Annotated in this window: 53 protein-coding genes and 1 tRNA gene (1 of these 54 cut by a window edge); 23 read left to right on the top strand and 31 right to left on the bottom strand. The window is 71.6% G+C overall.

The features are described from left to right. Positions 1-90: 90 nt before the first annotated feature. A complete protein-coding gene (locus ACIRVH_RS29455; RefSeq protein WP_403959189.1) occupies positions 91-639 on the bottom strand; it encodes an acyl-CoA thioesterase in 549 nt (182 codons plus the stop codon). A 118-nt stretch (positions 640-757) separates the two neighbouring features. Here ACIRVH_RS29455 and ACIRVH_RS29460 point away from each other — a divergent pair, with 118 nt between their 5' ends. After that, a complete protein-coding gene (locus tag ACIRVH_RS29460; RefSeq protein WP_403959192.1) occupies positions 758-2059 on the top strand; it encodes an LCP family protein in 1302 nt (433 codons plus the stop codon). On the opposite strand, the gene ACIRVH_RS29465 is transcribed toward ACIRVH_RS29460, so the two are convergent. The 4 genes from ACIRVH_RS29465 to ACIRVH_RS29480 all read right to left on the bottom strand — a co-directional run bounded on the left by ACIRVH_RS29465 (position 2056) and on the right by ACIRVH_RS29480 (position 5506). Then, positions 2056-2874, bottom strand: coding sequence for a class I SAM-dependent methyltransferase (locus tag ACIRVH_RS29465; protein WP_403959195.1), 819 nt, complete (start codon positions 2872-2874; stop codon positions 2056-2058). The two genes, ACIRVH_RS29460 and ACIRVH_RS29465, sit on opposite strands and share 4 nt — an antisense overlap. A 78-nt stretch (positions 2875-2952) precedes the next feature. After that, entirely contained in the window at positions 2953-3318 is a 366-nt protein-coding gene (locus ACIRVH_RS29470) for a four-helix bundle copper-binding protein (RefSeq protein ID WP_403959197.1), read from the bottom strand. 125 nt (positions 3319-3443) lie between these two features. Continuing rightward, complete coding sequence (locus tag ACIRVH_RS29475) at positions 3444-4223, bottom strand: SDR family oxidoreductase (RefSeq protein WP_403959199.1); 780 nt, start codon at positions 4221-4223, stop codon at positions 3444-3446. 125 nt (positions 4224-4348) lie between these two features. Continuing rightward, positions 4349-5506, bottom strand: coding sequence for an acyl-CoA dehydrogenase (locus tag ACIRVH_RS29480; protein WP_403959201.1), 1158 nt, complete (start codon positions 5504-5506; stop codon positions 4349-4351). Between the two features lie 180 nt (positions 5507-5686). On the opposite strand from ACIRVH_RS29480, the gene ACIRVH_RS29485 reads away from it, so the two are divergent. Then, positions 5687-7030 (top strand): UDP-glucose dehydrogenase family protein, encoded by a 1344-nt coding sequence (locus tag ACIRVH_RS29485; protein WP_403959204.1) that lies wholly within the window; start codon positions 5687-5689, stop codon positions 7028-7030. A gap of 135 nt (positions 7031-7165) precedes the next feature. On the opposite strand, the gene ACIRVH_RS29490 is transcribed toward ACIRVH_RS29485, so the two are convergent. Next, complete coding sequence (locus tag ACIRVH_RS29490) at positions 7166-7672, bottom strand: CGNR zinc finger domain-containing protein (protein WP_403959206.1); 507 nt, start codon at positions 7670-7672, stop codon at positions 7166-7168. A gap of 115 nt (positions 7673-7787) precedes the next feature. Between ACIRVH_RS29490 and ACIRVH_RS29495 the strand changes: the two genes are divergently transcribed. Continuing rightward, positions 7788-8144 carry a VOC family protein gene (locus ACIRVH_RS29495; RefSeq protein ID WP_403959209.1) on the top strand — a complete coding sequence of 119 codons (357 nt, stop codon included), beginning with the start codon at positions 7788-7790 and terminating at the stop codon, positions 8142-8144. A gap of 5 nt (positions 8145-8149) precedes the next feature. On the opposite strand, the gene ACIRVH_RS29500 is transcribed toward ACIRVH_RS29495, so the two are convergent. The 4 genes from ACIRVH_RS29500 to ACIRVH_RS29515 all read right to left on the bottom strand — a co-directional run bounded on the left by ACIRVH_RS29500 (position 8150) and on the right by ACIRVH_RS29515 (position 12396). Further along, positions 8150-9262: a dipeptidase gene (locus ACIRVH_RS29500; protein ID WP_403959212.1), complete on the bottom strand. Its 1113-nt coding sequence runs from the start codon at positions 9260-9262 to the stop codon at positions 8150-8152. A gap of 289 nt (positions 9263-9551) precedes the next feature. Next, the gene (locus ACIRVH_RS29505) at positions 9552-10730 is read right to left on the bottom strand and encodes a dipeptidase (protein WP_403959214.1); all 1179 of its coding nucleotides are present in this window, start codon (positions 10728-10730) and stop codon (positions 9552-9554) included. Positions 10731-10735: 5 nt separating this feature from the next. Beyond that, the gene (purE, locus tag ACIRVH_RS29510) at positions 10736-11260 is read right to left on the bottom strand and encodes a 5-(carboxyamino)imidazole ribonucleotide mutase (protein WP_403959216.1); all 525 of its coding nucleotides are present in this window, start codon (positions 11258-11260) and stop codon (positions 10736-10738) included. Continuing rightward, positions 11257-12396, bottom strand: coding sequence for a 5-(carboxyamino)imidazole ribonucleotide synthase (locus tag ACIRVH_RS29515; protein WP_403959219.1), 1140 nt, complete (start codon positions 12394-12396; stop codon positions 11257-11259). The genes purE and ACIRVH_RS29515 overlap by 4 nt, the downstream gene beginning before the upstream one ends. Positions 12397-12578: 182 nt before the next feature. Between ACIRVH_RS29515 and ACIRVH_RS29520 the strand changes: the two genes are divergently transcribed. Further along, entirely contained in the window at positions 12579-13082 is a 504-nt protein-coding gene (locus ACIRVH_RS29520; RefSeq protein WP_403959222.1) for a GtrA family protein, read from the top strand. Between the two features lie 7 nt (positions 13083-13089). On the opposite strand, the gene ACIRVH_RS29525 is transcribed toward ACIRVH_RS29520, so the two are convergent. Next, positions 13090-14364, bottom strand: coding sequence for an ATP-binding protein (locus ACIRVH_RS29525; protein WP_403959225.1), 1275 nt, complete (start codon positions 14362-14364; stop codon positions 13090-13092). A gap of 153 nt (positions 14365-14517) precedes the next feature. After that, on the bottom strand, positions 14518-15195 hold the full coding sequence (locus ACIRVH_RS29530; protein ID WP_020940464.1) for a response regulator transcription factor: 678 nt from the start codon (positions 15193-15195) through the stop codon (positions 14518-14520). A 491-nt stretch (positions 15196-15686) separates the two neighbouring features. Between ACIRVH_RS29530 and ACIRVH_RS29535 the strand changes: the two genes are divergently transcribed. Continuing rightward, positions 15687-17192 carry an oligopeptide:H+ symporter gene (locus ACIRVH_RS29535; RefSeq protein WP_403959227.1) on the top strand — a complete coding sequence of 502 codons (1506 nt, stop codon included), beginning with the start codon at positions 15687-15689 and terminating at the stop codon, positions 17190-17192. Between the two features lie 71 nt (positions 17193-17263). Here the strand turns inward: ACIRVH_RS29535 and ACIRVH_RS29540 are convergent, their stop codons facing one another. The 6 genes from ACIRVH_RS29540 to ACIRVH_RS29565 all read right to left on the bottom strand — a co-directional run bounded on the left by ACIRVH_RS29540 (position 17264) and on the right by ACIRVH_RS29565 (position 22671). Next, positions 17264-18526 (bottom strand): hypothetical protein, encoded by a 1263-nt coding sequence (locus tag ACIRVH_RS29540; protein WP_403959230.1) that lies wholly within the window; start codon positions 18524-18526, stop codon positions 17264-17266. Between the two features lie 2 nt (positions 18527-18528). Continuing rightward, a complete protein-coding gene (locus ACIRVH_RS29545; RefSeq protein WP_403959233.1) occupies positions 18529-19581 on the bottom strand; it encodes a hypothetical protein in 1053 nt (350 codons plus the stop codon). A 131-nt stretch (positions 19582-19712) separates the two neighbouring features. Continuing rightward, the gene (locus ACIRVH_RS29550) at positions 19713-20558 is read right to left on the bottom strand and encodes a hypothetical protein (protein ID WP_403959235.1); all 846 of its coding nucleotides are present in this window, start codon (positions 20556-20558) and stop codon (positions 19713-19715) included. Between the two features lie 48 nt (positions 20559-20606). Continuing rightward, the gene (locus ACIRVH_RS29555; protein WP_403959238.1) at positions 20607-21290 is read right to left on the bottom strand and encodes an LPXTG cell wall anchor domain-containing protein; all 684 of its coding nucleotides are present in this window, start codon (positions 21288-21290) and stop codon (positions 20607-20609) included. A 205-nt stretch (positions 21291-21495) separates the two neighbouring features. Further along, complete coding sequence (locus ACIRVH_RS29560; RefSeq protein ID WP_403959241.1) at positions 21496-22062, bottom strand: ATP-binding protein; 567 nt, start codon at positions 22060-22062, stop codon at positions 21496-21498. Between the two features lie 231 nt (positions 22063-22293). Beyond that, positions 22294-22671 (bottom strand): STAS domain-containing protein, encoded by a 378-nt coding sequence (locus ACIRVH_RS29565; protein WP_403959243.1) that lies wholly within the window; start codon positions 22669-22671, stop codon positions 22294-22296. 249 nt (positions 22672-22920) lie between these two features. On the opposite strand from ACIRVH_RS29565, the gene ACIRVH_RS29570 reads away from it, so the two are divergent. Beyond that, positions 22921-23826 (top strand): RNA polymerase sigma factor SigF, encoded by a 906-nt coding sequence (locus ACIRVH_RS29570; RefSeq protein ID WP_403959245.1) that lies wholly within the window; start codon positions 22921-22923, stop codon positions 23824-23826. A gap of 182 nt (positions 23827-24008) precedes the next feature. Continuing rightward, positions 24009-25550 carry a ricin-type beta-trefoil lectin domain protein gene (locus tag ACIRVH_RS29575; protein WP_403959248.1) on the top strand — a complete coding sequence of 514 codons (1542 nt, stop codon included), beginning with the start codon at positions 24009-24011 and terminating at the stop codon, positions 25548-25550. 21 nt (positions 25551-25571) lie between these two features. On the opposite strand, the gene hutI is transcribed toward ACIRVH_RS29575, so the two are convergent. From hutI to hutU, 4 genes are all read right to left on the bottom strand, one after another. Continuing rightward, the gene (hutI, locus tag ACIRVH_RS29580; RefSeq protein WP_403959250.1) at positions 25572-26747 is read right to left on the bottom strand and encodes an imidazolonepropionase; all 1176 of its coding nucleotides are present in this window, start codon (positions 26745-26747) and stop codon (positions 25572-25574) included. Between the two features lie 65 nt (positions 26748-26812). After that, on the bottom strand, positions 26813-28174 hold the full coding sequence (locus tag ACIRVH_RS29585) for a formimidoylglutamate deiminase (protein ID WP_403959253.1): 1362 nt from the start codon (positions 28172-28174) through the stop codon (positions 26813-26815). Beyond that, entirely contained in the window at positions 28171-29388 is a 1218-nt protein-coding gene (locus tag ACIRVH_RS29590; protein ID WP_403959256.1) for an allantoate amidohydrolase, read from the bottom strand. The genes ACIRVH_RS29585 and ACIRVH_RS29590 overlap by 4 nt, the downstream gene beginning before the upstream one ends. Continuing rightward, positions 29385-31049, bottom strand: coding sequence for a urocanate hydratase (gene hutU, locus ACIRVH_RS29595; protein WP_403959258.1), 1665 nt, complete (start codon positions 31047-31049; stop codon positions 29385-29387). The genes ACIRVH_RS29590 and hutU overlap by 4 nt, the downstream gene beginning before the upstream one ends. A 147-nt stretch (positions 31050-31196) precedes the next feature. Between hutU and ACIRVH_RS29600 the strand changes: the two genes are divergently transcribed. The 5 genes from ACIRVH_RS29600 to ACIRVH_RS29620 all read left to right on the top strand — a co-directional run bounded on the left by ACIRVH_RS29600 (position 31197) and on the right by ACIRVH_RS29620 (position 34862). Continuing rightward, positions 31197-32570, top strand: coding sequence for a diaminopimelate decarboxylase (locus ACIRVH_RS29600; RefSeq protein ID WP_403959260.1), 1374 nt, complete (start codon positions 31197-31199; stop codon positions 32568-32570). Between the two features lie 179 nt (positions 32571-32749). Further along, entirely contained in the window at positions 32750-33139 is a 390-nt protein-coding gene (locus tag ACIRVH_RS29605) for a hypothetical protein (protein ID WP_393471491.1), read from the top strand. Further along, positions 33136-33954, top strand: coding sequence for a transcriptional regulator (locus ACIRVH_RS29610; RefSeq protein WP_403959262.1), 819 nt, complete (start codon positions 33136-33138; stop codon positions 33952-33954). Before ACIRVH_RS29605 ends, ACIRVH_RS29610 begins: the two co-directional genes overlap by 4 nt. 31 nt (positions 33955-33985) lie before the next feature. Next, positions 33986-34477, top strand: a complete 492-nt coding sequence (locus ACIRVH_RS29615; RefSeq protein ID WP_403959264.1) for a roadblock/LC7 domain-containing protein — start codon at positions 33986-33988, stop codon at positions 34475-34477. Positions 34478-34487: 10 nt separating this feature from the next. After that, entirely contained in the window at positions 34488-34862 is a 375-nt protein-coding gene (locus tag ACIRVH_RS29620) for a hypothetical protein (protein WP_145876651.1), read from the top strand. A gap of 4 nt (positions 34863-34866) precedes the next feature. Here the strand turns inward: ACIRVH_RS29620 and ACIRVH_RS29625 are convergent, their stop codons facing one another. Continuing rightward, entirely contained in the window at positions 34867-35451 is a 585-nt protein-coding gene (locus ACIRVH_RS29625) for a hypothetical protein (protein ID WP_403959265.1), read from the bottom strand. A 104-nt stretch (positions 35452-35555) separates the two neighbouring features. Next, positions 35556-36401 carry a MurR/RpiR family transcriptional regulator gene (locus tag ACIRVH_RS29630; protein ID WP_403959752.1) on the bottom strand — a complete coding sequence of 282 codons (846 nt, stop codon included), beginning with the start codon at positions 36399-36401 and terminating at the stop codon, positions 35556-35558. Positions 36402-36770: 369 nt separating this feature from the next. On the opposite strand from ACIRVH_RS29630, the gene ACIRVH_RS29635 reads away from it, so the two are divergent. Genes ACIRVH_RS29635 through ACIRVH_RS29645 form a run of 3 tightly spaced genes read left to right on the top strand, consistent with a single transcriptional unit; the run spans position 36771 to position 39502 of the window. Continuing rightward, positions 36771-37445, top strand: a complete 675-nt coding sequence (locus tag ACIRVH_RS29635; RefSeq protein ID WP_403959268.1) for a carbonic anhydrase — start codon at positions 36771-36773, stop codon at positions 37443-37445. A gap of 22 nt (positions 37446-37467) precedes the next feature. Continuing rightward, positions 37468-39072, top strand: coding sequence for a SulP family inorganic anion transporter (locus ACIRVH_RS29640; RefSeq protein WP_403959271.1), 1605 nt, complete (start codon positions 37468-37470; stop codon positions 39070-39072). Positions 39073-39082: 10 nt separating this feature from the next. Next, positions 39083-39502, top strand: coding sequence for a hypothetical protein (locus ACIRVH_RS29645; RefSeq protein ID WP_403959274.1), 420 nt, complete (start codon positions 39083-39085; stop codon positions 39500-39502). Between the two features lie 5 nt (positions 39503-39507). Here ACIRVH_RS29645 and ACIRVH_RS29650 read toward each other — a convergent pair whose 3' ends face one another. Next, positions 39508-40269: an SDR family oxidoreductase gene (locus ACIRVH_RS29650; RefSeq protein WP_403959277.1), complete on the bottom strand. Its 762-nt coding sequence runs from the start codon at positions 40267-40269 to the stop codon at positions 39508-39510. A gap of 146 nt (positions 40270-40415) precedes the next feature. Between ACIRVH_RS29650 and ACIRVH_RS29655 the strand changes: the two genes are divergently transcribed. Next, positions 40416-41282 carry a helix-turn-helix transcriptional regulator gene (locus tag ACIRVH_RS29655; protein ID WP_403959279.1) on the top strand — a complete coding sequence of 289 codons (867 nt, stop codon included), beginning with the start codon at positions 40416-40418 and terminating at the stop codon, positions 41280-41282. 320 nt (positions 41283-41602) lie between these two features. Here ACIRVH_RS29655 and ACIRVH_RS29660 read toward each other — a convergent pair whose 3' ends face one another. Then, on the bottom strand, positions 41603-42994 hold the full coding sequence (locus ACIRVH_RS29660) for a cystathionine beta-synthase (RefSeq protein ID WP_403959282.1): 1392 nt from the start codon (positions 42992-42994) through the stop codon (positions 41603-41605). A 162-nt stretch (positions 42995-43156) separates the two neighbouring features. Here ACIRVH_RS29660 and ACIRVH_RS29665 point away from each other — a divergent pair, with 162 nt between their 5' ends. From ACIRVH_RS29665 to ACIRVH_RS29675, 3 genes are all read left to right on the top strand, one after another. Next, complete coding sequence (locus ACIRVH_RS29665; protein WP_403959285.1) at positions 43157-44176, top strand: SGNH/GDSL hydrolase family protein; 1020 nt, start codon at positions 43157-43159, stop codon at positions 44174-44176. Between the two features lie 140 nt (positions 44177-44316). Then, the gene (locus tag ACIRVH_RS29670) at positions 44317-45537 is read left to right on the top strand and encodes an acetyl-CoA C-acetyltransferase (protein ID WP_403959288.1); all 1221 of its coding nucleotides are present in this window, start codon (positions 44317-44319) and stop codon (positions 45535-45537) included. A gap of 298 nt (positions 45538-45835) precedes the next feature. Next, complete coding sequence (locus tag ACIRVH_RS29675) at positions 45836-46651, top strand: hypothetical protein (RefSeq protein ID WP_403959755.1); 816 nt, start codon at positions 45836-45838, stop codon at positions 46649-46651. Positions 46652-46653: 2 nt separating this feature from the next. On the opposite strand, the gene ACIRVH_RS29680 is transcribed toward ACIRVH_RS29675, so the two are convergent. After that, positions 46654-46965, bottom strand: coding sequence for a hypothetical protein (locus ACIRVH_RS29680; RefSeq protein WP_403959291.1), 312 nt, complete (start codon positions 46963-46965; stop codon positions 46654-46656). Between the two features lie 99 nt (positions 46966-47064). Here ACIRVH_RS29680 and ACIRVH_RS29685 point away from each other — a divergent pair, with 99 nt between their 5' ends. Then, on the top strand, positions 47065-47295 hold the full coding sequence (locus ACIRVH_RS29685) for a DUF4287 domain-containing protein (protein ID WP_061919219.1): 231 nt from the start codon (positions 47065-47067) through the stop codon (positions 47293-47295). Between the two features lie 76 nt (positions 47296-47371). Here the strand turns inward: ACIRVH_RS29685 and ACIRVH_RS29690 are convergent, their stop codons facing one another. The 3 genes from ACIRVH_RS29690 to ACIRVH_RS29700 all read right to left on the bottom strand — a co-directional run bounded on the left by ACIRVH_RS29690 (position 47372) and on the right by ACIRVH_RS29700 (position 49781). Continuing rightward, a complete protein-coding gene (locus ACIRVH_RS29690; RefSeq protein WP_403959296.1) occupies positions 47372-48232 on the bottom strand; it encodes a Bax inhibitor-1/YccA family protein in 861 nt (286 codons plus the stop codon). Between the two features lie 146 nt (positions 48233-48378). After that, a complete protein-coding gene (locus ACIRVH_RS29695) occupies positions 48379-49554 on the bottom strand; it encodes a 4-hydroxybenzoate 3-monooxygenase (protein WP_403959299.1) in 1176 nt (391 codons plus the stop codon). Positions 49555-49697: 143 nt separating this feature from the next. After that, a tRNA-Leu gene (locus ACIRVH_RS29700) sits at positions 49698-49781 on the bottom strand. 393 nt (positions 49782-50174) lie between these two features. Between ACIRVH_RS29700 and ACIRVH_RS29705 the strand changes: the two genes are divergently transcribed. Both ACIRVH_RS29705 and ACIRVH_RS29710 read left to right on the top strand, forming a co-directional pair. Further along, positions 50175-50945 (top strand): ABC transporter ATP-binding protein, encoded by a 771-nt coding sequence (locus tag ACIRVH_RS29705; protein ID WP_403959302.1) that lies wholly within the window; start codon positions 50175-50177, stop codon positions 50943-50945. Beyond that, positions 50945-53473: an ABC transporter permease gene (locus ACIRVH_RS29710; RefSeq protein WP_403959305.1), complete on the top strand. Its 2529-nt coding sequence runs from the start codon at positions 50945-50947 to the stop codon at positions 53471-53473. The genes ACIRVH_RS29705 and ACIRVH_RS29710 overlap by 1 nt, the downstream gene beginning before the upstream one ends. Before the next feature lie 53 nt (positions 53474-53526). Here ACIRVH_RS29710 and ACIRVH_RS29715 read toward each other — a convergent pair whose 3' ends face one another. Then, positions 53527-54816 carry a class I SAM-dependent methyltransferase gene (locus ACIRVH_RS29715; RefSeq protein WP_403959307.1) on the bottom strand — a complete coding sequence of 430 codons (1290 nt, stop codon included), beginning with the start codon at positions 54814-54816 and terminating at the stop codon, positions 53527-53529. 265 nt (positions 54817-55081) lie between these two features. Here ACIRVH_RS29715 and ACIRVH_RS29720 point away from each other — a divergent pair, with 265 nt between their 5' ends. After that, positions 55082-55408: the 5' portion of a hypothetical protein gene (locus tag ACIRVH_RS29720; protein WP_403959310.1), read on the top strand. Its footprint extends 303 nt past the window's final position; the window shows 327 of its 630 coding nt (coding positions 1-327); it begins with the start codon at positions 55082-55084; its stop codon lies off the right edge, out of view.

The raw sequence follows: 55408 nt of genomic DNA on the forward strand, positions 1-55408 counted from the left end.
ACCTCGCCGGCCTCCACCTGCGTGCCTCGATGATCTGGATCAACGACCTCCTCCTGAAGGCAACTGGCTGATCACAACATCACACAGCCCCTAGTCCTCGAAGCCCTGCGCCGCGCGCCTCTCGCGCAGCTCGCGGATCTCGCGTCGGCGGGCCAGGCGGTGGGTGCGGCGGATCTGGGCCTCCTGGTTGCGGCGGCGGTCGCGCTCGGTCTCCGCGATCACCGGCGGCACCCGGCGCGGCTTGCCGTCGGCGTCCACGGCCGCGAAGACCAGATAGGCCGAGCCGACCTGGGTCGGCGGGGTCGACTCGTTCCAGCGCTCGGCCAGGACCCGCACGCCGACCTCCATCGAGGTCCGACCGGTCCAGTTGACCTGGGCCTTCACATGGACCAGGTCGCCCACGCGTACCGGTTCGAGGAAGGCCATCTCGTCCATGGACGCGGTGACGGCGGGACCGCCGGAGTGCCGGCCGGCCACCGCGCCCGCCGCGTCGTCGACCAGTTTCATGATCACCCCACCGTGCACCGTCCCCAGCAGGTTGGTGTCGTTGTGGGTCATGATGTGGCTGAGGGTGGTGCGGGAAGCGGATATCGGCTTGCCCGGGATGTCCGGATCCGCGTCCGGGGCCTGGTCTGTCATGGCCCCCACCCTATGCCGAAGGACATTCGCGGAATTTGTGACGGCTTCGCAACAGCGGCGCTCTGATTTTCCGACACCCCTTGTAAGGCCCACACCTGAGCCCTGCACACTGGGGCGCATGAATGACTGGCCCCAGGGATGGTCCGACGACAATCGCGGCCCGCGCTACGGACGCGGCAGCGGCGGCGCGCAGCCGGAAGGCGCCCGTGTGATGCGCCAGGTGCGGCGCGGCCCGGCGGGACCGCCCGGGCAGCGCGGGTACGGCGGCGGTGTCCCGCAACAGCCGTCGTACGTCGACGGCCAGGGATACGACGACGGCGCCGGCTACGGCGACTACGACAGCGGCTACAACACGGGCCAGGTCTACGGCGGCGGCCACGGCGGCGGCTTCGTGCCCAACGACAACGACGTGGACCCGGACGTCGGGCAGTACCGGCCGCGGCCGAACTGGCGCCGGCGCATCAAGTGGACCGCGATCACGCTCGCGAGTGTGCTGATCGTCACGTCGGTGGCGACCTACTTCTGGGCCGACTCGAAGCTGCGCCGCGAGGTCGACCTGGCGACGGTCATCGACCGGCCGGAGTCCGGCTCGGGCACGAACTACCTGATCGTCGGCTCGGACAGCCGCGAGGGCATGTCCAAGGCGGACGAGAAGAAGCTGCACACCGGTGCCGCCCAGGGCAAGCGCACCGACTCGATGATGATCCTGCACGTCGGCGACAACGGCGACACGCTGATCTCGCTGCCGCGCGACTCGGACGTGGAGGTCCCCTCGTACAAGGGGTCGACGTCCGGGAAGGTCTACCCGGCCAAGGGCCGGCACGAGAAGCTGAACGCGGCCTACGCCGAGGACGGCCCGACCCTCCTCGTGCGCACGATCGAGTACAACACCGGCCTGCACATCGACCACTACGTGGAGATCGGCTTCCAGGGCTTCGCGAACATCGTGGACGCGGTCGGCGGTGTCGACATCGACATCGACAAGGGCTTCAAGGACAAGTGGTCCGGCGCCGACTTCAAGGCGGGCAAGCAGACCCTCGACGGCCAGCAGGCCCTCGCCTTCGTCCGCACCCGGCACGCCTTCGCGACCAGCGACCTGCAGCGCACCAAGAACCAGCAGAAGTTCCTGTCCGCGCTGGCCCACCAGGTCGCCACCCCGTCGACGGTCCTGAACCCCTTCAAGCTCTACCCGACCATAGGCGCGGGCCTGGACTCCCTGATCGTCGACAAGGACATGGGCCTGTGGGACCTGGCGTCCATGTTCTGGGCGATGAAGGGCGTCAGCGGCGGTGACGGCACCTCGATGAACATGCCGATCTCCGGGTCCACCGGCGGCAACCTCGTCTGGGACAAGGCGAAGGTGAAGACGCTGGTGGGCCAGTTGAAGAACGACGAGAAGGTGACCGTCACCGGCAACTAGGCCATCGCGGAGGCGAGCAGCGAGACATGGGGAAGGGCGAGCTGCCCTTCCCCATCCGCGTACCCGGCGCTCAGCCGCTCGTACTCCCGCCGGATCCGGACGACCGTCTCCGCGTCCTGCGAGGTCACCACCAGCCCGACGGTGGCGACCCCGCCGGCCGCGCCGCCCCACCACTCCTCGACGCCGGCCCGGTGCTCCCAGTCCAGTTCGACCGCCTCGGCACCGTCGAACCCGGCCTGCGCGAGCAGCTCCGCCAGGCCCTCCGGGGTGCGCGTGAAGTCCTCGTCCGGGTCCAGGCGCGGCAGGTACGAGGGCGGTACGGCACCGCCGGCCGCGCACGCCTGCCCGAGCAGCTCCTGCCCGGCCCCGCGCCGGGCGCCCCACAGCGTCAGGGCGATCCGTCCGCCGGGTCGCAGCACCCGCCGCAGCTCGGCGAGCGCGGCCCGCGGCCGGCCCACGTGATTGAGTACGAAGTTGCCGACCACCGCGTCGAACTCACCGTCCGGGAAGAGCAGTTCGGGCAGGACGGCGACCTCCGCGGCCACCCCCCGCCGTCGCGCCCCGGCGACCATGCCGGGGTCGGCGTCCACGGCTCGCACCAGCGCGCCCCGCTCCCCCGCCGCCAGGGCGGCCGTGCCGGTCCCGGTCCCGACGTCGAGGACCCGCGTCCCCGCGCCGACCCGGGCCGCGTCCAGCAGCGCGGGCACCGGGTACGCGCACAGCCGGCCGAAGCTCGCGGCGTACGCCTCGGTCCGCCCCGCCCACATCGCCCGCTCGGCGGCGTCGAAGGCCGCCGTCGCATCCGTCTCGATCATGGCCCCAGGGTGCCGCACAAAGGATCAAGGGCACCCACGGGGGTGCCCTTGAACACCTTCACGGGGTGGTGGGAAGGGTCACATCCGTGCGCCCGCCATCGCCCGGCACATCTCCGCGGCGCGACGACACGCCTCGGCACAGCGCATCATCTGCTTGTCGTCGGGCATGGACATACACGCCTCGGCGCACATGTCACAGGCCTTGGCGCACATCGCGCACATCTCGGCGGACATCGGCGAGCGGCGCATCATCATGTCGGCGCACATGCGGGTCATCTCGGAGCAGTCCATGAGCGCGCGCATGATCTGCATCTGGGCCTGGCCGCCCATCTGCATGCAGGAGCTCATGGTCTCCTCGCACACGTTGTGGCACGACATGCAGGCGTCGACGCAGTCCTGCATCTCCTTGGTCATGGCGGGCATGGTGGTTCCGGGCTGGGTCATGGCTCCTCCTGGGGAGGGAGAGGGGTCCGGGGCGGGCCCCGTGTGCTTCCGTCCTACGCCCGAGTGCCCCGCTCTGCCATTTGACGCCCCTCCCGCTTCGCACCCGTTCGGCCCACAGGGCGACTTCAGAGGGTGGGGGTCGTGCCGCCGTCGATGACGTACTCGGCGCCGAGGATGGCCGACGCGCGGTCGGAGACCAGGAAGGCGATCAGGTCGGCGACCTCCTCGGGGCGGTTGGGGCGCCCGAGCGGGATGCCGCCGAGGGAGTCCATGAGCCGGTCCAGGGCCACCTCCCGGGTGACGCCCGCCTCCTCGGCGATCCGGGTCACCAACTGGTCGGCCGCGCTGGTCCGGATGAAGCCGGGCGAGACCGCGGTGACCCGTATCCCGTGCGGGGCGACCTCGTTGGCCAGGCCCTTGCTGTAGGTGGTCAGCGCGGCCTTGGCGGCGGCGTAGGCAAGGGTGCCGTTCCACAGCGGCATCCGGCGCTGGATGGAGGTGACGTGCACGATCACGCCCCGGCCGGCCTCGATCATCCCGGGCAGCAGGCCGCGGTCCAGGCGTACGGCGGCCAGCAGGTTGACGGTCAGCTCGCGGGCCCAGTCGGCCTCGCCGAGGACCGCGAAGCCGCCGGCCGGAGCCTCGGATCCCCCCAGGGTGTGGACGAGGATGTCGACGCCGCCCAGGCGGGCGTTCACCTCGGAGACGACCTCGGCGGCGCCCTCGACGGTGGAGAGGTCCGCCGCGATGAACGTCTTCTCCTCGACCTCGTCGGGACGGCTGCGGGCGGTGACGAGCACGCTCGCGCCGGCCCGGCGCAGGCGTTCGGCGACGGCGGCTCCGGTGCCCCTGGTGCCGCCGGTGACCAGCGCGCGCCGGCCGTCGAGGGATTCGCTGGTGGGCATGGTGGCGGTGCCTTCCGTGACCGGGACCGGGCCCGGGAACGCCCCTGCTGTCCACGCTACGCCGATACGCCGGCAGCCCCCGTCCGAGGCGGACGGGGGCTGCCGGGAAGCGAGGAGCGCGTGCCTTACGGCAGGTTGCGGGCCATGACGATCCGCTGCACCTGGTTCGTGCCCTCGTAGATCTGGGTGATCTTGGCGTCGCGCATCATGCGCTCCACCGGGTAGTCGCGGGTGTAGCCGTAGCCGCCGAGGAGCTGGACGGCGTCGGTGGTGACCTCCATGGCCACGTCCGAGGCGAAGCACTTGGCGGCGGCGCCCTGGAAGGTGAGGTCCTTGTCGCCGCGCTCGGAGGCGGCCGCGGCCTGGTAGGTCAGGGCGCGGGCGGCGGCGATCTTCATGGCCATGTCGGCGAGCATGAACTGGATGCCCTGGAAGTCGGCGATCGGCTTGCCGAACTGCTTGCGCTCCTGGACGTAGCCCTTGGCGTAGTCGAGGGCGCCCTGGGCGACGCCGAGGGCCTGGGCCGCGATGGTGATGCGGGTGTGGTCCAGGGTCTGCATGGCGGTGGCGAAGCCGGTGCCCTCCTCGCCGATGATGCGGTCGGCGGGGATGCGGACGTTGTCGAAGTAGACCTCGCGGGTCGGGGAGCCCTTGATGCCGAGCTTCTTCTCCGGGGCGCCGAAGGAGACACCCTCGTCCGACTTCTCGACGACGAAGGCGGAGATGCCCTTGGTGCGCTTGGTGGGGTCGGTCACGGCCATGACCGTGTAGTACTCGGAGACGCCGGCGTTGGTGATCCAGCGCTTGACGCCGTTGAGGACGTAGTGGTCGCCGTCGCGGACCGCCTTGGTCGTCATGCCGCCCGCGTCCGAGCCCGCCTCCGGCTCGGAGAGGCAGTACGAGAACATCGCTTCGCCCTTGGCGAGCGGGGTGAGGTACTGCTTCTTCAGGTCCTCGGAGCCGGACAGGATCACCGGGAGCGAGCCCAGTTTGTTCACGGCCGGGATGAGGGAGGAGGAGACGCAGGCGCGGGCCACTTCCTCGATCACGATGACCGTGGCGAGCGCGTCGGCGCCGGCACCGCCGTACTCCTCGGGTACGTGCACGGCGTGCAGGTCGCCCGCGACCAGGGCGTCGAGGGCCTCCTGCGGGAAGCGGGCCTCCTCGTCGACCGCGGCGGCGAACGGCGCGATCTTCGCCTCGACCAGCGAACGGACGGCGTCGCGGAGCATGTCGTGCTCCTCGGACGGGCGGTACAGGTCGAAGTCAGCCGATCCGGCCACGGTCTCTCACGCTCCAAAGACGCAGTGATACTGACGCTAATTACCGTTAAGTAACTCAAATTTTAGAGGGCCGCCCGAAGGACGCCTACGTGAGATGGGCGACAGCGGGGAAATTGCCCGGTGGACGCCCCGACTATGCTCGGCTCCGCATCACCGACGTACCCGATCTGGAGCACATCCATGAGCCTGAAGATCACCGTGATCGGCACCGGTTACCTGGGCGCCACGCACGCCGCGGCCATGGCCGACCTCGGTTTCGAGGTGCTGGGGCTCGATGTCGTGCCCGAGAAGATCGCGATGCTGGAGCGCGGCGAGACCCCGATGTACGAGCCGGGGCTCGAGGAGCTGCTGCGCCGGCACGTCGCGGGCTTCGAGGGGTCCACCGGGCGGCTGCGCTTCACCCAGGACTGGGCCGAGGTCGGGGCCTTCGGTGACGTGCACTTCGTCTGTGTGAACACTCCGCAGCGGCACGGGGAGTACGCGGCGGACATGTCGTACGTCGACGCCGCCTTCGCCTCCCTCGCCCCCCATCTGCACGGGCCCGCCCTGGTCGTCGGCAAGTCGACGGTGCCGGTCGGCACGGCCGAGCGGCTGGCCGCCTATCTGGCCGAGCACGCGCCCGCCGGTGCGGACGCCGAGCTGGCCTGGAACCCGGAGTTCCTGCGTGAGGGCTTCGCCGTGCAGGACACGCTGCACCCGGACCGGATCGTGGTGGGCGTGCGCGGCGAGCGCGCGGAGAAGCTGCTGCGGGAGGTGTACGCGACGCCGGTCGGCGAGGGAACGCCGTTCGTGGTGACCGACTTCCCGACCGCCGAGCTGGTGAAGACCTCGGCGAACTCCTTCCTCGCCACCAAGATCTCCTTCATCAACGCGATGGCGGAGGTCTGCGAGGCCGCGGGCGGTGACGTGGTGAAGCTGGCGGAGGCCATCGGCTACGACGACCGGATCGGGAAGAAGTTCCTGCGTGCCGGCATCGGGTTCGGCGGTGGCTGTCTGCCCAAGGACATCCGGGCGTTCATGGCACGCGCCGGCGAGCTGGGCGCGGACCAGGCGCTGACCTTCCTGCGCGAGATCGACTCCGTCAACATGCGCCAGCGCGGTCAGATGGTGGAGCTGGCCCGGCAGGCGCTGGGCGGCGGTCCCTTCCTGGGTAAGCGGGTGGCGGTGCTCGGCGCCACCTTCAAGCCGGACTCGGACGACGTCCGTGACTCGCCCGCGCTGAACGTGGCCGGGCAGATCCATCTGCAGGGCGGCCAGGTGACCGTGTACGACCCGAAGGGCATGGAGAACGCCCGCCGGGTCTTCCCCACCCTGGGCTATGCCGACTCGGCCCTCGATGCGGTCCGGGGCGCCGACGTCGTGCTGCACCTGACCGAGTGGCGGGAGTTCCGCGAGCTGGACCCGGCGGCGCTGGGCAGGGTCGCGTCGGCCCGGCTGATCCTGGACGGGCGCAACGCCCTGGACCCGGAGCTGTGGCGGCGGGCCGGGTGGACGTACCGGGCGATGGGCCGCCCGACCGCGTAGCCCCGACCCCGCAGAGGCATCCCCCCACAGGCATCCACGAGGACGCCGGTTCGGCCGAGGCTCAGTCGGCCGAACCGGCGTCTTCCCGCATTCTGCACCACCGGACACATACATGGCCGATGAACTCCCTGTGGTTCACGCCTCCTTCGCGCGGTAGCGGCGCATCTTCGCGCGCGCCCCGCACACCTGCATCGAGCACCAGCGGCCCCGTCCGGCGGGGCTGCGGTCGTAGTACGCCCAGTGGCAGGTCTCGGCCTCGCACGCCTTGAGGCGGGCCCAGGTGCCCGCGACCAGCGCCTCGGCCACGGCGGCCGCGACGCGGGAGAGCAGCGGGCCGGTGTCGGGCGGGGCGAGGCTCGCGGAGCCGTCGTGGTCGTCCACGGCGACGTACAGGGGGGCATGCGCCAGCAGCTCGCCGAGCGGGGTGACCTCGTCGTGCGGCGGATGGCCGGCGTGGGCGAGCAGCGTGGCCCGCAGCGACTCGCGCAGCGCGCGGGCCTGCGGCAGCTCGTCCTCGGCGAGTCCGAGGCGCGCCCTGCCGTCCACCGTGTCGAGCGAGTCGGCGCCCGACTCGAGGTCCAGCGTGTTCACCAGGGACTCGACCAGGGCCAGGCCTCCCGGCGCGGGCGATCTCTCACTCATGACTGCAAGTTACCTCCCGAATTCGGTTGCGACGTTACCGGCGATGCCCGAGTATCAGGTAACGCGTTACTGGTTACGCATCTTTAAAGGTAACTCCGACTTCGAGGAGGAAGTCATGGCACTCGCCAAGCTGGGTGTGATCGTCCTGGACTGTCCCGATCCCCGTGCGCTGGCCGGCTTCTACGCCGGAGTGCTCGGCGGCACGGTGGAGGGCGAGGGCGACTGGGTCGATCTGAAGGTGCCGGGCGGTCAGGCGCTGGCCTTCCAGCGCGCGCCCGGGTTCGTGCCGCCGCAGTGGCCCACGGCCGACGCCTCCCAGCAGCTCCATCTGGACCTGGTGGTGGAGGACCTGGACACGGCCGAGAAGGGCGTGCTGGAGCTGGGGGCGAAGCCACTGGCCGAACAGGGGGGCAGCAGCTTCCGGGTCTACGCGGACCCGGCCGGACACCCCTTCTGCCTCTGCGCCTGCTGAGCGGGCTAGGACCTGCCGTCCAGCTCCGCGATCCGTGCGTTGGACGGCTCCCGGCGGTGCTGTGCGGCGCGGGCCGTGAAGTCCGCGCTGCGGAGTACCCGTTGTACGTTTCCCCAGGTCAGCAGGGACAGCTCGGACTCGGACCAGCCGCGGCGGAGCAGCTCGGCGATCAGGTGGGGGTAGCGGGAGGCATCGGCGAGGTCGTGGGGGTGTGCGGCGCCGGAGTCGTAGGTGCCGGACAGACCGACGCACTCGGGGCCGGCGACCGCGCGGACGTGGTCGAGGTGGTCGGCGACGTCCCGGACCGTCGGGCCGGTCTGCTCGGCGGTCAGCGGCACCATGCACAGACCGCCCGCCGCCCCCAGCTCGGCGAGCAGGTCGTCGGGCAGGTTGGCCTGGTGCGGGCGCAGCGCGCGGGCGGCGGAGCGGGTGCACAGCACCGGGGTCTTGGAGAGCGCGGTGGTCCGCCTGACCGTGGCGTCGGAGGCACCGGAGAGGTCGGCCAGGACGCCGAGGCGGTTCATCTCGCGGATGACCTCCTCGCCGAACCGGGTCAGCCCCGCGTCGCTCGCCCAGGCGGTGCCCGTCAGGGTGAGGACGCGCAGGCCGAGGGAGTGCAGGACGCGCAGGATGCCCAGGGAGTCGTCGAGCGCGGGCGCCCCGGCCGGGCCCAGCACGACGGCGGTCCGGCCGCAGTTGCGGGCGTCGATGATCTGTCCGGCGGTGCGCACCAGGCGCAGTCCCTCCGGATGGGAGTCGATCACCGAGTGGACGAGGTCCAGCTGCTCCAGGGTGGCGCCCAACGCGCGGTCCCCGGCCAGGCCCTCGGGCAGGTGCAGCGACCAGAACAGGACGCCCACATGGCCCTCGCGCATCCGCGGCACATCGGTGTCGACGGCCAGCTCGCCCAGCTCCAGGTCGTACCAGGGCAGATGGCGCAGGGCCCACGGCAGGCCGCTGTAGCCGTCCGCGACGGGGTGGTCGGCGAGCAGGGAGTGCGCCCGCAGCAGCGTCTCGTCGGCCTGGACGTACGACTCCTCGGGGAACGGATCGTCCGGCAGGCCGTAGTCCCCGCCGACCCCGGTCGTGGTGGGCCTGTCGTCCTGCAGGTCGGCCATGGCGGGCTCCGTACGTCGTCGAGAGCTACGTCGGTCGTGAGCTACGTCTGATGCGGCCGGCGTACCGCCACGGTCGCACGGGGCGCGGGGATCCTTCCTGGTGAGTGGCGCGTTCGGGGGTACGGCCGGACACGCGTCCCCGGCCGCCCGGATCACCTCGTCGAGTGTCTCCCGACGGGGGTCCCCCCGCTCGGCGAGATCGGCGACCAGCCTTGCCCCGGTCCGGGACCGGTACCTGATGTACGTGGGCGGAGCGGACGGTCGACACCGACCGCCCCACCCTCGACACTCAGCCGTCCAGCGACTCGATGGTCGCGTTGGACGGGCCGCGCGTGGCCTGGACGTCACGGGCCACGTCCTCCGCCGCGCCCAGCACCCGCACCGCGTTCTGCCAGGTCAGCTTGGCCAGATCGGCCCGGGACCAGCCGCGGTCGAGCAGCTCGGCGATCAGGTTCGGGTAACCGGAGACGTCGTTCAGACCGTCCGGGGTGAAGGCGGTGCCGTCGTAGTCGCCGCCGATGCCGAGGTGGTCGATGCCCGCCACCTCACGCATGTGGTCGAGGTGGTCCGCGACCGTGGAGACCGTGGCGACCGGGCGCGGGTTCCGCTCCTCGAAGGCGCGGTGGATCTTCATCGCCTCGGGGGTGGTGTCGAGGTGGTCGAAGCCGTTGGCGCGCATGTTCCGGTCGGCCGCGACCGTCCAGTCGACCGCCGCCTGGAGCACGAACTTCGGCACGAAGGTCACCATCGCCATGCCGCCGTTGCCGGGCAGCCGCTCCAGGACGTCGTCCGGGATGTTGCGCGGGTGGTCGCAGACGGCACGCGCCGAGGAGTGCGAGAAGATCACCGGCGCGGACGAGGCGTCCAGCGCGTCCCGCATGGTCGTGGCTGCCACATGGGAGAGGTCCACGAGCATGCCGAGCCGGTTCATCTCGCGGACGACCTCGCGGCCGAAGGCGGACAGGCCGCCCACGTTCGGTGCGTCGGTCGCCGAGTCCGCCCAGGCCACGTTGTCGTTGTGGGTGAGCGTCATGTAGCGCACGCCGAGCGCGTACAGGCCGCGGAGCGTACCGAGGGAGTTCCCGATGGAGTGGCCGCCCTCGGCGCCCATCAGGGAGGCGATACGGCCGTCCGCGCGGGCCGCCTCCATGTCGGCCGCCGTCAGGGCCGGGGCCAGCTGCGCGGGGTAGCGGGCCAGCATCTGCCGGACGCCGTCGATCTGCTCCAGCGTCGCCGGGACCGCGTCCGGCTGGTCGGAGGGGACGTACACCGACCAGTACTGGGCACCGACCCCGCCCTCGCGCAGCCGCGGCAGGTCGGTGTGCAGACTCGCGCTCTGGGAGGCGGCGAGGTCGAGGGCGTCGAGGTCGTAGCGGACCTGCTTGCGCAGCGCGTACGGCAGGTCGTTGTGCCCGTCGACGACGGGGAACTCGCGCAGCAGTGCGCGGGCGTCGTCCAGCGAGGTCACGGGCCTCACTTCCCGAAGCCGAAGCCGCCCGCGGCGCCGTCGACCTTGGCGCGCAGCCGCTTGCCCTTCTCGGTTGCCTGGTCGTTGAGGTCCTGCTGGAAGTCGCGCATCTTCTGCAGCAGCTCCTCGTCGTGCGCGGCGAGCATGCGGGCCGCGAGCAGACCGGCGTTGCGGGCGCCGGCGACGGAGACGGTGGCGACCGGGACGCCGGCCGGCATCTGCACGATGGACAGCAGGGAGTCCATGCCGTCGAGGTACTTCAGCGGCACGGGCACGCCGATGACCGGCAGCGGGGTGACCGAGGCGAGCATGCCCGGCAGGTGGGCGGCGCCGCCGGCACCGGCGATGATCGCCTTCAGGCCGCGGTCGGCGGCCTGCTCGCCGTACGCGATCATCTCGCGCGGCATGCGGTGCGCGGAGACGACGTCGACCTCGTACGCGATCTCGAACTCGTCCAGGGCCTTGGCGGCGGCCTCCATGACGGGCCAGTCGGAGTCCGACCCCATGACGATGCCAACAACAGGGCTCATTCGGTGATCGTGCCTCTCAGGTAGCCGGCTGCGTGACGGGCGCGCTCCAGCACGTCGTCCAGGTCGTCGCCGTAGGTGTTGACGTGTCCGACCTTGCGGCCGGGCTTCACGTCCTTGCCATACATGTGGATCTTGAGCTTGGGGTCGCGGGCCATGCAGTGCAAGTACGCGGAGTACATGTCCGGGTAGTCGCCGCCGAGGACGTTGGCCATGACCGTCCACCTGGCCCGCGGGCGCGGGTCGCCCAGCGGCAGGTCGAGCACGGCACGCACATGGTTGGCGAACTGGGAGGTGATCGCGCCGTCCTGGGTCCAGTGGCCCGAGTTGTGCGGACGCATCGCCAGTTCGTTGACGAGTATGCGGCCGTCGCGGGTCTGGAACAGCTCGACGGCGAGGTGGCCGACGACGCCGAGTTCCTTGGCGATGCGCAGTGCCATCTCCTCGGCCTGGAGGGCCAGCTCCTCGTCCAGGTCGGGCGCGGGCGCGATCACGGTGTCGCAGACGCCGCCGACCTGCTGCGACTCGACCACCGGGTAGGCGACGGCCTGGCCGTGCGGGGAGCGCACCACGTTGGCGGCCAGCTCGCGGACGTAGTCGACCTTCTCCTCGGCGAGGACCGGGACGCCCGCCTTGAACGGGTCGGCGGCCTCCTCGACGGAGTCGACGACCCACACGCCCTTGCCGTCGTAGCCGCCGCGGACGGTCTTGAGGACGACCGGGAAGCCGTCCCCCTCCGCCGCGAAGGCGACCACGTCCTCCGGGTCGCTCACGATCCGGTGCCGTGGGCACGGCACGCCGATCGCGTCGAGCTTCGCCCGCATCACGCCCTTGTCCTGGGCGTGCACGAGAGCGTCGGGCCCGGGGCGCACGGGGATGCCGTCCGCCTCCAGGGCCCTGAGGTGCTCGGTGGGTACATGTTCGTGATCGAAGGTGATCACATCGCAACCGCGCGCGAACTCACGCAGCGTGTCCAGGTCGCGATAGTCGCCGATGACGACATCGCTGACGACCTGCGCCGCGGAATCCTGAGGGGTGTCACTGAGGAGCTTGAACCTGATGCCCAACGGGATGCCAGCCTCGTGCGTCATACGCGCGAGCTGCCCACCGCCGACCATGCCGACTACCGGGAACGTCACGCCCCTAGGGTATCGGCCACGCCGACCCGGCCGGATTACGTCCCTCACACCGTCTCTTACCCGGGACTTTCCCGGCTCTTTCCGACCCGTTCCCAAGCTGTGGCCCGGTCCGGGGGCGGCGGACAGGTCACCTGGATAGCATGGCTGGGTTGACGAAACCTACGGACGGGAGCTGCACAGCCATGGAACCTCGTTCCTCGGGGCTGCAACGGCTCGTACGCGAGGTGGCCAAGTTCGGCGCTGTCGGAGGCGTCGGCGTCCTTGTCAATCTCGGCGTGTTCAACCTGGTACGGCATGTCTCCGACCTCCCGGTGGTGCGCGCCAGCATCATCGCGACCGTCGTCGCGATCGCCTTCAACTACGTCGGCTTCCGCTACTGGACGTACCGGGACCGCGACAAGAACGGCCGCACCAGGGAACTCACGCTGTTCCTGATGTTCAGTGCCATCGGCCTGGTGATCGAGAACGGCGTGCTCTTCCTCGCGACGTACGGCTTCGGCTGGGACAGCCCGCTGCAGAGCAACATCTTCAAGTTCCTCGGCATCGGCGTCGCCACCCTGTTCCGGTTCTGGTCGTACCGCACCTGGGTGTTCCGCACGATGCCCGCCCGGGAGGCCGTGGCGCGCGCGGAATCGATCCTGGAGCAGGAATCGAGAAAGCCCGCACCCCAGCAGCGCGTCCCGTAGGGACCCGCTAGCGGACCGTCGGCTGGTCCTCGTCCGCCGGCTTGCGGGTCGGGTGCGTGCGGGACAGGAACAGGCCGAAGACCGGTGGCTGGGACTGGAGCAGTTCCAGGCGTCCGCCGTCGGCCTCCGCGAGGTCGCGGGCGACGGCCAGCCCGATTCCCGTCGAGTTGCGTCCGCTGATCGTGCGCTCGAAGATCCGGGCGCCCAGGTCGCCGGGGACGCCCGGCCCCTCGTCGGTGACCTCGACCACGGCCTGGTTGCCGGTGACCCGGGTCCGCAGGGCGACCGTGCCGCCACCGTGCATCAGCGAGTTCTCGATCAGCGCGGCCAGCACCTGCGCGACCGCGCCGGGCGTGCCGACGGCCCGCAGATGCCGCTTTCCGGAGCTGACGATGGCCCGGCCCGCGCTGCGGTAGGCGGGCCGCCACTCGGCGAGCTGCTGCTGGATGACCTCGTCCAGGTCGAAGGAGACGGCGGAGCCGGTGCGCGGGTCGCGCGAGTTGGTCAGCAGCCGCTCCACGACGTCCGTCAGCCGCTCCACCTGCCCCAGCGCGATCGTCGCCTCCTCCTTCACCGTGTCCGGGTCGTCGGTGAGCGTGATCTCCTCGAGCCGCATGGACAGCGCGGTCAGGGGCGTGCGCAGCTGGTGGGAGGCGTCGGCGGCGAGGCGCCGCTCCGCGGTCAGCATCCGGCCGATGCGCTCGGCCGAGGAGTCGAGCACGTCGGCGACCCGGTCCAGCTCGGGGACGCCGTAGCGCTTGTGCCGCGGGCGCGGATCGCCCGAGCCGAGGCGTTCGGCGGTCTCGGCGAGGTCGGTCAGCGGGGAGGCGAGCCGGTTGGCCTGGCGCACGGCGAGCAGGACGGCGGCGACCACCGCCAGCAGGGCCACCAGACCGATGATCAGCAGGGTCCGGCCGACCTCGCGGGTCACCGCGGAGCGGGGCTCCGCGACGGTGACGATCTCGCCCTCCTCGCCCCTCTGCGTGGAGCGGATGACGTCACCCTCGGGCTTGGTGCCGATCTCGATCGCCGCCCGGCCCGGAACCCGGATCTCGGCGTACTGCTCCTTGCTGACCGGGTTGCGCAGGACGTCGGCGTTGACGTTCTCCGCCGCGAGGATGCGGCTGTCCACGATGCTGGCCAGCCGCACCGCCTCGGACTCCACCCGCTCCTGGGCGCTGTTGCTGATCGTCCGCGTCTCGACGATGACGAGGGACACGCCGAAGACCGCGATCACCACCAGCACGACGGCAAGGGTGGACTGGATGAGACGGCGACGCACTGGGCCCTCCGGGGGTTGGCTTTACGACACCAGTGTGGCAACCCCCTGAGGGGAGCGGGGAACTGCGCGAGCGGCCCACGACGGCCGGCAGCCGCGCACCCCGCAGGAGCCCCCCGGCACGACCGCGGAGTCGGCCAAGCCCCAGCGGCAGCGCTAGCTCTTCTCGAAGCGGAAGCCCACGCCGCGCACCGTCGCGATGTACCGGGGGTTCGCCGCGTCGTCGCCCAGCTTCTTGCGCAGCCAGGAGATGTGCATGTCGAGCGTCTTGGTGGACGACCACCACGTGGTGTCCCAGACCTCGCGCATCAGCTGGTCGCGCGTCACGACCCGGCCGGCGTCCCGCACCAGCACCCGCAGCAGGTCGAATTCCTTCGCCGTCAGCTGGAGTTCCTCGTCGCCCATCCACGCGCGGTGCGACTCGACGTCGATCCGCACGCCGTGCGTGGCCGGCGGCTGCTGCGGCTCCGCGGCGCCGCGGCGCAGCAGGGCCCGTACCCGGGCGAGCAGTTCGGCGAGCCGGAAGGGCTTGGTCACGTAGTCGTCGGCGCCCGCGTCCAGACCGACGACGGTGTCCACCTCGTCGGCCCGCGCGGTCAGGATGAGGATCGGCACGGTGTGGCCGTCGGCGCGCAGTCGGCGGGCGACCTCCAGGCCGTCCATGCCGGGCAGGCCGAGGTCCAGCACGACCAGATCGACGCCGCCCTGCATTCCGGCGTCGAGCGCGGTGGGACCGTCCTCGCGCACCTCGACCTCGTAACCTTCCCGGCGCAGGGCGCGGGCCAGCGGCTCCGAGATGGACGCGTCGTCCTCGGCGAGCAGTACACGGGTCATGCAGTGATGGTAGACCGCCCGCGCGCAGTGCTGGGGTGTGATCGGTTTCAGGAGTTCTTACCTTGCCGGGCCCGTGGTACGAACCATTGCCCGCGAGGTGCGATGGTAGATAACGCCTTCGAAACAGGTCGCGCGGTTCCCTCGACACCTGTGATCCGCGTCTCAAGTCCTTCCATATCCGGCACTGTCCTGCCGTATGGTGACCTGAACGCCTGTAGCACACCGGGGACCTTTGGCGGGAATGACGCTGAAGGTCTCTTTTGTGTGCGGGCTGACGAAGATCAGCCTTGAAAGGAATGACCTCTGGCCGGGCTCCGGACGCCGTGACGCGTCCAGGGCGTGGATCCCGGTGGTCGCCGTCCGCCGCTCCGTGATCCGGATCGGACTCCCCCTGGGCGTGGGGGTGGACGGCCGACCCCGCCGGTGCCGGCCGCACCCCCACCGGGCGCGCAACGCTCCAGCTGCCGCGTCCCGACCAGCAAGGAACGACCATGGCGTCCAGCCTGACGAAGGACTCGGTCCGCCCGGGCACCCCCGGTTCCGAGAAGACCTTCTTCGGCCACCCCCGCGGACTGGCCACTCTCTTCATGACCGAGATGTGGGAGCGATTCTCCTACTACGGCATGAGGGCTCTGCTCCCGCTGTACCTGCTGGCCCCGAACGGCCTGCACCTGAGCCCGGGCACGACGACCGCGATCTACTCGGTGTACGTGTCGCTCGTGTACCTGCTGGCCCTGCCCGGCGGCTGGATCGCCGACCGCTTCCTCGGCCCCCGCAAGACGGTCGCGGTCGCGGGCCTGATCATCATGCTCGGCCACCTGTGCCTGGCGCTGCCGGCCAGCGTCAGCTTCTTCGTCGGCCTCGGCCTCGTCGCCATCGGCTCGGGTCTGCTGAAGGCCAACATCTCCACGATGGTCGGCCACCTGTACAGGGGCGCCGACGACCCGCGCCGTGACGGTGGCTTCACCATCTTCTACATCGGCATCAACGCGGGCGCGTTCGCCGCGCCGCTGGTCATCGGCACCGTCGGTGAGAACGTCAACTGGCACCTCGGCTTCGCGCTGGCCGCACTCGGCATGGCGCTGGGTCTGGCCCAGTACCTGCTCGGCGGCCGCCACCTGAGCGAGAAGAGCAATGTCGTCCCGACGCCGATGTCCGGCGAGGAGAAGGCTGTCACGCTGCGCAAGGGCCTGCTCTGGCTGGCGATCGCCGTGGTCTTCTACGGCGTCGTGGGCTTCACCGGTCACTTCACCCTGAACTGGGCGCTGATTCCGCTCACGCTCATCGGTCTGATCGTGCCGATCCTGGTCATCTCCCGCATCCTCCGGGACAAGGACATCGACCGGGCCGAGCGCTCGAAGGTGTCGGCCTACATCTGGTTCTTCGTGGCCGCCGCCGTCTTCTGGATGATCTACGACCAGGGTGGTTCGACCCTGTCGATCTTCGCCGACGGCAAGGCCGAGAACTCCATCTTCGGCTGGGAGTTCCCGGTCTCCTGGTACCAGTCGGTCAACCCGGTCATGATCATGGCCCTGGCGCCCGTCTTCGCCTGGCTGTGGCTGTGGCTGAACCGGCGCGGCAAGGAGCCGAGCACGATCGTGAAGTTCGCCTCCGGCCTGGTGCTGATCGGTGCGTCGTTCTTCCTCTTCCTCGCCCCGCTGTCGATCGCCGAGGGCGGTCACAAGGCCGCGGCGATGTGGCTGGTCGCGATCTACTTCGTCCAGACGATCGGTGAGCTGACGCTGTCTCCGGTGGGTCTGTCCGTCACGACGAAGATGGCGCCGAAGAAGTACGCCTCGCAGATGATGGGCGTCTGGTTCCTCGCGGTCACCGCGGGCGACTCGATCACCGCGCTGCTGTCCAACCCGGCCATCGGCGGTGTGAACCTCGACCGGACGGGCTTCGTCACCCTGGAGGCCGTGCTCGCCGTGGTCGCCGGTGTCGCAGTGTGGATGTACCGCAAGAAGGTCAACAAGCTCATGGGCGACGTCCACTGACGTAGCCCCCGGCTCTGAAGAGGGCCACCGCATCCCTGACGGTGCGGTGGCCCTCTTCCGTTGTCCGCGAACTACCGCGTCCTGCGCCTCGGCATGAACGTGAACACCGCGGCGCCCAGCAGGATCGCCGTGCCCGCCACCAGGCCGAGGGCCTTGAGGGCGCCGTGGTCACCGGAGCCGGTCTCGGCGAGGCCGCCCGCACCGCTGCTGCTGGTGCCGCCGGTGGACGACGAACCTCCGGAGGTCGAGGTGCCGCCCGAGGCGCCGCCCGGCTGCTGGGCGGTGTCCAGGGTGAGCGAGACCAGCGACTTGTCCGGCGTGCAGGTCGTCGTCGTACCCAGGGCCTTGATGGTGAGGACGCCCGGCGCCAGCGTCGAGGTGCCGCTCGCGCCCGGCTTGTAGGTGCCGGTGAGGTCCGGGATCTCGATCGGGTCGCCGGACTTGATGGGCTGCGCGTTCGTCGGCCCCTCCACATGCACGGTGCCCTTGTCCGCGCCGCCCAGCACCACCTCCATCGACGGCTTCACGGAGTCCTTCGGGATGTCGGCGGGGCTGTTCATCACCGACTTCTTGAACTGCACCGTGAGGTCGTAGTCACCGCCGTTCTTCTTGGCGTTGATCTGCACCGGCGAGGTCGCCTTCTTGTCGCCGATCGGCGTCTTGCAGGAGTAGGGGACCTGGACCTCCTTGCCCGGGAAGTCGGTCTGGCCCGTGCCGCCGGTCGGGGTCGCGCTCTTCGTCGGCGTGGCCGACTGCGTCGGCGGCGAGCTGGACGTGCCGCCGCTGCCCGGCGTCACCTGGATCGTCGCCGCCTTCTGCACGGTCTCCTTCGGCGTGCACTTGGTGTCCGTCGACATCGCGTTGACCGTGTACGCGTCCGGCGTCAGCGTCACCTCGCCGGCCGTCGTCAGCTTCAGGGTGCCCTTCATGTCGGACAGCACCATGTCGCCGCCCTTGGGGATCGCCGGGTTCTCCCGCGGGCCCTGCAGGGCGATGTCGGCGGTCTGCGCACCGGCCGCCTTGAGCACCCCGGACGGCTGCACCGAGTTGGCGGGCAGGTCGATGATGTTCGGGTTCTTGGAGGCGGCCTGGACGAACTTCCACACGATGTCGACCGTGTCGCCCACCTTGGCCGTGGCCGGCGCGGTGATCTCGACCTTCGTGGTGCCGTCGACCGGGTCGATGCCCGCGGGCGGCACGCAGTGGGTGGCGAACGACACCTCGGCCGCCTGTGCGGGCGTGGCCGCCACGCCCAGCAGCACACCCGCCGAACAGAGCACCAGGGCGGCGCCGGCGGCGCCCGTCCTGCGGGCCGGTGTGACTCTCCTTCGCATGCTCACGTGGGTCCCTTCGTGGTGGGAGTCGTAGGACTCGTCGGGCTGTCGTCGTGCGGTGCGGAGAGCCGGCCGGCCGGGCCGCCCGGAGCGGAGTCCGGGGCGAACCACGGCAGGGTCGGAGTCGGGTCGGGCTCGGGCCCGGGGGTGCGGGAGCGGGGCGGCCGCAGCGCCATGGGGAGGGTGAGTCGCCGGTGGCGGGCACCGCCCGGCCGGCGCGGCCGCACCCGGTCCACGACGGCCATCCCGACGCGGAAGACCGCGGCCGGGACGACCAGACACAGCAGGATCCAGAACAGCGTCACGCCCCAGGGGCGGCCCACGCCCCACGGCTGCTCGGCCAGGACCTTGCCGTCGTACCGGAGGGAGACGGTGTAGTCGCCGTGCGCCCCGGCCGACAGTTCGACGGGCAGCTTGATCTGCGCCTTCTTCCCGGGGGCGAGGGTGCCGCGCCACTGCTGCTCGTCCCACTGGGGCGCGAAGACGCCGTGCGCGGTGCCGACGCGGAAGACCGGGTTCTTGATCTCGGTGGAGCCGACGTTGCCCGCGGTGAAGACGAGGGTGCGGCCCGGGGGCGCGCCGAACCAGGTGAGCACGCCGCTGGAGCCGGTCAGCCGGGTGTCGGAGAGGATCGACAGCCGGCCGCCGGAGGGCTCGGCGGGCAGCGGGGCGACGGGATGCCCGGCGACCTGGAGCACGGCGTCCGCCTCCGCCTTCGCACCGGTCACCGTGGCGACGTGCACCACGCAGGGGCACGGCACGGGCGGCTCGGCGACCGGCAGCTTCCTGGTGAAGGAGCCGTCGGCGTCGGTGGTCACGGCCCGGCCGTCGCCGTTGGCGCAGGAGTTGGTGCCGCCGATCACGCCCCGGGACGGGGTGGACCGGCCGCAGATCAGCATCATCAGCAGCGTGTGCGGCCGCCAGCCGCTCCCGCTGACGGTGACCGAACCACCCGTGCCCGCCTGGGACGTGGACAGCTCCACGACGGGCCCGTCCGCCGCGGCCACGGGGACGGAGAACGGCAGCAGGAGCAGCGCGAGCACCACCGCCAGCACGGATGTCCGGGCCCCTTTCCTCTTTGCCTCCGGGGCGCCACAGCCGGTGTCGAGAGGGCGACCGTGCTCAGCCCATCGGGCCTCCGCGCGCTCGCCCTCTCGACACCGTCGCGCCCCTTCGGCTGTGCCGCTCACGTCACTGCTCCCGTCAACTCGACTTCCGTATCCGTGTGTTCGCCGTCCTCTGCGGTACTCCTACGACGCCTGCCGCGCCGTACGGCCACCAGCGCACCCGCCGACACCAGCGCCCCGAGGACCCCGGTCACCGCGCCCCAGGGCACGAACCGGGCCGAGGTGTGCGTGGTGTCGTGGGCGCCGCCCGCCGCCGTGACCGTCAGCCGTACGTCGACGTGGTCCAGCGCGGGCATGTCGGGCCACGGTTCGCTGAGGGTGCGGCGGGACGCCGGGGGCAGGTGGACCGGCAGGGTGCGTGCGGGACGGTCCAGCACTGGGCCGAAGAGGCCGTCCGCGTGGACCGCGAGTTTCGGTACGAGGGTGGTCGTACCGCGGTTGACCAGCTCGTACGTGATCCGGTCGCCGTGCACCGCCACCTGTTCGACGGTCAGCGCGGACAGCGCCGGGCCGCCCACGCGCAGCCGGAGCGCCACGGCCGCCGTACGGCCGTCCGCGTCCCGGGCCGTGATGGTGCCGGAGCGGTCGCCGGGTGCGGCACCGGTCGGCACGGTCACCGTGAACGGCACCTCGGCGCGGGTGCGCGCGGGGACGCGCAGCCCGCTCCGGGCGAACGCGATCCGCATGCCGGCGCCGCGGAGTTCGACGGTGAGCGGCTTCCGGCCGCGGTTGGTCACGGACACCGTGTCCTGCAGGACCGTTCCGGGGGCGCCCTCGGCGTAGAAGGAGGGGCGTCCGGTGCCGGCGGGCGCGAGGGACCAGGCTGCCGCGGCTTCCGCGTGCGGTGCGGAGGCCAGCAGCAGGAACAGGGCGAGGCCGAGGACACGGGCGGCGGCGGACGGCATGGGCGGCTCCAGCGGTCGGAGGCTGCGGTTCAGCGGCGTGCGGCTGGTTCAGCGGCGCGTGGCCGGGTTCCGCCGGGTCAGCCACAACGCGCCCGCCGCGCCCGCGAGGAGAACCGTTCCGCCGAGAGTGCCGAGGGCGACGGCGGAGTCCTCGGGGCCGGTCTGCGGGAGCTGCCCGCCGGAGCCGCCCGACGACGAGGACGAGGAGGACGACGATCCGCCGGCCGCCGTCACGTCCAGCGTCAGGGACGGCTTGGGGCTGTTGGTGGGGGTGCAGGTCGTCGTCGTACCGAGCGCCTTGATGGTGAGCGTGCCCGCCGTGAAGGTGACCTTGCCGGTCTTCTCCGGTGTGTAGGTGCCGCTCAAGTCGCTGATCTTGATGGGCGTGTTGGCGGGTATCGCGGCCGCGTTGGCCGGTCCGGTGACGGCGAGGGTGCCGCTGTCGGCGCCGCCGAGGTCGATGGTGGCGTTCGGCTTCATCGCCCCCTTGCCCAGCTCGACCGGACTGGAGGAGACGCCCTTCTGCCAGGACATGGTGATCTTGTAGCTGTTGCCGCTCTTGACGCCCTTGATGTCGATGGGCGAGACGGCGCTCTTGTCGCCGATCGGCGTCTTGCAGTGGTAGTTGACGTCCACGACGTCGGCGTGGGCCGCCGGCGCGGCCAGCAGCACCGCCGCGCCGGCCAGGGCCGCGGCGGACACGAGCGCGGCGGTTCGTTGCGGGTACGACACGGTCGGTCCACCCCATTCATTCCTGACGGCATATCAGATTCGGCCGTCAAGGTACGCCGGGGGCCTTGAGGAGGGAAGACGCAGCACACGGAGGATTTGTGATGATGCGAAGCGCCCCGTAGGGGCGCGGGGAACTGCGCGACCAGCCACACACGACCCGCAGCTCACACACCGCCGCGGTGCTGCGGCCCTCCAAGCGGAGCGTTTACGCGCCCAGTTCTGCCCAAACGGTTTTGCCCGAGCGGCCCGGCGTGCGGACGACGCCCCAGTCCAGGCACAGCCGCTGCACGATGAACATGCCGTGGCCGCCGGGGCGGCCGGCACGGTGCGGGGTGCGGGGTGCCGGCTGGCCGGCGCCGCGGTCGGCCACCTCCACCCGGATCACCTTGTCGTCGCGGGCGAGGAGCAGCTCCTCCGGGCCCTCGGCGTGCAGGCAGGCGTTGGTGACCAGCTCGGACACGACGAGCAGGACGTCCTCGGCGGCGGCCCGCCGGTCGGCGGAGGCGGCCGGCAGCCAGCCCCACGCGTACAGCGCCTGGCGGGCGAAGTCACGAGCGAGCGGGACGACCCCGCTCGCGCCGTCCAGGCGCAGCCTGCGGACCTGCCGCCCCGGGGTCTCCGGTGGGGTTTCCCGCACACCCTCGGACGACACGGACGGCGCGGCTGCCCCCGTGGACGCGCCGTCCTCCGGCGCACCCCCCTCGGACGCCCCGGAAACGCCGCTCGGCTCCGGGCCGCGGTCGCCCGGCGAGTAAGGCCGGGTGGTGCTCATCAGCGCTTCACCTCACCGGTTCACCAGTACACGATTCAAAAGCACACGACTCAATAGCTCATACGTCACGCCGGGGCCGTTTCGCCGGTTCCCCGAGCGGTCCGCCCCCCGGCGGCCGACGCGTTCAGCATTCTCCTGCCCGGCGGATCCGGGAGAACACCCCCGTTCTGGGCATGACGCGCGCCACGCCGGGCCACGACCCCACGGGGGGGGGCGGCCGGGGCGCGGGTCTCAGTCGGCCTCGCCGGCCAGCGCCGCCTCCAGGGAGTCATGGACGGTGAAGACCGCCCCCGCTCCCGTGATCTCGAACACCCGGGCGACCACCGGGAGCATCCCGGCCAGGTGCACTCCGCCACCGGCGGCCTCCGCCTTCAGCCGGGCTCCGAGCAATACGTTCAGGCCGGTGGAGTCACAGAACTCCAGCCGTGAGCAGTCCACCACGAGGCGTGAGAACCCTTTGCCCAGAAGGTCGTCGAGCGGCTCGCGCAGGAGATCGGCGGTGTGGTGATCGAGCTCACCCGCCGGTGCCACTACGGCACTGGAGCCCACTTCGCGCACCTCCACCAGAAGCCGGCCCGACTGTGCGCTGCCGACCATCCCGTGGTCCATGCCGTCTCTCTCCCGAGGTCGTGGCTGCTACTGACGCCCTCGAACACTACGCCTTCCTCACACTCTCCGACACCCGAACAACCTCACATAGTAGGACAGATCACTACAGAACGTACTTGCGATCGACTCACGAAAGCAGGTAGGGCTAGTAGGGACACGCATCCCTACACGCCGGCCTCGGAGGCGCCGCACACCGCAGTGCACGTATTGGCTTCGGCAGCCATATGCCGAGAACGACGGAGGACACCCATGTCACCCCGGCTCGACGAATCGCCTACCCGTATCGCGACGTCGACACCCCCACGGGAACAACTGGATCATCCCCTCGATCCCGTCGACACCCACGACCCCCTCGCGGGGCTCCCGGAGATCCCGCCCTTCGACGAGGTCGACCCCGTCAACGCGCGGGCCCTGTCCAAGACCCTCTTCGAGCGGCTGGCGTCGCTGGAGGAAGGCACGCACGAGTACGCGTACGTCCGCAACACGCTCGTCGAACTGAACCTCGCGCTCGTCAAGTTCGCGGCCTCCCGCTTCCGCTCCCGCAGCGAACCGATGGAGGACATCGTCCAGGTCGGCACCATCGGCCTGATCAAGGCGATCGACCGCTTCGAGCTCACCCGCGGTGTGGAGTTCCCCACCTTCGCGATGCCGACCATCATCGGCGAGATCAAGCGCTTCTTCCGCGACACCTCGTGGTCCGTGCGCGTACCGCGCCGGCTGCAGGAGCTGCGCCTCGACCTGGCCAAGGCCGGGGACGAACTGGCCCAGAAGCTGGACCGCGCCCCCACGGTCGGGGAACTCGCCGAGCGGCTCGGCCTGTCCGACGACGAGGTCGTCGAGGGCATGGCCGCCTCGAACGCCTACACCGCCTCCTCCCTGGACGCACAGCCCGAGGAGGACGACTCCGAGGGCGCGCTCGCGGACCGCATCGGGTACGAGGACCACGGACTCGAAGGCATCGAGTACGTAGAGTCACTGAAGCCCCTGATCGCCGAACTCCCGCCCCGGGACCGGAAGATCCTCTCCCTGCGCTTCGTCGCGGGCATGACCCAGTCGGAGATCGGCGAGGAACTGGGCATCTCCCAGATGCACGTCTCCCGCCTGCTGTCGCGGACCCTGGTGCGGCTGCGCAGGGGGCTGACCCTGGAGGAGTGACCCTCCGTCACCCGTGGGAAGCGGTCCGGCCGACGACGCCGGGCCGCTTCGCCGTGTTCGATCACCCGAACCGTTATGTGGTTACCCCGGGAAACGTCTTTTCCGAACCGCACCCCTCCACCACGATGGGCCCCCACAACTGACAGGTATGTCAAAGGTCTCGGGGGAACGGAGTGTGCGGGATGGCTCAGGGCGGCGACCGGGCCGAAGCGGGCGCGGAACACGCGGACGCACCGGACGCGCGGCTGACGGAACTGCTGCGCGCCCCTACTCCGACGGCCTACCCGGCACTGCAGGAGCTGCGCCGCCGGCACCACCCGGCGGTCCTCGCCTACGCCCGGCTGTGCACCGCGAGCGAGTCCGCCGCACGCCGGCTGGCGGCGGAGGCCATCACCACGGCGGCCCGTGAGACGGCCCGCGGCCGGGAACCGAGTGTCCCGCTGCGCCACCGGCTCCTGCTCCTCACCGCGCAACTGGCGGCGGGCTGGGCGGCCGACGAACGCTCCGCGGGGGTGGACCCGGCCCTGCTCCTGGTCCTGAACTCCAGTGGCCTGCCCGACGGTCCGACCCCTCCCCTCCTCCCGGCGTTCCAGGCGCTCCCGTCCCGCACCCAGGGCCTGATCTGGTACGGCGTCCTCGAAGCGGAACCCGTGGAGCGCACCGCGGCCTTCCTCGGTCTGAGCCGCGCGGACGTGGCCCACTGCACCCAGCCGGCTCTCAAGTCCCTGGCCGAGGCGTGCCTGAGACACCGTCTGGCCGCGTCCGACGACCCGCGCTGCGCCGACTTCCGCCGGCTGATCGAGGAGGCGGTACGGCAGGACGGTCCCCGCCGCAGTCCCGACCTGGACGCCCACCGGGCCCACTGCCCGTACTGTGCGGCCGCGTTCGAGGACCTGACCGCACTGCGGGACGCCCCGAGGCAGACTCTGGCGGAGGGCCTGCTGCCGTGGAACGGGATGTCGTACATCCGCCCCGACCAGCCCCTCCTCGCCCCCGAACCGCCTGCCACCCAGGCCGGTTGGCCATCCCGGCGCCGCTACCTGCTGGCCTCGGCGGCCCTGGGCGTGGCCCTGTTCCCGCTGTTGGTGTTCCTGCTGTCCCCGCCGGGCGACTCCGGCCGGCAGACGGTGGCCGCCACGCCCGCACCCCCACCGGTGACGGTGACGGCGACGGTCTCGCTGACCCCGTCCCCCTCGCCGACCCCGACCCCGGCCCGCACCACCAAGTCCCCGTCCCCGAAGCGGTCCTCGCACCGGCCGACCCCGTCGCCACGCCCCAGCCGCACCCCGAGTCCGTCCCCCACGCCCTCGTTCTCGCCCCCGGGCAGCACCTACGCCCAGGTGGTGAACCTCGCCACGGGCCGCTGTCTCGACATCCGCGACGGCGACCTCTCCCAGGGCAACGACGTCATCACGGCCCGCTGCTCCTCGTCCCCCACCCAGCGCTGGCGCCTCGACACCTACCTGGGTGTCCTCCGCTCGGCCGCCGACTCCGACTTCTGCCTGGACAGCCGCGGCTCGACCGACCGCGGCGTGGGCATCTGGGGCTGCGACTCGGTCTACGGCTCCAACGGCCAGAACCTCCGCTTCACCGTCGACCCCGACGGCACGATCCGCCCGGCGATCGCCATCGAGACGGCGGTGACGCCGGAGGGGTGGGGCGACGTGGGGCTGGATCCGTTGGACGGGGGGTCGGAACAGCGGTGGCGGGCGGGGGCCGCCTGAGAGCGACCCCCGCCCGCGCACTCACAGGACCTGCTCGCCCCTGCGCCAGACCCCGCTGACCAGCGGCACACCCGGCCGGTACGCCAGGTGGACGTGGCTCGGGGCGTCCAGGAGCGTCAGGTCCGCGTACGCGCCCGGGGTGAGCCGGCCGATGTCCGTGCGGCGGAGGGCCGCAGCGCCGCCCGCGGTGGCCGACCAGACCGCCTCGTCGGGGGTCATCCGCATGTCGCGGACGGCCAAGGCGATGCAGAAGGGCACGGACGAGGTGAAGGACGAGCCCGGGTTGCAGTCCGTGGAGAGGGCGACCGTCACGCCCGCGTCCAGGAGGCGGCGGGCGTCCGGCCACTCGGCACGGGTGGAGAACTCGGCGCCCGGCAGGAGGGTGGCGACCGTGTTGCCGTTCGCGAGGGCGTCGACGTCCGCGTCCGTGAGGTGGGTGCAGTGGTCGGCGCTCGCCGCGTCCAGTTCGACGGCCAGCTGGACGCCGGGGCCGTAGGAGAGCTGGTTGGCATGGACGCGGGGGTGCAGCCCCCTGGCCTTGCCCGCGGTCAGGATCGTGCGGGCCTGGTCGCCGTCGAAGGCGCCCTTCTCGCAGAAGACGTCGATCCAGCGGGCATGGGGCGCGCAGGCGTCCAGCATCTCGCCGGTGACCAGGGCGACGTAGGCCGCCGGGTCGTCGGCGTAGTCCGGGGAGACGATGTGGGCGCCGAGGTAGGTCACCTCGTCGGTGTGCCGGGCCGCGATGGCGAGGGCGCGGGACTCGTCCTCGACCGTGAGGCCGTAGCCCGACTTCGTCTCGAAGGTGGTGGTGCCCTGGCGGAGCGCCTCGTCCAGGTAGCGGGTGAGGTTCGCCTCCAGTTCCGCGTCGGTCGCGGCGCGGGTGGCCGCGACCGTGGTGCGGATGCCGCCCGCAGTGTAGGAGCGGCCGGACATGCGGGCGTTGAACTCCTGCGTGCGGTCGCCGGCGAAGACCAGGTGGGAGTGGGAGTCCACGAAGCCCGGCAGCACCGCCCGGCCGCCCGCGTCGACCCGGTTGTCAGTGGCGGGTGCTTTGCTGGATTCACCGGTCCACGCGACACGGTCGCCGTCGATGACGACGGCCGCGTCCTGGATCAGGCCCAAGGGAGACCCGTCACCAAGGGAGGGGTCGTTGGTGACCAGCGTGGCGATGTTGGTGATGACGGTGCTGCTGCTCATGGTGTCCTCAGGGGTGGCCGGGTGGGGTTCGGCGGGTTCGGCGGGTTCGGCGGGTTGGGCGGTGGTCAGCCGCGCAGGGCGTCGATCGCTTCCGCGAGTGCCGACGGCACGTCGGGCACGAGCGCGTGCACACCGTCCCGTACGACCTGGCGGCCGCCCACGATCGTGTGCCGTACGTCCGCCGCGCTCGCCGCGAATACGGCCGTCTCGGCGCCCAGCCTGGGCAGCGGTCCGGCCGTCCTGACCGAGTCCAGGGCGATCGTCGTCAGGTCGGCGAGCGCACCGGGCTCGATGGTGCCGGCGTCCGTCCAGCCGAGGGCCGCGTGGCCGTCGGCGGTGGCGGCCCGCAGTAGCGCCGAGGCGGTCCAGTGGCCCCGGGTGCGGGTGCGCAGCCGCTCGTTCAGCTCCATCGCGCGTGCCTCTTCGAGCAGGTCGATGACGGCGTGGCTGTCGGAGCCGAGGGAGAGCGGGGAGCCCGCCCGCTGCAGGGCGACGGCGGGGCCGATGCCGTCCGCCAGGTCGCGCTCGGTCGTCGGGCACATGCAGGTGCCGGTGCCGGAGTCACCGAGCAGCGCGATGTCCTCGTCGGTGAGGTGGGTGTTGTGCACACCGGTGGTGCGCGGCCCGAGGACGCCGTGGTCGGCGAGCAGCCGGGTGGGGGTGCAGCCGTGCGCGGCCTGGCAGGCGTCGTTCTCCGCCGTCTGCTCGGACAGGTGCACGTGCAGCGGGGCCCGCCGCTCCTGCGCCCACCGCGCCACGGTCGCCAACTGGTCCGCGGGCACGGCCCGTACGGAGTGAATCGCCGCCCCGATCCGCGCGTGGTCCCGCTCCTTGAGAACTGCACAGCGTTCGGCCCAGGCCTCCGCGTCGCCGTCGGAGAAGCGCCGCTGGTGCGCGTCGGGTTCCGCGCCGAAGCCGGAGGAGAGGTAGGCGGTGTCCAGCAGGGTGATGCGGATTCCGGCCTCGGCGGCCGCCGCGATCAGCGCCTCGCCCATGGCGTTGGGGTCGGCGTAGGGCCTGCCGCCGGGGGCGTGGTGCACGTAGTGGAACTCGCCGACACAGGTGACGCCGGCCAGGGCCATCTCGGCGTACACCGCGCGGGCGAGGGCGTGGTAGGTCTCCGGGGTCAGGTGGTCGGCGACGGAGTACATCACCTCGCGCCAGGTCCAGAAGGTGCCGGAACCGACCTGGACCGTGCCGCGCAGCGCCCGGTGGAAGGCGTGCGAGTGGGCGTTGGCCAGGCCGGGGAGGGTCAGCCCGCGCAGGATCTCGGCGCCGGGCGGCGGGGTGTCGACGCCCGTGCGGACGTCGGTGATGCGGCCGTCCGACCCCGCGGCGGAGCCGCTGGTCGACACGGTCAGGCCCACGCCCGGCTCGACGTTGGTGTCGAGCCAGGCGTGCTCCAGCCAGTACGTCCGTGTGGTCACGTGCAGGCCAGCCCTTCCAGTACGTCGGCGAGCGCGCTCACCCCGGCCACGCAGTCGTCCTCGGCCGCGAACTCGGCCGGGGAGTGCGAGACGCCGGTGGGGTTGCGCACGAACAGCATGGCGGTCGGAATGCGCCCGGAGAGGATTCCGGCGTCGTGTCCGGCACCGGTCCCGAGGACGGGCACCTTCAGACCGGTGTCCCTGCCCAGGATGCGGCCGAGTTCGTCCCGGAGCGCGTGGTCGAACTCGACCACCGGGGTGAAGGACTCCCGGACGACGTCGAGGTCGATGCCGTGGGCGTCCGCGTACTCCCGGGCGGCCTTCTCGATGCCGCCGACGACCGTGTCCAGGGTCTGCTGGTCGGCGGCGCGGGAGTCGAGCCAGCCGCGCACCAGGGAGGGGATGGCGTTGACGCCGTTCGGCTCGACGGAGATCTTGCCGAAGGTGGCGACGGCACCGGCGAGTTCGGCCTCCCGGCGGGCGGCCAGCACGGTCTCGGCGTACGACAGCATCGGGTCGCGCCGGTCGACCAGCCGGGTGGTGCCGGCGTGGTTGGCCTCGCCGCGGAAGTCGAAGCGCCAGCGGCCGTGCGGCCAGATGGCACTGGCGACGCCGACCCGGTCGCCGGACAGGTCCAGCGCGCGGCCCTGCTCGACGTGCAGTTCGACGAAGGCGCCGATACGGGCCAGCCGCTCCGGGTCGGCCCCGATGCCGTCGGGGTCGTACCCGGCGGCCTCCATGGCCTTGGGGAGGCTGACCCCGTCGCCGTCGGTGAGCCGGTGGGCCTGCTCGACGGTCAGCTCCCCGGCGGTGAGCCGGGAGCCGACACAGGCCAGCCCGAACCGGGCACCCTCCTCGTCACCGAAGTTGACGAGGGCGAGGGGCTTGGCGAACCGCACGTTCCTGCTGCGCAGCTCGTCCAGGGCGGCGAAGGAGGAGACGACCCCGAGAGGCCCGTCGAAGGCGCCGCCGTCCGGCACCGAGTCCAGATGCGACCCGGTGACGACGGCGTCCCCGGCGGCCGGATCCCCGAGCCAGGCCCACTGGTTCCCGTTCCGGTCGACCTCGTAGGCCAGCCCCCGCGCCTCGGCCTGCTCCTGGAACCAGGCCCGGCACTCGGCGTCGGCACCGGTCCAGGCGTAGCGCCGGTAGCCGCCGGAGGCGGAGCTGCGGCCGATCGGCAGCAGCTCCGCCCACATGCTGTGGAAGGTCACGCCTGGTCACCCTCGCGCATGGGCACCCGGACCCCGCGCTCCTGCGCGACCGACTCCGCGATGTCGTACCCGGCGTCCACGTGCCGGATGACACCCATACCGGGGTCGTTGGTGAGGACGCGCCGGATCTTCTCGCCGGCCAGCTTCGTGCCGTCGGCCACCGTGACCTGGCCGGCGTGGATGGAGCGGCCCATGCCCACGCCGCCGCCGTGGTGGATGGACACCCACGACGCACCGGAGGCCACGTTGACCATGGCGTTCAGCAGCGGCCAGTCGGCGATCGCGTCGGAGCCGTCGAGCATGGCCTCGGTCTCGCGGTACGGGGAGGCGACGGAGCCGCAGTCGAGGTGGTCGCGGCCGATGGCCAGCGGAGCCGCCAGCTCGCCGGAGGCCACCATGTCGTTGAAGCGCTCGCCGGCCTTGTCGCGCTCACCGTAGCCGAGCCAGCAGATACGGGCGGGCAGGCCCTGGAAGTGGACGCGCTCGCCGGCCATCTTGATCCAGCGGTGCAGGGACTCGTTCTCCGGGAAGAGCTCCAGCATCGCCTTGTCGGTCTTGGCGATGTCCGAGGCCTCGCCGGACAGGGCGGCCCAGCGGAAGGGGCCCTTGCCCTCGCAGAACAGCGGGCGGATGTAGGCGGGGACGAAGCCGGGGAAGGCGAACGCGCGGTCGTAGCCGGCCAGCTGGGCCTCGCCGCGGATGGAGTTGCCGTAGTCGAAGACCTCGGCGCCGGCGTCCATGAAGCCGACCATCGCCTCGACGTGCTTCGCCATCGCCTCACGGGCCCGCGTGGTGAAGCCGGCCGGGTCCTTGGCGGCGGCGTCGGCCATGTCCTCGAAGGCCACGCCGACCGGCAGGTAGGACAGCGGGTCGTGGGCGGAGGTCTGGTCGGTGACGATGTCGATCGGGGCGTTCATCGCGAGCAGCTGCGGGACCAGCTCGGCGGCGTTGCCGAGGACACCGATGGAGAGCGGCTTGCGCTGGTCACGGGCCTCGGTGGCCAGCTGGAGCGCGTGGTCGAGGTTGTCGGCCCTGACGTCCAGGTAGCGGTGCTCGATGCGGCGCTCGATGGCGCGCGGGTCGCAGTCGATGCAGATGGCAACGCCGTCGTTCATGGTCACGGCGAGCGGCTGGGCGCCGCCCATGCCGCCGAGGCCGGCGGTGAGGGTGATGGTCCCGGCGAGGGTGCCGTTGAACTTCTTCGCGGCGACGGCGGCGAAGGTCTCGTAGGTGCCCTGCAGGATGCCCTGGGTGCCGATGTAGATCCAGGAACCGGCGGTCATCTGACCGTACATGGTCAGGCCGAGGGCCTCCAGACGGCGGAACTCCTCCCAGTTGGCCCAGTCGCCGACCAGGTTGGAGTTGGCGATGAGGACACGCGGGGCCCACTCGTGGGTCTGCATGACGCCGACCGGGCGGCCGGACTGGACCAGCATGGTCTCGTCCTGCTTCAGGGTCCTCAGCGTGCGCACCATCGCGTCGAAGGAGCGCCAGTCACGGGCGGCCTTGCCGGTGCCGCCGTAGACGACAAGCTTGTCGGGGTGCTCGGCGACCTCGGGGTCGAGGTTGTTCTGCAGCATCCGCAGAGCGGCTTCCTGCTGCCATCCCAGGGCGCTCAGTTCCGTGCCGCGCGGTGCTCGTACGGGGCGGGGTCCCGACATCGTCTGCCTCCTCCTGTTGCTATCTCTATTCACATCCTGACTTCCTGAATAGAACTAGTCAATACATTGGCGGCACCCCGTCCGCGCGTCGTGGGTGTTTGGCTGGAATCACCCGAACACGCGGGCAGGGCGACAGGAGGACAGGTCGTGGACCAGGACACCGACAGCGAGGCCCGGGAGCGGGCCGCCCGGCGGGACGAGGCGGTGCGCGGCGCGGTGGAGCAGGGGCTGCTGGGGCCGGACGCGGCCGTGGTGGCGCTGCTGGACGTCACCGGCATCCGGGGGTCGGCAGCGGCCCTGCGGGCGGCGTTCGACGCGGTCACGGCGCCGGGGACGCCGGTGCTGCACGCCTTCGCGGTGAAGGCGACCCCGCTGGTGCCGGTGCTGCGCCTGCTGCACGAGGAGGGCATCGGCGCGGAGGTGGCGAGCCCGGGCGAGCTGGCGCTGGCGCGGGCGGCGGGGGTGCCGGCGGACCGTACGGTGCTCGACTCGCCCGCCAAGACCCCGGCCGAGCTGCGCGAGGCGCTCGCGTTGGGCGTCGCCGTCAACGCGGACAACCCGCAGGAGCTGGACCGGCTCGACGCCCTCGTCCGGTCGGCCCCCGGCCCCTCGCCGCTCGGCATCCGGGTCAACCCGCAGATCGGCGGCGGCACCATCGGGGCGACCTCGACGGCGACGGAGACCTCCAAGTTCGGAGTGGCGCTGCGCGACGAGGGAGCCCGGGAGTGGGTCGTGCGGGCGTACGCGGACCGGCCGTGGCTGACCCGGCTGCACGCGCACACCGGTTCGCAGGGCATCCCGCTGCCGCTGCTGGCACGGGGCGTGGCGGAGACGTACGCGCTCGCGGAGGAGATCAACGCGCGGATCGGGCGGCGGCAGATCGACACGCTCGACATCGGCGGCGGGCTGCCGGTCGACTTCACGGCCGAAGCGACGACGCCGACGTACGCGCAGTACGCGCGCCTGCTGGCCGAGGAGGTGCCGGGGCTGTTCGACGGGCGGTACGGGCTGGTGACCGAGTTCGGGCGGTCGCTGCTGGCCAGGCACGGCACGGTGGTGGCGCGGGTGGAGTACACCAAGAGCTCCGGCGGACGACGGATCGCGGTGACACACGCGGGCGTGCAGGTGGCCACGCGGACCGTGTACGCGCCCGGGGCGTGGCCGCTGCGGATCGCCGCGTACGACGCCAAGGGGCGGCCCCGGTCGGGCCCCGAGGTGGTGCAGGACGTGGCCGGCCCGGCCTGCTTCTCGGGCGACCTGCTCGCCGAGGGGCGCACGCTGCCCCTGCTGGAGCAGGGCGACTACGCGGCGGCACTGGACACGGGCGCGTACTACTTCGCCCACCACTTCGCCTACAACTCCCTCGCCCGGCCGGGGATCTACGGCTTCGCACCCGACGGCACGGGAGGCGTGGCCTTCGCGACCGTGCGGGAGCCGCAGACCGTGGCGGAGATCGTGGCCGAGTCCGGTGGGGCGCACGCCTCCACGCTCACCACCCTGCGCGCGTCCGGGAGCCGTTGACGTACCCCGGGCGCATCTCGAACAACTGGGTCAACTGCCCGAAAACAGTCGTCAGTTGACCCACACTAGTACGCCGGGCGCATGTTCCATCGGAAAATGCCAAAGCACTCACCTCTCGCGCACACGTTGCGTAGTGTCCCTGTCACTCAACCGGAGTCACAGGCGGGAGGGAAGCCAGGGTGCCCGGAATCGACGAGTGCTTGCTGGAAGCGATGCGGTTGCCCGGTGCTCGGGGAGCCTCCCTGGTGGACTGGACGAGCGGACTGGCCCTGGGCACCGTCGGGGACGCCCCCGGCGGTGACCACGAGACCACCGCGGCCGAGGCCGCCGAACTGGCCCGGCTGGCCGCCGAACACGGCGCCTTCGCGGCCGGGGACGGCGACGACGTCGGTCCGCCCGTCGAGGACGTGATCGTCAGCAACCACGACAGCTACCACCTGCTGCGGTTCGTGGACACGTCCTTCGACAGCAGCGTCTTCCTGCACCTGTGGCTGGGCCGGGAGGAGGGCAATCTCGCCCTCGCCCGGATCCGGCTCGGCGAGATGGCCGCCCGGTTGGTGCTGGGATGACGATGGTCGAAACGCCTCCGCCGCTGCCGGTGCGGGACAAGGCCGGGGTCCAGGACCGTACGGCGGGCGCGCTGTCCCCGATGCTCCGGCGGCTCGCCGAGGAGCAGGCCACCGGTGTCCTCGTCCGTGAGCACGGCACCCTGCACCTCGCCGAGGGCCGGGTGGTGCACGCCGAGAGCCCCCATGCCCCGGGTCTCGACGTGCTCCTCACGGCCCACGGCACCCTGGCCACGACCGCCTGGCAGCGGGCTGCCGGGCAGGCCGACGACCCGGCGGAAGCGGCCCGGCTGCTGCTGGACGCCGGGCTGCTGCCGGAGGGCGCGCTGGAGCTGTGCCACCTGGACGCGCTGTACGACGCCGGCTACTTCGCCCTGTCGCCGAGCAGCGCACCGGGCCGCTTCCGGTACGCCCGGGCGCCCCGCCTCGGCCCGCTGCCCTCGGTGCCGGTCATCGCACTGGAACGCGAGACGCTGCGCCGCCGGCTGCTGCTGCACCGTCTGTGGCCGGACCCGGCGGCCGACAACACGCCGCTGATCCGCGCCGACCCGGCCGCCACGGCGCCGGTCACCCCCCGTCAGCGGGCGGTCCTGGACCGGGTGGACGGCGTCCGCACGGCTCTGGAGATCGCCCGCAACCTGGGCAGGCAGGCGTTCCACACGCTGGTGGACGTACGCCGCCTCTCGGCGGCCGGACTCCTCAGGCCGATACCCGTGGCCCCCGCCCCGCCGCCGGTTCCCCCGGCTCCACCGCTCACGGTCACCGACCCCGACATCGCGCTGCTGAAGAGGCTCAGGGATGCGCTGGAGGCGCTTTGAACGGCACCAACCCGCCGAGAGGAGAGAGCTGATGGTGTCCGCACAGGACCTCGACGCCGTCCTGGACGAGCTGCGTCGACTGCGGACCCGCGTGCCGCAGCTCACCGGCGCCCTCGCGGCCGGCGTCGACGGTCTCGCCGTCGCCCACGACACCCCCGGTGTCGACCCGGAGGGGCTGGCGGCACTCACCGCGGCCGCGCTGGGCGTCGCCGTACGGATGGCCGACGCCACCGGGAGCGACGGCTTCCGGGAACTGCTGGTGCGTGGCGAGAACGGCTACGTCGCCACCTACGCGGCCGGCCGCACCGCCGTGCTGACGCTGCTCGCCCAGGACCGGGTCAACGTCGGCCGGCTGCATCTGGAGGGCCGCCGCTCGGCCGCCCGCGTCGGGGAACTGCTCGACGCCGCCGAAGCCGCCGCGGAAGCCACCCGGCCGGCCACCAGGACCACATCCGCACCACGGACCAGAACCACGCGCGCGCCACGGACCACGACCGAGGCGCGCACCGCAACCGACAGCTGAAAGGACCACCATGGCCAACACCGAGACCGCACTGAAAGAGGCGCTGACCTCCATTGAGGGCGCCACCGGCGTCGCGCTCGTCGACTACACCAGCGGCATGGCGCTCGGCACGATGGGCGGCAGCAAGAGCTTCGACCTGAACGTGGCCGCCGCCGGCAACACGGACGTGATCCGCGCCAAGATGCGCACGATGGAGCACCTGGGACTCAAGGGCGACATCGAGGACATCCTGATCACACTGTCGGACCAGTACCACCTGATCCGCCTGCTCAAGGGCCGCGGCGGCAACGGCCTGTTCCTCTACCTGGTCCTCGACGCCAGCCGGGCCAACCTGGCGATGGCCCGGCACCAGCTGAAGGGGATCGAGGCAGTCCTGGAGGTCTGACAGGTCAGACGAGCGCTGCGGCGCGGCGGCGGGTTCCGCCCGGGGCCGCGTCGCCGGCCGCGAGGCCCGTGCCGCGCAGGCCCTTCACGGCCGTGCCCGCCGGGCTCCCGCCCCGGCGGTCGAGCCAGTCGACCCGCACCCAGAGCAGGGTGTCCTCGGCCCGCTCGCGCCGCCCGAGCCAGGCGGCCTTCAGCCGCAGCCCGGTGCCGGCCCCGGCGAGCAGCATGCCCCCGGCCGCGGGCACCGCGAAGGAGCTGCCGAACGCGACGGCGAAGGCGAGCAGCAGCCACCAGCGGTGTCCCCGGCGCCAGCTGCGCACGGTCACCGCCCGGTCCTGCAGGACGTCGAACTTGCCCGCACGGGCGGCCCCGCGCGCGAGGGCGGCGTACCGCCTGCGCCGGACCAGCGCCACGACGGCGGCGGTGATCAGGAACAGCGCGGCCCCCGCGAGCACGCCGATCCGGCGCCCGGTCACCCCGGGCAGCAGGACCCCGGTCCCCGCGGCGAACACCCCGAACCACCACAGCGGTGCGGCCCCGGCCCGTACGACGACGGCCACCCGGGCCAGTCCCTGTCCTCCGCGCGCCACGATCCGCCTCCTCGTCGTCCCGGCACAGTGCTGTCGGCCGGGCACGGTAACGAGCGAACGTGAGACGAGTCTGAGAGCGCGCCGGGCCGTTCGGCCCGTACGGCCTATTCGACGAACAGTCCGCGGGCCGCCGCGTGCGCGTCGAACTCCTCCAGCCGGGCCTGGGCCTCCGGCAGGTCGTCGCAGACCGCCTCCAGCAGCACCCGCCCGAGCAGCATGGGCGCGCACGCGGTGTCGAAGGCGAGCCCGGTGCCGACGGCGGCGGGCAGCAGCAGGTCGGAGTACTTGGCGACGGGCGCGAAGGCGGAGTCGGCGACCGTGACGACGGTCAGGCCCGCCTCCTTGGCATAGGCGAGGGTGTCGACGACCTCGCGCGGATGCCGGGGCAGCGCGAAGCACAGCAGGGCGGAGGCGCCCGCGCGGACGGCCGCGTCGATGCGGTCGTGGATCATCGTGCCGCCCTCGTTGAGCAGCCGGACGTCCGGGTGGACCTTGGCGGCGAAGTACGCGAAGCCGTAGGCCTGGGAGGCTGCGGCGCGCAGTCCGAGCACCGGCAGCGGGCGGGAGGCGGCCAGGACCCGGCCGGCCCGCTGCACCGGGCGGGGGTCGGCGAGCAGCTCCGCGAGGTGCTTCAGGTTCTCGATCTCGGCCTCGACGGCCTGCTGGTACTCGTTGTACGAGCCCGCCTCCGCGACCGGTTCGGCGGGCACGACCTCGCGCAGGTGCTTGCGCAGCGCCGGGTAGCCGTCGAAGCCGAGGGCGACCGCGAACCGGGTCACCGACGGCTGGCTGACCCCGGCCAGCTCGGCCAGCTCGACGCTGGACAGGAAGGGCACGTCGGCGGCCCGGCGCACCATGCTGTGGGCGATGCGGCGCTGGGTGGGCGTGAGCCGGTGCCCCTCGAAGAGCACCTGCAGCCGGGCGGCCGGGCTGTCCACAACGGCGGGCATCGCCTCGGAAGCCGCCTCGACCGTCGTCTCGGTCGTCACACCGGTACCCCTGTCCACGCTCATGCCGTGCTCCCCCTCCGGACGGACGCTGCGAGCGGGACGGAACCCGCCCGTCCCTCGACGCCCGGGGAGATTACAGCGTGCCCCGCCGGCACACCCCTGATACGAGACGACAGCAAGCCTGGACTCCCCTCAGCTATTCACACACCAAGAACTCTGCATGACGTTATGCAGCCGGGCAAGAGGCGGTATCGCCGTGGCGATGATCCGACGACGAAACAACCAAGTGTCGTTAAACCGACACTCAGGGTGACCGAGCGGCTGCTTACGGTGAACGTGCGCTACTGGCACGACTCCTGAGGAAGCGTCATGGCCTCCAACCGCAGGGCCTTCCTGACGGCCACCGCCGTCACCGCCCTGACCGCCGCCCCGGCGACGGCCGCCCCCGGTCCCCGTCCCCTCCCCCCGAGCGCGGCGCACACCGCGCGCACCGCCCTCGACGAACTCCTCGCGGGCAACCGCCGCTACGCCGCCGGCCACCCCCGCCACCCGCGCGACAGCCCCGGCCGGCGCCGCCTGCTGGCCGCCGCGCAGGACCCGTTCGCGGTGATCGTCGGCTGCATCGACTCCCGGGTGCCGCCGGAGCTGGTCTTCGACCTCGGACTCGGCGACGTGCTGTGCATAAGGACCGCAGGCCAGGTGCTGGACGAGGCCGTGCTCGGCTCCATCCAGTACGGCGTCCAGGAGCTGGGCGTCCCGCTGGTGCTGGTGCTCGGGCACGAGCGCTGCGGGGCCGTCGCCGCCACGCTGGACCATCTGCGCACGGGCGCGCCGGTGCCGGGCCACCTGGAACTGCTGGTGGACGAGATCGCCCCCGCCGCCCGCCGCACCCGGGCGCTGCCCGGCGACTGGGCCGAGCACACCATGCGCGCCCACACGGCATGGGTCCGGGACGCGATCCGCGCCGACCCGGCCTTCACCTCGGCCCACGTCACGGCCGCCCGCTCCGACCTCGACACGGGGCTCGTGTCCCTGCTGCCCTGAACCCCACCCCCTCGAAGAAGCCATGAACCTGAACCGAGCCCTGTCCGTCCTGCCCTCCCCCGCCGACCTCCGCTCCATGACCCGGGCCCCACGCCGCGACCTGCTGTGCGGGCTGACCGTCGCCGTCGTCGCCCTGCCCCTGGCCCTCGGCTTCGGCGTCACCTCCGGACTCGGTGCCGCCGCCGGGCTGACCACGGCGGTCGTCGCCGGTGCGCTGGCCGCGCTGTGCGGCGGCAGCGCCCGCCAGGTCAGCGGCCCGACCGGCGCGATGACCGTCGTCCTGGTGCCGATCGTGCACCGCTACGGCGCCGACGGGGTCCTCACCGTCGGCCTGATGGCGGGCGTCCTGCTGCTGCTCCTCGCCTTCGCCCGGGCGGGCGCGGCGATGGCGTACGTCCCCGCGCCGGTGATCGCCGGTTTCACCCTCGGCATCGCCTGTGTGATCGCCCTCCAGCAGGTGCCGGCCGCGCTCGGCGTGCCCACCCCGCGCGGCGAGCAGGTCGCCGTGGTCGCCGCACGGGCGGCGCGGGAGTTCGGGCGCGTCCCGCACTGGCCGGCGCTGCTGCTCGCGGCCGGCGCGGCGGCGATCGTGCTGGCCGGCGCCCGCCGGTGGCCGGCCGTGCCCTTCTCCCTCGTCGCGGTGGCCGCGGCCACCGGCGCGGCCGAGGCGTTGCAGCTGTCCGTCACCCGCATCGGAATCCTCCCCGCGTCCCTGCCGGCACCCTCCCTCTCCTTCCTGGACCTCTCCCGGCTGCCCTCCCTGCTCGCCCCGGCCGCCGCGGTGGCCGCGCTGGCCGCCCTGGAGTCCCTGTTGTCGGCGTCGGTCGCCGACGGGATGCGGCCCGGCGAACGGCACGACCCGTCCAAGGAACTGTTCGGGCAGGGCATCGCCAACCTCGCCGCCCCGCTGTTCGGCGGGGTCCCGGCGACCGGCGCCATCGCCCGCACGGCGGTCAACGTCCGCACCGGCGCCGCCTCCCGGCTGGCCGCGCTCGCGCACGCGGTCATCCTCGCCGGGATCGCGGCGGTCGCCGCCCCGCTGGTGGGCCGCATCCCGCTGGCCGCGCTGGCCGGGGTGCTGCTGGCGACGGCCGTACGCATGGTGGAGCGGGACGCGGTACGGGCGATGGCCCGGGCCACCCGCGGCGACGCGCTGGTGCTGGTCCTCACCGCCGCTGCCACGCTCGCCCTGGACCTGGTGCGGGCGGTGCTGATCGGCCTCGGTGTCTCGGTGCTGCTGGCGCTGCGCTCGGCGATGCGCGGCACCCGGCTCACCCCGGCCGCCGCCGACGAACTGCCGGGCGAGGCGGGCACGGTGACCTACCGGTTCGACGGCCCGCTGCTGTTCGCCGCCGCCCACCGCTTCCGGTGCGGGCTCGCCGACCTGCACGACGGGGTCTCGGTGGTCGACCTGCGGCTGTCCGGTCTCACGGCGGTGGACGCGACCGGCGCGCTGGCACTGAAGGAGGCGGTCGCCGAGCTGCGCGGGCGGGGCGTCGACGTCCGGATCAGCGGGGTCGACCTGGACCACCGCAGGGTCCTGGAGACCTGCGGGGCGCTCACGGCCGCCGGCGCCGGTGCGAAGAGGGGGGTTGTCCCCAGTGCGGCGGGCATGACCGCTCCCTAGGGTGGAGCGCATGAGCGCACTGGACTCACGGGACGTGGACCTGAAGAAGGACCTGGACGCCACCGTGCGGGCACGCAGGGAACTGGGCGAAGAGTACGACTCCGCACTCGTCGAGTCCTTCCTGGAGAAGGTCGACCAGCGGATCGACGACGTGGTGGACCGCCGGGTGCGGCGCCACCTGGCCGAGCAGCGGATGGCGGACGCGCGCGGTGCCCGGCGGCCCAAGGGCGGCGACAACTGGGCCGAGCGCTTCGGCTTCGCGATCGTCTCGCTGGTGCTGGCGATCCCGCTGTCCGCGATCGGCGGCGCCTTCGCCGGGATGACCGGGATGGTGACCACCTGGGCCGGCATCGTCGGCGTCAACGCGGCACAGGCGGTCCGGCAGAACCCGGAGATCCTCACCGGGCGCCGGGCCTCCCGGGAGGACTGAGGGAGTCACGCCTGCCGGGTCGGCAGCACCATGATCTGGCGCAGGTTGACGTGCCGGGGGCGGCTGGTGGCGTAGGCGACGACGTCCGCGACCTCCGCCGCCGCGAGACTGCCGATCGCCCGGAGCATGCCGTCCAGCTGCCCGGACAGCTCCTCGTTGCCGACGTGCGCCTTCAGTTCGGTCTCCGTGAGCCCCGGCTCGACGTTGGTGATCCGTACGTCACGCGGCCCCAACTCGGTGCGCAGGGACTGCGAGAGGTAGGTGACGGCGGCCTTCGTGGCGCCGTACACCGCGTAGTTGGGGAAGGTGACGTGGGCGCCGATGGACGACACGTTCACCAGGTCGGCGGTGCGGCCCTCGGCGGCCGCGGCGACCAGGTCGGCGGTGAAGGCGCGGATGACCCGCAGCACGCCGGTCACGTTGGTGTCGAGCATGCGCTGCCACTCGTCGAGCCGGCCGTCGTCGACGGGGTTGGGCAGCATCACCCCGGCGTTGTTGACGACGAGGTCGACGGGCCCGTAGGTCGCGTGGACCAGGTCCCGGGCGGCTTCGACGGACGCGTCGTCGGTGACGTCGGCGGCCACCACCAGCGCCTCGCCGCCCTCGGCCCGGATCTTCCCGGCGACGGCCTCCAGCCGGTCGGCGCGCCGGGCGAACAGCGCCACCCGGGCGCCCTGCCCGGCCAGTTGCCGGGCTACGGCCTCGCCGATGCCGCTGGCGGCTCCGGTGACGACGGCGGTACGGCCGGACAGGTTCTCGTACGACATGGGTGTTCTCCCTGGTGGGGTGCCGGGGCGTCTCCCCGGCGGCTGACACCACCCTCGCCGGGTCCGGCGGCCGTACCCAGGGATGCGCTTTTCCTGGGTCTGCCAGTACCAGGCTGGGAGACCGCCGCTCCCCTACGATCGAACCCATGGACGGGGACCTCGGAGACTTCCTGCGCTCGCGCCGCGCCCGCATCCAGCCCGAGGAGGTGGGGCTGCCCGTGCACGGGCGGCGCCGCGTACCGGGCCTGCGCCGCGAGGAGGTGGCGCAGCTCGCGGGCGTGAGCGTGGACTACTACATCCGCCTGGAGCAGGGCCGCGGCCCTGGGGGCCCCTCCCGGACGAAGTCCGGGGGAGTCTCGGACGCCGTGCTGGACGCGATCGCGCGCGTGCTGCGGCTGGACGAGACCGAGCACGCGTACCTGCGTACGGTGGCCCGGCCGCGCGGGCGCCGCGAGCGCCGTCCGGCCGCCCCCCGGGTACGGCCGGGCGTACAGCTGCTGTTGGACAGCATGGAGCGGACACCCGCGTTCGTGCTGGGCCGCCGCATGGACGTGCTCGCCTGGAACGCGCTCGGCGACGCCGTGGGCGGCTTCAGCCACATGGCACCGGACGAACGCAACATGCCGCGCCAGGTCTTCCTCGCCCCTGCCGCCCGGGACCTCTACCCCGACTGGGCCGCGGTCGCCGCCCAGACCGTGGCCAACCTCCGCGTCGGCGCGGGCCGGTACGCCGACGACGCGGCACTGTGCGCGCTGGTCGGCGAACTCTCCCTCAAGAGCGAGGACTTCCGCCGGCTGTGGGCCGACCACGAGGTCAAGGAGTGCGCGTACGGCGTGAAGCGCGTCCGGCACCCCGTGGCGGGCCTGCTCACCCTCCCGTACGAGACGCTGACCGTCCCGGCGGACCCGGAGCAGACGATCGTGGTGTACACCCCCGAGCCGGGGTCGGAGACGGCGGAACGGCTTGCACTGCTGGGCAGTTGGGAATCGGCCGCACGCCGGCTGAAAGAGTAATGCGCGGGGACCGCCGCACCCCCGTTGCCGGGGGGCGGGACGACGGCGGTCCCCGCGAGGGACGCGGGCCTGGTCAGGGCCGGGCTTGCGCGTCCTAGGCGTCCATGGAGGTCCGGGAGCCGCTCCGGAGGTCCTTGGCGCCGTTCGGCGCCGGCCGGGGCGGGGAGCCGCTCCCGCCCTGCCGACACCCACTAATCTGCCTGACCCGTGTTAAGCGGGTGCTGCGCGCACGTGACACGCTCGTACCACTTCCGAAACCGCTCGATCGGGAACGGTCACCGCAAGTTCGCCGCCGCCACGGGCAGTTCACCGCAGGTTTGCTACTTGTTCCCGCCCTTGGCGAGGAAGGCCAGCAGGTCCTGCCGGCTGACCACACCGGTCGGCTTGCCCTCGACCAGGACGATCGCCGCATCCGCCGAACCCAGCACCGACATCAGGTCGCCGACCGGCTCGCCGGAGCCGACCTGGGGCAGCGGGGAGGACATGTGCTTCTCCAGCGGGTCGTCGAGCGAGGCCCGCTTGTTGAACAGGGCGTCCAGCAGCTCCCGTTCCACGACCGACCCGACGACCTCGGCGGCCATCACGTCCGGGTGACCGGCGCCCGGCTTGACGACCGGCATCTGCGAGACGCCGTACTCGCGCAGCACCTCGATGGCCTGGCCGACGGTCTCCTCCGGGTGCATGTGCACCAGGGAGGGGATGGAGCCGCCCTCCTTGTCGCTGAGGACGTCGGCGACGCGGGCGCTGGGGCCCTCGTCCTCCAGGAAGCCGTAGTCGGCCATCCACTCGTCGTTGAAGATCTTGCTGAGGTAGCCACGCCCGCTGTCGGGCAGCAGCACGACGACGACGTCGTCCGGACCCAGCCGCTCGGCGACCTCCAGCGCGGCCACGACGGCCATGCCGCAGGAGCCGCCCACCAGCAGGCCCTCCTCCTTGGCGAGGCGCCGGGTCATCTGGAAGGAGTCCTTGTCGGACACGGCGACGATCTCGTCGGCCACGGTCCGGTCGTAGGCGGTGGGCCAGAAGTCCTCGCCCACGCCCTCGACCAGGTACGGCCGGCCGGAGCCGCCGGAGTAGACCGAGCCCTCGGGGTCGGCGCCGATGACCTTGACCTTGCCGTCGCTGACGTCCTTCAGATAGCGGCCGGTGCCGGAGATGGTGCCGCCGGTGCCCACGCCCGCCACGAAGTGGGTGATCTTCCCCTCGGTCTGCTCCCACAGCTCGGGGCCGGTCGAGTGATAGTGCGAGAGCGGGTTGTTGGGGTTGGAGTACTGGTCCGGCTTCCAGGCGCCCGGCGTCTCGCGGACCAGCCGGTCGGAGACGTTGTAGTACGAGTCCGGGTGCTCAGGAGCCACCGCGGTCGGGCAGACCACGACCTCCGCGCCGTACGCCCGCAGCACGTTGATCTTGTCGGTGCTCACCTTGTCGGGGCACACGAAGATGCACTTGTAGCCCTTCTGCTGGGCCACGATGGCGAGCCCGACGCCGGTGTTGCCGCTGGTCGGCTCCACGATGGTGCCACCCGGCTTGAGCTCGCCGCTCTGCTCGGCGGCCTCGATCATGCGCAGGGCAATGCGGTCCTTCACGGAGCCGCCCGGGTTGAAGTACTCCACCTTGGCCAGGACGGTGGCCTGGATGCCCATGGTCACACTGTTGAGCTTCACCAGCGGGGTGTTGCCGACGAGGCTGATCATCGAGTCGTGGAATTGCACCGTTGTCTCCGGTTGCTTGCAAAAAACAGTGGTCGTATGTGGTTCCGCCAGCCTAAGGCCCCTGGGTGACGTGGGGTGGGCGTTCACTCCCCGTTGAGATTGGCGAACGGGCTGTACGGGGCAAGGAGTGGGTGTACGGCTACGAGGAGGTGGCGGCGACGCATGACGAGCATGTCGAGGGCGAGAGTGGCCCGGCGGATCGCGGCCGGAGCGGCGTACGGCGGTGGCGGGGCCGGGCTGGTCGGGGCGGCCGCCGTCGGCCTGCTGCTGGCGGAGGTGCGACTGGCCCGGCGCCACGTGGGCAACGGCAGCGGCGGACGGGTGCCGGTGGCCGAGGGCATGTACGGCACCTCGTACGACCTCCCCGGTGAACCGCCGCTCAGGCTGAGCATGCTCGGCGACTCGACGGCGGCCGGGCAGGGTGTGCACCGGGCGGGACAGACACCGGGGGCGCTGCTGGCGTCGGGACTGTCCGCGGTGGCGGAGTGCCCGGTGGAGCTGCGGAACGTGGCCCAGCCGGGGGCCCAGTCGGACGACCTGGACCGCCAGGTGGCGCTGGTGCTCTCGTCCCCTTATCCACTCCCCGACGTCTGCGTGATCATGATCGGCGCGAACGACGTCACGCACCGGATGCCGCCGACGCGCTCGGTACGGCACCTGTCGGCGGCGGTACGACGGCTGCGCACGGCCGGCGCCGAGGTGGTGGTCGGCACGTGTCCCGACCTCGGCACCATCGAGCCGGTGCAGCAGCCGCTGCGGTGGCTGGCCCGCCGGGCCTCGCGGCAGCTGGCGGCGGCGCAGACGATCGGGGTGGTGGAGCAGGGCGGGCGGACCGTGTCGCTCGGCGATCTGCTCGGGCCCGAGTTCGAGGCGAATCCGCGGGAGCTGTTCGGGCCGGACAACTACCACCCCTCGGCGGAGGGGTACGCGACGGCGGCGATGGCGATACTGCCCACGGTGTGTGCGGCGCTGGGGCTGTGGCCGGCGGAGGAGGAGCGGCCCGACGTGTTCCGTCGCGAGGGCTTCCTGCCGGTCGCGCGGGCCGCCGCGGAGGCGGCGTCGGAGGCGGGCACGGAGGTCACGGCGGCGATGCCCACCGGTCCGCGGGGGCCGTGGGCGCTGCTCAAGCGCAGGCGCCGCCGCCGCGTGCCCGAGGCCGAGCCCGCGACTCCGTCCCCGTGACCGACGGGGGCTCCGCCCCCAAGGCCAAGCAAGCGCTTAGTAAATTGCGGCCAGTGTCACACCGTGACACCGGTGACCTGGGCCATACGTACGGGTAACTTCCGAAGCGGCCTGCCAACCATCCGTCCACTGGAGCCGTGATGCCCGAAGCCGTCATCGTCTCGACCGCCCGCTCCCCCATCGGCCGCGCCGGCAAGGGTTCCCTGAAGGACCTGCGCCCCGACGACCTGACCGCGACCATCATCCAGGCGGCGCTCGCCAAGGTCCCCGAGCTGGACCCGCGGGACATCGACGACCTGATGCTCGGCTGCGGCCTCCCCGGCGGCGAGCAGGGCCACAACCTCGGCCGTATCGTCGCCGTGCAGATGGGCATGGACCACCTGCCGGGCTGCACGATCACCCGTTACTGCTCCTCCTCGCTGCAGACCTCCCGCATGGCCCTGCACGCCATCAAGGCCGGCGAGGGCGACGTCTTCATCTCGGCCGGTGTCGAGACGGTGTCCCGTTTCTTCAAGGGCAGCTCCGACGGCCTCCCGGACACGCACAACCCCTTCTTCGCCGAGGCCGAGGCCCGTACCGCCGCCGTCGCCGAGCAGGAGGGCACCACGTGGCACGACCCGCGTGAGGACGGGCTGGTCCCGGACGCGTACATCTCGATGGGCCAGACCGCCGAGAACCTGGCCCGCTGGAAGGGCGTCACCCGCCAGGACATGGACGAGTTCGGCGTGCGCTCGCAGAACCTCGCCGAGGAAGCCATCAAGAACGGCTTCTGGGAGCGCGAGATCATCCCGGTGACCCTCCCCGACGGCACGGTCGTCAGCAAGGACGACGGCCCGCGCGCCGGCGTCACCCTGGAGGGCGTGTCGGGCCTCAAGCCGGTCTTCCGCCCGGACGGCCTGGTCACGGCCGGCAACTGCTGCCCGCTGAACGACGGCGCGGCCGCGCTGGTCATCATGAGCGACACCAAGGCCCGCGAGCTGGGCCTGACCCCGCTCGCCCGCATCGTGTCGACCGGCGTCTCCGGCCTCTCCCCCGAGATCATGGGCCTCGGCCCGGTCGAGGCGAGCAAGCAGGCCCTGCAGCGCGCCGGCCTGACCGTCGACGACATCGACCTGTTCGAGATCAACGAGGCCTTCGCCGCCCAGGTGATCCCCTCCTACCGTGACCTCGGCATCGACATCGACAAGCTGAACGTCAACGGCGGCGCCATCGCCGTCGGCCACCCCTTCGGCATGACCGGCGCCCGCATCACCGGCACGCTCATCAACTCGCTGCAGTGGCACGACAAGCAGTTCGGCCTGGAGACGATGTGCGTCGGCGGCGGCCAGGGCATGGCCATGGTCATCGAGCGCCTCAGCTGATCTGATCCACCCTCGGTAGCCGAGCGGGTACGACAGGTCAGGAAACAACCCAGAACCCGGAAAACACCCGGGTTCTGGGTCTTTTTGTGATCCAATCTCCCCCAGGATGTGACCTATCTCCCTCGCTGGAGGTATCACTGCAGGTCAGCGCAGGTCAGCGCAGTGACGGGCGAAACCACAAGCCCAAAGTCCTGTCCGTTTCGTGACGTTACGCACTGACAGCTGCTTAGTCCGCCCTTCAAGCTGATGTAGGAAGTCGGGGGTCGACTTTGAACCTGGGAGTACGTCAGTGAGCGCCATGCCGATCGCCCTGCTGCTCACCACGGCCGCCACGGGCGCCGTGGGCGTCGCCGTCCTGCGCACCGTCCTGAAGCTGCGCCGGCAGCTCGCGGAGCTGCAGGCCCAGCTCGCCGCGAACCAGGCCGCCGCCCTGGGTGCGCTGCTGCCCGCGGCCCGCACGGCCGCCGACACGGACGAGATACGCGCGGCCGTGGCCGAGGCGCTCGCCGAGGAGCGTGAGCGCGAGCTGGCCGAGGCCCGTGCGTTCTGGGCCGCCCAGGAGGCCCGTGACGCCTCCGACGCGCCTTCCCTGCTGGGCCTCCCCGAGAGCGACCTGTTCCTGCCCCGGCAGGCCGACTTCGCGGGTCTGGAGCCGCTGGAGCCGGTGACCGAGCCGTCCGCCGAGGCCGACGAGTTCTCCCCCAAGGACTTCGTCCAGGGAGGCGGCACCCCCACGGACTCCCCCGAGCTGGCCGCGGCCCGCCGCCGCCACCCCTCGCACCCCGACTTCGTCCCGGTGCAGTCGCCGGCCGTGAACGACCACGAGCGCACGGTGACCACGCTGGAGCAGCTGGCCGCCGACCAGGTCGAGCTCTCCGACGTCCGCCCCGGCCCCCTCGGCACCCTCGACGTCTACGTCTTCGCCGACGGCACGACCCTGTGCATGACCCCCGGCCACCGCGAGACGGCCGAGCACCTGGCGGCGGCTCTCCGCGAGGGCGAGACCCCGTACCTCCTCGGCGGCTCGGGCATCTCGGGCGCCTACACCCTGACCTTCGCCTGCGGCAAGGACACGGTCTACATCCTGGCCGACCGGGTCATCGCGTCGCTCTGACGTCAGACCCCGGCTCTTTTGCGGGCCTCCTCCACCAGCTCCACGGCCTCGCTGACCTGGTCCGCGTTCTCCAGCAGCACCGCCAAGTCGTGCCCGGCCACCATGATTTGGTCGGCGGCCGCGAACATGCCGGCGTCCGGCATCTCCCGGGGCTCCGCACCGGGCTCCTCCAGCAGCTGTGCCCGCCGTGAAAGTTCCCTGGCCGCGGCCAAGGCCTCGGCCGCGGCGCCGCGTTGGAGCCGGCTCTGCGGAGCCGCCCGCAACCGGTCGGCGAAGTGATCCACTGCTCGGGTCAAGGGCGTCGTATCAACCACGCGCCGAGCGTAACGCGCCGCACTGTTGCCAATACGCGAACGCTCAGGCACCGTGACGTGAAGGACCGGCTTACATCCCCTTTGCGTTCGGAGGCGCCGATGTCCCAGCTCTTCTCCGAGGAGACCCACCGCAATCTGCTCGCCCGCATCCCCCACTGCACCGGTCGTGAAGTTTCCGACTGGCTGCGCACCGTTGAAGACGGCCCCGCCCTGTTCCGCTTCGAGGAGAAGGTCAGCTGGCTCCGGCACGAGTACGACCTCGCGTACGGACACGCGAAGGCGATCGTCCACGAGTACGACCTGAGGAGGGCAGCCCGCAAGCTGCTGTGAGACCCGTAAGCCCCCGAGACGCCGAGAGGGCCCCGGGGCGGACCTGGGACCCTCTCTCGTACGACCGGCGTGTCGGTCAGTCGTTGTTGCTGAAGATCGCCACCAGCCGCAGCATCTCCACGTAGATCCACACCAGGGTCATGGTGAGGCCGAACGCGGCGAGCCAGGACTCGCTGCGCGGGGCGCCGTAGGCGATGCCGTCCTCGATCTGCTTGAAGTCGAGGGTCAGGAAGAACGCGCCGAGCACGATGGCGATGATGCCGACGATCGCGCCGAGCGGGCCCATGCTGCGCAGGCCGCCGTTCTCGACCACGCCGAACGCGACCAGCAGCAGGTTGACCGCCATGACGAGGACGAAGGCGATGGCGATGGCCATGCCGATGCGGGCGTAGCGGGCCGTGACGCGGATCCAGCCGGCCTTGTAGATCAGCAGGGTCGCGGCCGAGACCGCCATGGTGCCGAGCACCGCCTGGAAGGGTGCGCCGCTCCAGCGGCTGTTGTACATCTCGCTGATGACGCCCAGGAAGACGCCCTCGAAGGCGGCGTAGCCCAGGATGAGCGCGGGCGACGGGGTGCGCTTGAAGCTCTGCACCAGTCCGAGGACCATCGCGACGATCCCGGCGCCGACGGCGAGGCCGTAGCTGGTCGCCGAGACCGGCAGCAGCACCCAGGCGAGGACGGCGCCGACGACGACCGTGCCCAGCGTGAGGGCCGAACGCATGACGACGTCGTCCATCGTCATCCGGCCGGTGGTGGCCGGGGCCTGCGGCGGGGCGCCGTACTGCACGCTCTGCTGGCCGTACGGGTTCTGGCCGTAGGGGTTCTGCGCGTACGGGTTGCCCTGTGCGTACCCGGCCTGCGCTGCGGTGTTGAAGCCGGCGTAGCCGTTGTCGCGGCTGAACCCCCGTCGCGAGAAGACCGGGTTACTGCTCCTCATTTCACTCCTCCATGGCCATCGTGCATGGCCTTGGCCTCAAGAGTAATGGATTGGCAAAGGATCGACCGTAATACCTGCGGAGGATCTTTCCCCTGCCGTGCTGCGCAACACGCTAACCGGAAGGCTCATTCCCGGCCATGGGCGACTCAGTCCAACGGGAAGCCGGTGTAGGCCTCGGCCAGATCGGTCTCGGCCGCATGCGAGGAGGCGATGCGTTCCAGCCGGGCCAGCTGGAGGCGGGCGTCGAAGTCGGTGGCGTCCGGGGCGCGATGGAGCAGGGTCGTCATGTCGTAGGAGAACCGTTCGGCCTGCCAGACGCGGCGCAGGCAGGTCGCCGAGTAGGCGTCGAGGAGGTCGGGGGAGCCGGTCTCCCGCTCGTGGACGAGTGCCCGGACGAAGGTCATGACGTCCCCGACCGCCAGGTTCAGCCCCTTCGCACCCGTGGGCGGCACGATGTGGGCGGCGTCACCGGCGAGGAAGAGCCGGCCGTGGCGCATCGGTTCGTGCACGTAGGAGCGCATGGGGGTGACGGACTTCTGGGTGATGGGGCCGCGCTCCAGCGTCCAGGCGTCGTCGGTCGCGAGGCGCCGCTCCAGTTCGGCCCAGATCTCCTCGTCGCTCCACTCCTCGGGCTTGGTGTCCGCGGGCACCTGCAGGTAGAGGCGGGAGACGGACGGGGAGCGCATGGACAGCAGGGCGAAGCCACGGTCGTGGCGGGCGTAGACCAGTTCGTCGTGCGAGGGGGCGACGTCGGCGAGGACGCCCAGCCAGGCGTAGGGGTACGACCACTCGAACACCCGGGAGAGGGCGGCCGGGACGGCCTTTCTGGCCACGCCCCAGAAGCCGTCGCAGCCGACGACGTAGTCGCACTCCAGCACGTCCTCGCGCCCCTGGTGCCGGAAGGGGATCCGCGGCCGGTCGCCCTCCGCCCCCTCGACGGCGAGGGCCTCCGCCTCGAAGAGCAGTGGGCCGCCCTCCTCCAGTTGGAGGGCGATGAGGTCCTTGCAGACCTCCGTCTGGGCGTAGACCGTCACGGACCGCCCGCCGGTGAGCCCGGGGAAGTCGACGCGATGGCGGCGCCGGTCGAAGCGCAGTTCGATGCCGTCGTGCCTGAGCCCCTCCCGGTCCATCCGCCGCCCGGCTCCGGCCTCGCGCAGCACGTCCACCGTGCCCTGCTCCAGGATCCCGGCGCGTTGCCGGTGCTCCACGTAGGCGCGGTCGCGGCTCTCCAGGACGACCGAGTCGATGCCGGCGCGGTGCAGCAGCCGAGCGAGCAGCAGCCCGGCCGGACCGGCTCCGATGATCCCGACGGTGGTACGCATCGGTCGTTCCCTTCCCTCTGACGCACAGTCTGTTCGTCTGGTGAAATTTCCTTCACCAAATACCGAGCGTGAGTCTCCGACTGTGGGCACACCGCTGTCAACGGTCGTGCTGTCATGTGAGGGGTGGGTGCGAAGACGGAAAGTGCCCGGAGCCGGACTTGAACCGGCACGCCCGCGAAGGGGCAGCGAGGTTTAAGCTCGCCGTGTCTGCATTCCACCATCCGGGCAGGCCATGGGCTCCGCTTCGAGGTTCCGAGCCTATCGGTGCGCATCCCTCGAACAGCGGAGGGGACAGCCCGATGTTGTCTTATTTTATTGACGTCTGAGGGTGCATCAGCCCATGGAACGAGCCATCCGCACTTGCCAATAGCGTGACGTGGCGTGGGCGCGTGCGTACACGGAATGACGGAATTTCACCTACCGAACGAGGGCGGTCGTCCGGTTCTGGACGCCGCGGGGTGTCAGGGTCGCCCGTCCTCCCCAGGTATGACTCGGGCCCGCTCCGTCCGACCGGAGTCGCCCCTCGGAACCGGTTCAGCGACTGACTACACGGACGCCGGCGACCGAGACGATGGATCGGTCCCCACGAACCGACGTCGTCCCGACAGGAGCACCTTCCCGTGACCACCACACCCACCGCCGGCCGAACCACGGCCGTGGCCGCACGCGCCACGGAGCTGTCGAAGATCTATGGGCAGGGCGAGACCCGGGTGGTCGCCCTGGACCGGGTCTCCGTCGACTTCCGGCAGGCCGAGTTCACCGCGATCATGGGCCCGTCCGGCTCCGGCAAGTCCACGCTGATGCACTGCGTGGCGGGCCTGGACAACTTCTCCTCGGGGTCCGTGCGGATCGGTGACACCGAGCTGGGCTCCCTGAAGGACAAGCAGCTCACCAAGTTGCGGCGGGACAAGATCGGCTTCATCTTCCAGGCCTTCAACCTGCTGCCCACGCTGACCGCGCTGGAGAACATCACCCTCCCGATGGACATCGCGGGCCGTAAGGCCGACAAGGCGTGGCTGGACCAGGTCATCCAGATGGTCGGCCTCTCCGGACGGCTCAGCCACCGGCCCTCGCAGCTGTCCGGCGGCCAGCAGCAGCGCGTCGCCGTCGCCCGCGCGCTCGCCTCCAAGCCCGAGATCATCTTCGGTGACGAGCCGACCGGAAACCTCGACTCGCGCTCCGGCGCCGAGGTGCTGGGCTTCCTGCGCAACTCCGTGCGAGAGCTGGGCCAGACGGTGGTCATGGTGACCCACGACCCGGTCGCCGCGGCCTACGCGGACCGCGTGGTCTTCCTGGCCGACGGGCGGATCGTCGACGAGATCCACGGCCCCACGGCCGACTCCGTGCTCGACCTGATGAAGCAGTTCGACGCGAAGGGCCGTACCAGCTGATGTTCCGCACCGCCCTGCGCAACGTACTCGCGCACAAGGCCCGGCTCCTGATGACCGTGCTCGCCGTCATGCTCGGCGTGGCGTTCGTGTCCGGGACGCTGGTCTTCACCAACACCATTTCCCAGGCCTACCAGAAGAGCTCCGCCAAGGGCTTCGACCAGGTCGACGTCGCCGTCACGGCCAAGTACCAGGACTCCGAGGGCGACAAGGTCGGCAAGACCCCCGAGCTGACCCAGGCGCTGCTCGACAAGGCCGGGAAGGTCCCGGGCGCCGCCTCCGCCACCGGTGTCGTCACCGGCTTCACCGCGATCGCCGACAAGGACGGCAAGCTGCTCGGCAGCGGCTGGCAGTCCGAGGGCGGCAATTACTGGGGCACCAAGGACGCCCGCTACCCGCTGGTCAGTGGCCACGCACCCAGCGGCAGGGACGAGGTCCTGATCGACTCCAAGACCGCCGAGCGCGCCGGCTACAAGGTCGGCGACACCGTGCGCATCTCGGTCGACGGCCCGGTGCTCACCCCGCGCATCAGCGGCATCTTCACCACCGACGACGGCAACGTGGCCGCGGGCGGCAGCCTCGCCCTGTTCGACACGAAGACCGCCCAGGCGCTGTTCGGCAAGAAGGGCGCGTACGACGAGATCGACGTGAAGGCGGCGACGGGAACCAGCCAGACCGCGCTGCGGGCCGCGCTGGACCAGGCGCTGCCGTCGAAGCTGGTGGAGACCACCACCGGCAAGCAGCTCGCCGACGACCAGGCGCAGCAGATCTCCTCCTCGATGAGCGGTCTGAAGCAGGCCCTGCTGGTCTTCGCCGGAATCGCCCTGTTCGTCGGCACGTTCATCATCGCCAACACCTTCACCATGCTGGTCGCCCAGCGCACCCGGGAACTGGCCCTGCTGCGGGCGGTCGGCGCCTCCCGCCGGCAGATCACCCGGTCGGTGCTGATCGAGGCGTTCGTGGTCGGCACCGTCGCCGGTGTGACCGGTCTGGTCGCCGGCGTCGGCATCGGCGCGGGGCTGCGGAGCCTGCTGAGCTCCTTCGGCGCGAGCGTGCCGGACGGGCCACTGGTGGTCACGCCGGGCACCGTGGTGGCCGCCCTCGCGGTCGGCATCGTCATCACCGTGCTCGCCGCCTGGCTGCCGGGCCGCCGGGCCGCGAAGATCCCGCCGGTGGCGGCGATGAGCAGCGTGCACGCCAAGGCGACCACCAAGTCGCTGGTGCTGCGCAACACGCTCGGCGCGCTGTTCTCGGCGGCCGGTGTCGCGGTGGTCCTCGCGGCCACCACGATGGACACCGACGCCGCCGAGGGTCCGATGGGTATCGGCGCGGTCCTGCTCATCATCGGCGTGTTCATCCTGACCCCGCTGCTGTCCCGCCCGCTGATCGCGGCCGCCGCCCCGGTGCTGCGGGTGTTCGGTGTCTCGGGCAAGCTGGCCCGCCAGAACTCGGTGCGCAACCCGCGCCGTACGGCGGCCACGGCGTCCGCGCTGATGATCGGCCTGACCCTGATCACCGGTATGACGGTGATGGCGGGCAGCCTGCAGACGTCGATCGACAAGATGGCCAGCTCGGCGATCCGTGCCGACTACGTCGTCTCGATGGCCAGCCGCAGCCCGCTCTCCCCCGACGTGGCGAAGAAGATCGCCGCCGACTCCGACGTCACCGCCAGCAGCCCGCTGCGCAACGCCGTGTCCCGCGTCGACGGCCAGACCGAGTTCCTGACCGGCGTCAACGGCTCGGCCATCGGCGAGCTGACGGACCTCAAGGTGGACGACGGTGCCTTCAAGGTCGGCGGCACGCAGGTGGTCGTGGACCAGGACCGGGCCAAGGACTACGGCTGGAAAGCCGGTTCGCAGTTCACGGTGCACTACGAGGACGGCAAGGCGCAGAAGCTGACCGTCGCCGGGGTCTACGAGGGCAACGACATGCTCAACGGGATCATGATCGACAACGATGTCCTCACCCCGCACCTGCGCGACGCCTCCGACATGCAGGTCATGGTCAAGACGGCGGACGGCGCCTCCGACTCGGTCAAGGACCGGCTGGAGAAGGCGCTCGGCTCCAACCCGGCGATCAAGGTCCAGGACAAGCAGGACATCTCCAACGACATCGCGAAGATGTTCACGACGATGCTGAACATGCTCTACGGCCTGCTCGGCATGGCCGTGATCGTCGCGGTCCTCGGTGTCATCAACACCCTGGCCATGTCGGTCTTCGAGCGCTCCCAGGAGATCGGCATGCTCCGCGCGATCGGCCTGGACCGGGCAGCCGTCAAGCGGATGGTCCGCCTGGAGTCACTGGTGATCTCCCTGTTCGGCGGCGTGCTCGGCATCGGTCTGGGCGTGTTCTTCGGCTGGGCGGCCGGTGAGCTGCTGGGCACGAAGATGGCGACGTACGAACTGGTCCTGCCCTGGGGCCGGATGACGGTCTTCCTGCTGCTGGCGGCAGTGGTCGGCATCCTGGCCGCGCTGTGGCCCGCCCGGCGCGCGGCCCGGCTGAACATGCTCTCGGCGATCAAGGCCGAGTAGCCGTACGGCGGACCGAGGGCCCCGCTCCGTCCCGGAGCGGGGCCCTTGCCGTGTCAGGAGTTCCAGGTGCGGGTGCGCAGGGGCAGGCCGGAACCGCCGGACTCCGGGGTGCGGACCGCAAGGACCTGGTTGACGCCGATGCGGTTGCGTTCGAAGGCGAGCGCGCAGGCGGCCATGTACAGGAGCCAGACGCGGGAGCGGCCGGGGCTGGTGAGGCGGACCGCGCGGTCCCAGTCGGCCTGCAGGTTGGCGACCCACCGGCGCAGGGTGCGGGCGTAGTGCTCGCGGATCGACTCCACGTCCCGCACCTCGAAGCCGGCGTGCTCCAGCTGGGTGACGGTGGTGCCGATCGGGGCGAGTTCGCCGTCCGGGAAGACGTAGGCGTCGATGAACCGGTCCGTCTCGTACGCGGATTCGTCGTGCTGCGGGCGTCGGGCGATCTGGTGGTTGAGCAGCCGTCCACCGGGCTTCAGCAGGGCGTACAGACTGCGCGCGTACGCCAGGTAGCGTTCGGCGCCGACGTGTTCGGCCATGCCGATGGAGGAGATGGCGTCGTAGGGGCCGTCCACGACGTCCCGGTAGTCCTGGACCCTGATCTCCACCCGGTCGGTCAGGCCCTCGTCCGCGACGCGCTTACGGGCGTACGCGGCCTGTTCCTGCGACAGCGTGACCCCGACGACGCTCACACCGTGCTCACGGGCCGCGTGGATGGCCATCGAGCCCCAGCCGCAGCCGACGTCCAGCAGTCGCTGACCCTCCTTCAGGCCGAGCTTGGCGCAGACGAGTTCGAGCTTGTCGCGCTGGGCGGACTCCAGGGTGCCGCCGTCCTCCCAGTACGCGCACGAGTAGACCATCGACGGTCCGAGGACGATCTCGTAGAAGTCGTTGCCGACGTCGTAGTGGTGGCTGATGGCCTCCTTGTCGCTGCGCCGCGTGTGCAGATGATGGCGCCGGCGGACCTCCTCGCGCGGCGGGGCGGGCGGGACCGGCGGCCCGACGAGCTTGAGCAGCTCGCGCCCGGCGGCCCGTACCTCGGGGTCGCGCAGCGCCTGGGCGAGGCTGCGGGAGTCCTCCCCGCGCTCCCACACCAGTCCGGCCATGGCGTCGAGTGCGGCGTACAGGTCGCCCTCGATGCCCAGGTCTCCGGCGACCCAGGCGCGGGCGAGGCCCAGCTCGCCCGGTTTGAACAGCATGTGGCGCAGGGCGCGGCGGTTGCGCACGACGAGCGTCGGCGCGTCGGGCGGTCCCGCCTGCGACCCGTCCCAGGCTCGTAGCCGCACCGGGAGCGGGACTCCCAGCATCTGCTCGGCAAGACTCCTCAGCCGCGACGCGGCTTCGGCCATGGCGCACCTCCGGTGAAAGGAATCGACTGCCCGCCGGATCGTCTCCATCCGGCGGCAGGGAAACGACCCGGCACGCCGACGTCATTCCCCTCCGCACGCTCCTGCCGACACGATGGCCGAACCGTCACACTCCCGCGTTAGCGCCGGGCACCGTGTTCGGTCAAGTCCCGAGATCCAGGGTCATGCCTCGCTTGCTCCTAAAGGTCCTAATAGAGGCAGAACATCCCGTTCGATACCTCTTCACCACTTCTGGATGTGAACTCCCATGACCCGTCTCGCCAGGTTCCAGCGCGTTGCCCTGCTCGCCGCTTCGACCACCGTGATCACCGGCGGCGTGCTGCTGCCCACCAGTGCCTTCGCCGCTCCGTCGACGCCCCCGGCCGCCGCCTCGGCGGCCGTCGGGGACGCCGCCGCGCACTGGACGCAGGCCACCGACGACCCGAGCGGCGTCATGGCCGAGCTGCCCGGGCACGCCCAGATGCAGAAGTACACCGTGAACGGCTACCAGGGCCGCGCCTACCAGGTGGAGACCGACTACGGGGCCATCGGCTTCGTGGTCTACGACGCGCCGCATGGCGGTGGCCAGTGGGAC

The organism is Streptomyces sp. NPDC101165 (assembly GCF_044768135.1).
In the GTDB taxonomy this organism is placed as follows: domain Bacteria; phylum Actinomycetota; class Actinomycetes; order Streptomycetales; family Streptomycetaceae; genus Streptomyces.

Excerpts from the sequence above, each read along its gene's own strand:
- ACIRVH_RS29455 (WP_403959189.1), bottom strand. The coding sequence starts at position 639 with ATGACAGACCAGGCCCCGGACGCGGATCCGGACATCCCGGGCAAGCCG.
- ACIRVH_RS29460 (WP_403959192.1), top strand. The coding sequence starts at position 758 with ATGAATGACTGGCCCCAGGGATGGTCCGACGACAATCGCGGCCCGCGC.
- ACIRVH_RS29465 (WP_403959195.1), bottom strand. The coding sequence starts at position 2,874 with ATGATCGAGACGGATGCGACGGCGGCCTTCGACGCCGCCGAGCGGGCG.
- ACIRVH_RS29470 (WP_403959197.1), bottom strand. The coding sequence starts at position 3,318 with ATGACCCAGCCCGGAACCACCATGCCCGCCATGACCAAGGAGATGCAG.
- ACIRVH_RS29475 (WP_403959199.1), bottom strand. The coding sequence starts at position 4,223 with ATGCCCACCAGCGAATCCCTCGACGGCCGGCGCGCGCTGGTCACCGGC.
- ACIRVH_RS29485 (WP_403959204.1), top strand. The coding sequence starts at position 5,687 with ATGAGCCTGAAGATCACCGTGATCGGCACCGGTTACCTGGGCGCCACG.
- ACIRVH_RS29490 (WP_403959206.1), bottom strand. The coding sequence starts at position 7,672 with ATGAGTGAGAGATCGCCCGCGCCGGGAGGCCTGGCCCTGGTCGAGTCC.
- ACIRVH_RS29495 (WP_403959209.1), top strand. The coding sequence starts at position 7,788 with ATGGCACTCGCCAAGCTGGGTGTGATCGTCCTGGACTGTCCCGATCCC.
- ACIRVH_RS29500 (WP_403959212.1), bottom strand. The coding sequence starts at position 9,262 with ATGGCCGACCTGCAGGACGACAGGCCCACCACGACCGGGGTCGGCGGG.
- purE (WP_403959216.1), bottom strand. The coding sequence starts at position 11,260 with ATGAGCCCTGTTGTTGGCATCGTCATGGGGTCGGACTCCGACTGGCCC.
- ACIRVH_RS29520 (WP_403959222.1), top strand. The coding sequence starts at position 12,579 with ATGGAACCTCGTTCCTCGGGGCTGCAACGGCTCGTACGCGAGGTGGCC.
- ACIRVH_RS29530 (WP_020940464.1), bottom strand. The coding sequence starts at position 15,195 with ATGACCCGTGTACTGCTCGCCGAGGACGACGCGTCCATCTCGGAGCCG.
- ACIRVH_RS29535 (WP_403959227.1), top strand. The coding sequence starts at position 15,687 with ATGGCGTCCAGCCTGACGAAGGACTCGGTCCGCCCGGGCACCCCCGGT.
- ACIRVH_RS29540 (WP_403959230.1), bottom strand. The coding sequence starts at position 18,526 with ATGCGAAGGAGAGTCACACCGGCCCGCAGGACGGGCGCCGCCGGCGCC.
- ACIRVH_RS29550 (WP_403959235.1), bottom strand. The coding sequence starts at position 20,558 with ATGCCGTCCGCCGCCGCCCGTGTCCTCGGCCTCGCCCTGTTCCTGCTG.
- ACIRVH_RS29560 (WP_403959241.1), bottom strand. The coding sequence starts at position 22,062 with ATGAGCACCACCCGGCCTTACTCGCCGGGCGACCGCGGCCCGGAGCCG.
- ACIRVH_RS29565 (WP_403959243.1), bottom strand. The coding sequence starts at position 22,671 with ATGGACCACGGGATGGTCGGCAGCGCACAGTCGGGCCGGCTTCTGGTG.
- ACIRVH_RS29570 (WP_403959245.1), top strand. The coding sequence starts at position 22,921 with ATGTCACCCCGGCTCGACGAATCGCCTACCCGTATCGCGACGTCGACA.
- ACIRVH_RS29575 (WP_403959248.1), top strand. The coding sequence starts at position 24,009 with ATGGCTCAGGGCGGCGACCGGGCCGAAGCGGGCGCGGAACACGCGGAC.
- hutI (WP_403959250.1), bottom strand. The coding sequence starts at position 26,747 with ATGAGCAGCAGCACCGTCATCACCAACATCGCCACGCTGGTCACCAAC.
- hutU (WP_403959258.1), bottom strand. The coding sequence starts at position 31,049 with ATGTCGGGACCCCGCCCCGTACGAGCACCGCGCGGCACGGAACTGAGC.
- ACIRVH_RS29610 (WP_403959262.1), top strand. The coding sequence starts at position 33,136 with ATGACGATGGTCGAAACGCCTCCGCCGCTGCCGGTGCGGGACAAGGCC.
- ACIRVH_RS29615 (WP_403959264.1), top strand. The coding sequence starts at position 33,986 with ATGGTGTCCGCACAGGACCTCGACGCCGTCCTGGACGAGCTGCGTCGA.
- ACIRVH_RS29620 (WP_145876651.1), top strand. The coding sequence starts at position 34,488 with ATGGCCAACACCGAGACCGCACTGAAAGAGGCGCTGACCTCCATTGAG.
- ACIRVH_RS29630 (WP_403959752.1), bottom strand. The coding sequence starts at position 36,401 with ATGCCCGCCGTTGTGGACAGCCCGGCCGCCCGGCTGCAGGTGCTCTTC.
- ACIRVH_RS29635 (WP_403959268.1), top strand. The coding sequence starts at position 36,771 with ATGGCCTCCAACCGCAGGGCCTTCCTGACGGCCACCGCCGTCACCGCC.
- ACIRVH_RS29640 (WP_403959271.1), top strand. The coding sequence starts at position 37,468 with ATGAACCTGAACCGAGCCCTGTCCGTCCTGCCCTCCCCCGCCGACCTC.
- ACIRVH_RS29645 (WP_403959274.1), top strand. The coding sequence starts at position 39,083 with ATGAGCGCACTGGACTCACGGGACGTGGACCTGAAGAAGGACCTGGAC.
- ACIRVH_RS29650 (WP_403959277.1), bottom strand. The coding sequence starts at position 40,269 with ATGTCGTACGAGAACCTGTCCGGCCGTACCGCCGTCGTCACCGGAGCC.
- ACIRVH_RS29655 (WP_403959279.1), top strand. The coding sequence starts at position 40,416 with ATGGACGGGGACCTCGGAGACTTCCTGCGCTCGCGCCGCGCCCGCATC.
- ACIRVH_RS29665 (WP_403959285.1), top strand. The coding sequence starts at position 43,157 with ATGACGAGCATGTCGAGGGCGAGAGTGGCCCGGCGGATCGCGGCCGGA.
- ACIRVH_RS29670 (WP_403959288.1), top strand. The coding sequence starts at position 44,317 with ATGCCCGAAGCCGTCATCGTCTCGACCGCCCGCTCCCCCATCGGCCGC.
- ACIRVH_RS29675 (WP_403959755.1), top strand. The coding sequence starts at position 45,836 with ATGCCGATCGCCCTGCTGCTCACCACGGCCGCCACGGGCGCCGTGGGC.
- ACIRVH_RS29685 (WP_061919219.1), top strand. The coding sequence starts at position 47,065 with ATGTCCCAGCTCTTCTCCGAGGAGACCCACCGCAATCTGCTCGCCCGC.
- ACIRVH_RS29690 (WP_403959296.1), bottom strand. The coding sequence starts at position 48,232 with ATGAGGAGCAGTAACCCGGTCTTCTCGCGACGGGGGTTCAGCCGCGAC.
- ACIRVH_RS29695 (WP_403959299.1), bottom strand. The coding sequence starts at position 49,554 with ATGCGTACCACCGTCGGGATCATCGGAGCCGGTCCGGCCGGGCTGCTG.
- ACIRVH_RS29710 (WP_403959305.1), top strand. The coding sequence starts at position 50,945 with ATGTTCCGCACCGCCCTGCGCAACGTACTCGCGCACAAGGCCCGGCTC.
- ACIRVH_RS29715 (WP_403959307.1), bottom strand. The coding sequence starts at position 54,816 with ATGGCCGAAGCCGCGTCGCGGCTGAGGAGTCTTGCCGAGCAGATGCTG.